Raw genomic sequence first — 57671 nt, forward strand, 5'->3', positions numbered from 1 at the left:
CTGAGCTGGAAGGCGTAACAACACCGCCGCTTGACTAATAATTGCTTTCTTCTTTTGGTCAAAAAAAGAATCTATATACATTTCAGGTAGCTAGTTTTTGCTTTTTGGCCCCAACAAGGAACTAAATGCATTTCATGTATCTAGTTTCTCCTTTTTTACCGAATAAACGGTTCTACATGTATTTCATGCATCTAGTTTCATTGAATTACCCGATATAGTGCGAAACGCGCCAAACTAGATGTAGTTTTTCCCCTTAGAATCGCAAAAAAGCCGAATTACTTAAATCTAAGTACATGAAATGCAGTTAGCTTTAGCGCGTGAGTACATGTTCAGTTCTACTACAAATAAAAATCGCCTCTCCGCCTGCCTATCAGGTCAAGAGAGGCGATCTTTTTATTTGCTGGCACATCATTAGTGCCCGTTCCACAAATCAGGATTTGCCAACACAAAGCATAGACAGCTGTTCAGCGTCTCCATTCCTCCGGCAATAGCTGCTGGTAGCTTGGAAGCAAATAGCGGTCATCTATTAATAAAAGCATGCCACGGTCAGTCTCAGAGCGGATCAATCTGCCTCCGGCCTGCTGCACCTTATTCATGCCGGGTATAACATAGGAATAGTCATAGCCGTTCTTTCCTTGCCTATTGAAATAATCACGCAATAAATTGCGTTCTGTACCTAACTGGGGCAGCCCTACTCCTATGACAGCTACACCGGATAGACGATCTCCGATTAAGTCAATGCCTTCGGAGAATATGCCTCCCATAACGGCAAAGCCAATTAGAGGGCGCGTATTGCCTGCTTGAAAGGAAGCAAGAAAATGCTCCCGCTCCTCCTCAGACATGCTTGCGGTTTGCAGCATTATGACTTCGTCACTATGCTCTGAATTTGTCAGTTCCATATATGCCTCATGGACAGCATTCATATAAGCATATGAAGGGAAAAAGGCAAGAAAGTTGCCCAGCCTCGCTGCCAGCGTTCGTTTAAGCAACCTAGCAATCGGCTCATAAGAAGCTTCCCTATCATGATAGCGCGTCGATAAAGGAACGATCTCTACCTCCAGCTGCTCTTTGGAGAAAGGCGACGGCAGCGACAACGTATAATCCTTCTCCTCAGCTCCGAGCATGTCCATGTAATAGGACAACGGCGAAAGCGTAGCAGAGAAATAGATATGGGAACGATAGCCTTTACCCATTTGGCGCAGCATTGCTGAAGGGTCCATGCAAAACAGCTTTAAGGTTACTTCATTTCTGCCTAGCTCTGAATAAGCCACATAACGCTCATCAAACAGCTTTGCCGTTCGGACAAACTGCTGCGCGGCAAAATATGCATCCAGCAGCTGACTGCCTCCCTGTTCTGCTTCATTTCTATTGGATCCAATCCCGCTGGACAGGGCTGCTTCCGCAGCATGCACGAAAGCCTCTGCCAGTTCCACCAGCTCACTCGGCAGCTGCGATGAAATCGTTATGGAATTCTCGCTTTCCTTGCGCAGCGCAATAAAAAACTGATTAACGGCTTTTGCAGCTGCATAGCCTTCCGCATGCACGCCCTTCAGTTCGCGCTGCAATGCCAGAAACGGCGCCTTCGTCAGCTCTGCAGAATACATTTCACGAGCACGGTCTACAAGATTATGCGCTTCGTCTATAAGCAGCGCTGTCTTTTTTTTCATTTCTGCATACTGCCGCTTTAATGAAATACGCGGGTCGAATATATAATTATAGTCGCAAATAACCGCATCCGCTGCATAAGCAATATCCAATGAATACTCAAAGGGGCACACCTGATGCTTATAAGCATACTGCTCAATAATAGGACGGGTCATAATCGTTTCATTCGTCAATATGTCAAGTACGGCTCCATTGATGCGATCGTAGTAGCCGTTCGCGAAAGGACAATGCTCCTTCTCACAGCGTACCTCGTCCTGGAAGCATATTTTTTCCTTGGCGGTTAAAGTAACCGCGTGCAAATAAAGACCTCCCGCTTTCAATTGCAATAGCGCAGACTCAGCTGCCACTCTCGTTGTAGTGCGTGCCGTCAAATAAAAAATACGCTCCAGCAGCCCGTTGCTGATCGCTTTTATCGCAGGGAACAAGGTTGAGATCGTCTTGCCTGTGCCAGTTGGCGCTCTTGCAAGCAAACGCACGCCTTCTTCGATCGTTCTATATACTGCACCCGCCAGCTTTCGCTGTCCTGCCCGGTAAGAATCAAACGGGAAAGTTAATGCTGCAGCACTTGAATTTCTTTTCTCATTATGTGATCGCTGCTGCTTGGCGAAGGGCATATAGCTTTGGATGAGATCCAGAAAAAATGCTTTCAGCTCTTCATATGACATTTCGCGTACAAATCTGCGCTCCAGCTTGCTTTCCTTCTGGACGTAGGTAAGCTGAACGAGCATAGAGGCCGCATCTTGCTCCTTGGCAAACATATAGGCATAGCAAATCGCTTGCGCCCAATGAACAGGATATGTATTTTCTTCAATAAGCTCCAAATTCCCATTTGTCGACTTAATCTCATCAATTGTAGCCGGTTCTGTAGCAAGCAAGCCGTCGCAGCGCCCATCGATAATAAACAACAGCTCATCTTCAATCTCCACAGTCGTCTTCAAATAGCGCTCTTTCTCATCCTGCGCCTTATAGGAGCCTTGGACACGCTGATGTGCGATTGTTCCCTCCTGCAGCGCATTCAGCGCATTAGAGCGGACATCGATACTGCCGCTGCGATAAACATGCTCCGCTAATTGTCTTACCGATAGTGAAATAGTATATAGTTCAGTCATAATAGCTCCTTATTATGATCTCACATGAATAGAACATTTGTTCTTCTAGTGTATCATAATCTAAAAGCTTATGCATATTTCTTAAGTGTTTTCTTTACTTGATTCTTTGCTGCGATCACTGCTGCTATCCTTGTTGAATTACAGCATCTTCGGCATCTTTGGCATCTTTGGCATCTTTGGCATCTATTGCATCTATTGCATCTATTGCATCTATTGCATTTCTATTATGTTTAGTTTCTCTGTCATCTTTAATTTCCTGGTTTTGCAGCAACAACGATTTATTGGGCAAATAGTGAATGGAGCGTATGAACCGAATCGTTCTAGTTTTCGCTCTCATCACAATAGAATGGGTCTCTGCCCGCTCGTCGGAAAAGTATTGGACTCCTCCCAAAAACTCACCTGGCGTAACTCCGGTCGCTGCAAAAATAACATCCTCCGTGCCGATCATATCATCCATAGTAAGCACACGGTAAGGCTCTTCAATCCCCATCTTCAAGCAGCGTTCATATTCCGACCCATCCGCAGGCATCAGTCTTGCTTGCAGCTCGCCCCCCAGACATTTGAGCGCAGCTGCTGCCAGCACGCCTTCCGGAGCGCCGCCGGAGCCAACATATAAATCAATGCCTGCTTCCGGAAATGCCGGAGCCATAGCACCCGCCACATCTCCATCCGTTAAAAACTTGATTCGCACGCCAATTTTACGCAGCTGCTTAATAAGAGTCTCGTGCCTTGGTCGATCCAAAATCATAACAGTTAAATCCGACACCTTTTTATGCAATGTCTCAGCAGCCTTTTGCAATGTTTTCTCAATAGGGTCTGCAATACTTAACTTGCCTACTAGGGCAGGACCGCAGGCCAGCTTCTCCATATACATATCAGGAGCATGCAGCAGCTGGCCTCTGCCGGCAACAGCAATAACCGACATTGCATTGTTGAGCCCCTTGGCCACAATCTCTGTCCCTTCCAAAGGATCGACAGCTACATCTACCTCCGGTCCTATCATATTGCCTACTTGCTCGCCAATATAAAGCATTGGCGCCTCATCCATTTCCCCTTCCCCAATCACTACAGTGCCCTGAATTGAGACAGAATCAAACATCGAACGCATAGCCGAGGTAGCTGCTCCATCCGCACTATTCTTATCGCCTCTTCCCATCCACGGCGCCGATGCTAGCGCAGCAAGCTCAGTAACCCTTACAATTTCCAATGCCAGCTCTCTCTCCATGACCAACACTCCTGTTCTTTTTGTCCACATATTTAAACAAAATTAAACAAAATGATAATTCGATACACTTTTTCTTTGATTAAATGCTATATATGAAGCAAACTTGTTATTTAATATGTAACATATATTTATATATGACGCAATATATATTTGTATATTTCTATTATTATGTGTAAAAATAGTGCATTCGCCTCTTCTGATAACAGATGCCAACAGTTTATCCCATCCTTCTGTCTCCCCGTGGACACTCGTTCCGTTAATCGTCCCGACTTTTTTGTCCTTTAACGGAACGTCTGTCACTTTGCTTCCTCAGAACAGCGATTATGGGGGTAATAACGGAACGTCCGACCAACTAGTGAGGCTGTCGGGAGCTAATGTTCATTACATTAAAAAAAGCCCGGTTATTTAGATTTAGCCGGGCTTACAAAGCACTTGCAGAGCACATTTTATTTGACAGATGTATAATAAATAATTTGCTCATCGCTTAGCTCGCTTACGATTTCCTTCCTGATCTCCAGGTAGACCAGGTGCGCGAGCGTTTCCGCCATGGCAAAACGCAAGTTATGAGCATTTTGCCGCAGATGGCTGCCAAAGGACAGCTCGCAGCACTCAAACGCAGTATAGCTGCCTGCCTGCAGCTGCTCAAGCATTTTATCCAATCTTCTGGCATGATGCTGCTGCAGTTGTTCAATGCGTTCAGCAAAGTTTACAATAGGATCTCTATGTCCGGGCAATGCCAGACGAACCTTATACTGCTTCAGCTGCTCGAGACTCGTTAAAAAGCAATGCAGAGGGTCCTGCTCCTCGCCTGGCACAATACTTATGTTGGGCGTGATCCGGTCCAACACTTGATCGCCGCAGAACATGATTTGCTCTTTCTCATTAAATAAGCACAATTGACCAAAAGCATGGCCGGGCGCATCAATCAGCAGCCACTGCCGATCTCCAAACGCAATGGTATCGCCAGCTTGAATATAAGTTACTTCCGGATGAGGAAGCACTCTCGAGCGGAACTCGCCAAGATTCTCGTCAATCGCCTGCAACAAATGCTGCGGCATGCCATGCTTGGCAAACAGCGCTAGCAGTGCGTCGTTATAATCGCTTTCCGCTTCAGTCCCCCATAGTCTGCGGGCATATTGATGCGCACGGCTGGACATAAATACGGGCGCTGCTGATCGTTCCTGCATAAATCCGGCTAAACCATAATGATCGGGATGCTGATGAGTAACGATAATCTTCTTTATTTCATGCCATTCTATGTTCAGATATTCAAGCACTTTCTCCCACAGTCCAATTGCTTCATCTGTCCGCAGACCGGGGTCTATGATCGTATAGCCGCTGCTGTCAGGAATGATATAACTGTTCACCCACTTCAAAGAAAACGGCAGCGGCACTTTAACAAGCTTCCAATTATGATGTAATTCCGTAACAGCGCTCAGCATGACTTGCCCACCATAATCATCCTTTTGGAGGAGCCCGCTTTGTAGGCCGAGCCGTCATAATCGCCGTACAGCTGTTCCAGTCTTAAATCCAAATGCTTGAACTGCTGCTCGAACCAGTCCAGCGAATAGAGTCGAACCCGCTCCAAATACTGACGCGCCTTATCGCGTTTGCCCGGCTCATAAACGGTTATTTCCTTTTGAACCCAGCCGTCTCGAATCGAACGGACTTCTTCTATATGTACCCCATGCTCCGGCTCAAATCGCTCCGAATAAGGAATCAAATGCTGTACAATATAATCAGGATTTAAAAAATCGATAAGAAAGAGACCGTTTGGCTTTAGTACACGGCGAATTTGCCGCATAACAGCAATATTATCACTTTCAGCTGAAAAATAACCGAAGGAAGTAAATAAGTTCAACGTCGCATCAAAGCTCCCATCCTCAAAAGGTAAGCTTCGCATATCGCCATTCATCCATTCGATTTCTTTCTCATCATCATTTTCTTTTGCTTCCGCCAATAAAATATCAGATAAATCTACTCCCGTTACTTGATAGCCGCAAGCCGCCAATGCTACTGCATGCCGGCCCATCCCGCAGCCAATATCAAGCACTTTGGCACGATTGGGAAGATCAAGCCAAGCAGCCATCTTGGCCACCTCGCGATCTGCTTGCTCCCAATCTCTATGCTTATATACAATCATATAATCTTTGCCAAAGCTTTGTTCATACCATGGTATCATTGCCTAAGCCCGCTCCTTGTCCTAAATCGTCCTTCATATCTTTCTATATATAATGTTGCAGCCTGCTCGTCTGCTGAAGCTCGACTATTGTCCCTGCTCCTATTCCAAACATCGCTGCATGCAGTTCAAATTCGATCCGCTCAAATTGCGCAATTAATTGCTGAACAGACCATTGCGAATCTCCCTGTGCAGCCTGCGGCAGAAGCGCTCTGCCAAAGCCGGCCAAATTAGCTCCCAGCGCAATCGCCTTGGCAGCGTCAACGCCTGTATGAAGCCCGCCGCTTGCTATAATTGTCGCCTCCGGCAATGCTTGCCTTACTTCAGCAATGCACGCTGTTGTTGGAATGCCCCAATCAGCGAAGGCTTCTGCTGCCAGCCTGCGCATCGGGTCGTTCGTGCGATATTTTTCTACCTGGCTCCAAGACGTCCCGCCTGCGCCGGCAACATCGATAAAGGAAACGCCAGCCTCATATAGTTTACTCGCAGCAGCTCCATCTATTCCCCAGCCTACTTCCTTTACCCCTACCGGAATGTCCAGCGCAGCGCAAAGCTTTTCAATTTTAACTAACAGGCTGCTAAAATCCGTATCGCCTTCCGGCTGAAAAACCTCCTGCATGCTGTTTAGATGCAGAACAAGCGCATCAGCTTGCGATATATCCACAGCTTTGCGGCATGTATCCGTCTGAAAACCGTAATTCAACTGAACGGCTCCGACATTGGCAATAATCGGTACGGAAGGCGCCTCCTTGCGAATATAGAACGATGCGGCCAGCGCTTCATCCTCCAGGGCAGCGCGCATCGAGCCCAGCCCGATTGCCCAGCCTCTCTCCTCGGCCGCAATGGCCAGCCTGCGATTAATGGCTCCTGCTTCATCCGTGCCGCCGGTCATGGAACTGACCAATAACGGCGCTTTTAATGGATAGCCCAGCCAGCTCGTTTCCAGCGATATTTGATCAAAGGCCAGCTCGGGCAATGCGTTGTGCTTAAATCTATATTGTTCAAAGCCTGTTAAAATCCCGTTGCTGTTAACCTGTTCCTGCAAGCAGATTCGAATATGCTCTGCTTTTCTTTTGGCTGTTATAGCCATCTGCTGCTCGCTCAAGCCGCATCCCTCCGATTCCAGCTGTCCAAATTATACATTTATATGCTCTCATAATTCTCATGATTTCTTATTTAAGCATAGCATATAATTCCCTTTCATGCTTGTTTCAAGCCCTATCATTAGTTTGTAGAAAGAAGTATTTTTAAAGTCTTTGATTTTTACATTCATCAAAATGATTATTTCAATCATTTTATTGTGCATTTTCTCTAATTGGATTAAACTATTCATAGAGGAAGAAAGAATTGTTCACCTTTAGGCAAAAAGCTTCTTCATTTCGAACTAACAACATTTCGCTGGAGGTATTACGACATGGAAATTAGAATTTTCGATTCACAGCTGCAGCTGGATGAATATGCAGCAAATATTTTTATACAATTGCTTGCTCGCAAAAAAGATGCTGTTCTAGGTCTCGCAACGGGATCAACCCCAATCGGACTTTATAATAATCTTGTTGAAAGCTATAAAGAAGGTAAAGTCAGCTTCAAAGATGCCTATACGTTTAATCTTGACGAATATGTTGGCGTTACTCCTGACAATGAGCAGAGCTACTCCTTTTTCATGCATAAGCACTTATTCTCCCATGTAGATTTGCAAGCTGAACATATTCATTTGCTAGATGGAATGGCTCCAAATGCCGAAGAAGAATGCGCAAGCTTTGAGAGAAAGCTTGATGAGAAGCCGCTTGATATTCAATTACTGGGACTTGGACATAATGGTCATATCGCCTTTAATGAGCCTGATACCTCTTTATCCAATAAAACGCATGTCGTTAAGCTTGATGACAAAACGCTGCAAGCCAATGCACGCTTCTTCAGTTCAATCGACGAGGTGCCGAAGCACGCAATGACAATGGGAATCGGTTCAATTATGAAAGCTAAGCAAATATTGCTTATCGTCAGAGGAGCAGACAAGGCTGCTATTGTAAAGGAAGCTCTTCAAGGCCCGATCACGACTCAGGTTCCTGCTTCATTGCTGCAATTGCATGCTAATGTTACTGTACTTTTGGATCGAGAAGCTGGAAGGATGTTGGTCTAATGACTACGAATACTACAAGCTGGATTATTAACAACGTACAAATCGTTCAAGAGGAAGCTGTTACGAAAGGCGCTGTCATAGTTGCCGACGGCAAAATTGAGCACATTTTGTCTGAATCGGAATATGCCTCCTTTGCAAATGAGAAGGACCTGCCTGTCCTTGATGGCAACGGCGGCTTGCTTATGCCTGGCTTTATCGACATTCACGTTCATGGCGGCAATGGCGGCGACTTTATGAATGCGAATCGCGAAAGCTTCGACGCTATTACATCCTTCCATGCAGCTCACGGAACAACGGCTATGCTTGCTACGACGATGACCGCTTCCAAGGAAGCGATTGAAGCTGTATTGTCTGCAGTAACTGAATATCGCAGTACAGAGATGCCTTATACGGAACTTATCGGCGTTCATTTGGAAGGGCCTTTTATTAGTGAAAAGTGGCCTGGCGCGCAAAATCCCAGCTTCATTCATCCCCCGTCCGTAGAATGGGTGAAGGAATGGAACAGCAACTGGCCTGATCAAATCAAACAGCTTACGATGGCGCCTGAAAAGCCAGGAGCAATTGAAACGATCAAATGGCTGAGCGAGCAAGGCATAATTGTTGCTTGCGGGCATACTGACGCTGTTTATGCCGAGCTGAAGGCTGCGGCTGATGCTGGTCTTGCTCACGCTGTTCATACGTACAACGCAATGCGTGGACTTCATCACCGTGAGCCGGGCACGCTAGGTGCAGTGCTGACTGATGATCGCATTTATTGTGAAATAATTGCGGACGGCGAGCATGTCCATCCTGCTGCTATCAATTTGATGCTGCGCGCAAAGCCGCTTGATAAAGTTATTATTATAACAGATGCTATTGAAGCAGCAGGTATGCCGGACGGCAATTACCAGCTTGGCGGCCTGGCAGTTACAGTCAGCAATGGCACTGCACGCTTGACGGAAGGCAATGCACTGGCTGGCAGCAGCCTGACTATGAATAGAGCTATTCGCTATTTGGCGAATAATACGAGCCTTCATTTGAATCAAATCAGCCGTATGGCAAGCGGAAATCCGGCGCGCGAGCTGCGCATATTTGATCAAACCGGGTCCATTGAAACGGGCAAACGAGCAGACTTGGTATGGCTGGACAATGAGTATAACGTACAGCAAACCTGGGTGCAGGGCCGCACGATTTTTACCAAGTAAAATTTCAAGGATAAACAAATGAATCAAGAAGGGGTGTCCCAAAAGCCTTAACCAGGCTTTCGGAACACCCCTTCTTTTAATCCGTAGTATAAATTCGCACCTTATTAGCGGTCAATGCCGCAGCAAGCTCACCCTTGACTGCTGTATCCGTTAAAACGGCATGCAGCTCAGACAAATGGGCAATCGTAAATAGAGACGTGCGGTCAATTTTCGTATGGTCGAACAAAGCAAAGGTTGCTTGTGAGCGTTTCATCAGAGCCTTGGCCGTATGAGCTTCCTGCTCAGAGTAGCTAGAAATGCCGCCCGTTGCAGAAATGCCGTCGACACCTATGAACATTTTGGCAATATGCAGCTGGGCAACCATTCCTTCTCCAAGAGGACCGCACAGCTCATAGCTGTTATGACGCATGATTCCGCCTGCCACAACGACTTGAATGCTGCTGCCTGCCAGCTCCATGGCAATGTTGACAGCATTGGTAACGACTGTGATTCCTTTGCGCTGCTTTAAAATTTTGGCCAGCAGAAAGTTGGTCGTTCCGCCAGATAAGCCGACTATGTCTCCTTCGTTGATCAGCAAAGAAGCCAGCTGTGCAACTCTTTCCTTCTCAAGAATAGACAGCCGCTCCTTCTCGGAGAAAGGAAGCTCTCTCAGCGTTCCAAGCCCTTCATGAAGCGCTCCGCCCATCGTTCTAATAATAGGCTGACTTTTGCCTAGCTGGTCCAAATCTCTGCGGGCAGTAGCTTCGGAGCATTGAAACAGTTCAACAATTTCTTGAATTGTAATTCGTCCATGCTGCCGCAGATGCTGCATAATTGCCTCGCGGCGCCGCTGCCCCTTTGAAGCGGAATGATCTGTCATCGTTAACGTTCCACCCAAGCTTTATCTAATAATAATTGCTCTACAACGGACCATTCCGGCAAAGCTTCCCAATCGCCGCGCATTTGAACGACTAAGGAGCCATTGATGCTTGCTAGTCTAACCGCTTCCACAGCAGACATGCCTTTGGAAATGCCTGCAAGGAAGCCTGCGCAAAATCCGTCACCTGCGCCTACAGTATCGATTACCTGATCAGCCTTATAAAATGGAACAGCCTGTTCGGAATGCTTGTCCAGCACGATTGTCGCGTCATCTTTGCCTTTAATAATAGAAACGGCCTTAAGCTTTCTAAGCTGCTCCTTGACGGCCTCGTAATCTTCCGTATTGTACAGCAGCTTCAGCTCATCCCAGCCCGGCAGGAAATAATCCGCCTCTGCAGCTAGCGGGAGCAATGCATCGCGTGCAGCTTCAATGGACCACAGCTTAAGGCGCAAATTAGGATCGAAGCTGATTTTGACGCCAGCTTCCTTCGCAATTTGTATCGCTCTTGTTACGGTTTGGCGGCAATTCTCGCTCAATGCTGCCGTGATGCCAGTAATGTGCAGCAGCTTCGCGCCTTTAATATAATCCTCATCCAAATCCTCTGGCTGCATACGGCTTGCAGCGGAATGCTTGCGGAAGTAATGAACCGCCATTCTGCCCGCAATATGCTCGCGGAACATCATGCCAGTTGAAGCTTCGCTGCTGCGGATTACGCGCGAGGTGTCAACCCCTTCGCCGCGCAAGGTTTTTACAATGATAGTACCGAATGGGTCGTTGCCGAGCGCTCCGAACCAGCCGACTGAAACGCCCAGTCTGGCAAGCCCGATAGCGACATTGCTCTCCGCTCCCCCGAAGCCTTGCTCTAGAGTAGTAGAGCGTTCAATGGCTTTGTGCGATTCAGGCATAAACAGCGCCATAGTTTCTCCAAATGTTACTATATCCGGTGATGATTGTTGCACGGTCTGATCCCCCTAATCCTCTGCTACGCCTTTGCTAAAGCTAGCTGATATCTTATCCAGCAGCTTCTCCCATAACTGCCTGGACTGGACTTTCTTAAGTCTTATCTATACATTGGATATTTCATAAATACTAGAATTAAAATAAATAAAACCCAAACGATATAGCTCATAGTACGAGCCTTGTTAATATTAGCTGTTGCGCTTTGGCCGCTCTCGATAGCAGCTTTAATGCCTTTAAGCGGTTTGGCCATAATTCCGCCAACTGCTGCAATGGCAAGGAACAATACAACAATCAGTACCATCCACAAAACAGAATACTCTGCCTTGGAAATCAAGTACCCGCCTGTAAGCAGTTGCAAAACAAGAAAATATTGAGCAAAACGGTTAGCTGTAATCATGCCGTCAGCAAGCCCGCCTTGTCCGCCGCCTGCAAGCTTGGTAGCTCTGCCGATCAAAAACGGCATAACTAAATAGAAGCCCATTCCTACTGCTCCTAAAACGTGTAAAAATAGCATTGCATTTCCCATTTTTATTCCTCCTATGTTCTAATCACATCTACTTGTAGTTTATCAGAATCATATTTTTTTTCAAATAAAGCGTTACAATAAGCTGTTGCCCTGCCATTATTGCTCTTCTCTTGCCTTTTGCAAGGCTGCCTTAATATGAAAATAGGTAATATCCTCTGGCAGATTTTCTTTCAGCTGTTTCAGCTTGTCTGTTTGCAGATCATGTACAGCCTTTATAATTAGAATCTCCTGTTCAGTTGTCAAAAGCCTGCCCCATTCGAGCTTGCAGCCTTCTTCTGAACAGCGCAGCAAATGATTTTCCACTGTGGCCAAAGACAAGCCTCTGGCTTCTGCAATTTGAGACAGTTCTGTTCCGTTATTAAACATTTGCAAAGATAATACATGACTTTGGCTAGTTGCATTGTCTGGGTCGCTCATACTTTCTTTTGCCGGTCCAGCCATAGCCGGAGTGACTCCGATTCGCTGAGCACCCGAAATAGGCAAAGACTGGGTTCTGCTGCCTTCTGCGGAGCCAAGCTGTGCTATTAGCGGCAGCAAGGAAGGACCATATTTAAACGCCTTTGCTTCTCCAATCCCTTTGATGCCGAGCAGATCTTCCAACGAACCGGGAAGCGCTGCGGCAATTTCCCTGAGCGTAGCATCTGAAAAAATAATAAACGGCGGAACCTGCTCCTCCGCAGCCCGTTCTTTACGCCAGCTTCTAAGCGCTTCAAACGCAGGCGTTGCTGCAGCCGTGCTGACAGCATGCTTTATAACTGCAGAGGTGCGCTGATGGACGGACTTTCGGCCCTCCAACACCGGCAACGCAGCGGCTGTAAGCGCTACGGTCGGATATTGCCCCTCGCTAAGGCGCAAATAGCCTTCTGCAATTAGCCAATAGATCCAATTTGTAATTTCCTTTTCGGATACATGCCGCATCAGCCCATAAGTGCTTAGCTCGTCCAGTCTTAGCTGCAGCAGCTTTTTATCGCGTGATCCTTTAAGAACTTTGGCTACCATCGTCACTCCGAAACGGCCGCGCATTCTGCCTACGCAGGAAAGAGCCATTCTGGCCTCCTCCGTCCGATTGGCAGATTCACTTTCGTCCAGGCAGTTGCTGCATTTGCCGCAAGGCTCAACCGCAGATTCACCGAAGTAATCAGCTATAAACTGCTGCAGGCATCTTTCTGTCCGGCAGTAATTAATCATTGTATTCAACTTCGCCTGCTGCATCGCCTTATGCTCAGTTTCTCCGGTGCCTTGCTCGATAAGGAAGCGCTGTATGCGAATATCAGAAGCGCTGAACAGCAGCACGCAATCACTTTCCTCTCCGTCACGCCCTGCCCGGCCTGCTTCCTGGTAATACGATTCCACATCGCCTGGCATTTGCCAGTGGATGACGTATCGCACATCAGGCTTGTCTATACCCATGCCAAAAGCATTTGTTGCAACCATTACAGCTACTTGGCCAAACCGAAATTGCTCCTGCGACGTCTCGCGGTCACGATCACTCATGCCGCCATGATATTTGCTGGCTTCAATCCCCCAACTGATCAGCCTATCATAAACAGCCTCGGTCTCTTTGCGGGTAGCCGTATAAATTATACCGCTGCTATTCTTTCGCTCCATCACAAAGCTGCGCAAATAGCGTTCCTTATCATCAGCATTTGCAATTGACAGGCTCAGGTTTGGACGAGCGAAGCCAGTAACATAAATTTTCGGCTCTGTCAGGCGAAGCATACTGCTTATATCCCGCGCTACCTCAGGAGTCGCCGTAGCTGTAAACGCCGCGATGCCTGGCCGCTGCTGCAATTGTCCTATGCGAGCAGCCAATTGGCGATAGCTTGGGCGAAAATCATGGCCCCACTGCGATACGCAATGGGCTTCGTCTATAGCAATAAGCGGTATATGCAATTGATCGAGCAGCTGTTGAAATAATGGGGCATCCAAACGCTCGGGTGCTATATAAAGCAGCTTGTATTCCCCGTGAATGGCATGTTCAATTACTGAACGATATTCCGCGGCTGTCAGAGAGCTGTTCAAATAAGCGCAGCTGACCCCTACTCGCCTTAGACTGTCTACCTGGTCCTTCATCAGCGATATTAGCGGCGAAATAACCAGCGTCGTTCCAGGCAGCAGCACCGAAGGTATTTGATAGCAAATAGACTTTCCTGCTCCGGTCGGCAGTATCGCAAGCACATCTTCATACTGCAAAACACTTTCAATAATTTGTTCTTGGCCCTTACGAAAAGAATCATAGCCATATATTTGTTTGAGCGCAGTTCTAGCCTGTTCAAGCATTAGACACCCTCCTTTGCATGAACTTCGGTCGGCTTCCAAAAAGAAAGGACCCTGTCTACTTACAGTCAGGGTCCTTAAGCCTTGTTAATTACAAAATTATTGGCCTGCTATAACAATATCGATAACATTGCGAACGGATTGAGCAGATTTATCTAATGCTGCCTTCTCCTCAGCAGTCAAATCAAGCTCCAATACTTTCTCAATACCGTCGCCGCCGATAATCGTCGGTACTCCCATGAACAAGTTGTCATAGCCATATTCGCCTTCAAGGTAAGCGATCACTGGAATAATGCGCTTCTTGTCTTTAAGAATAGCTTCTGTCATTTGAACGAGAGAAGCAGCCGGAGCATAATATGCGCTTCCGTTGCCAAGAAGATTTACGATTTCGCCTCCGCCTACACGAGCGCGCTGTACAATCGCTTCAATCCGGTCAGCTGGAATTAGCTTCTCGATTGGAATGCCCCCCGCATTGGAGTAACGAACAAGTGGCACCATATCGTCTCCATGGCCGCCAAGCACGAAGCCGCGCACATCTTCCACTGAAATATTCAGCTCTTGTGCTATGAAAGTACAATATCGAGCAGTATCAAGAACGCCTGATTGGCCGATTACGCGGTTTTTAGGAAAACCAAGCGCTTGGAACGCTACATAAGTCATGGCATCAACCGGATTGCTAAGAATGATTACATAAGCGTCGGCGCTTGTTGCCTTTACATTCTCACAAACAGATTTTACAATGCCTGCATTCGTATTCACAAGGTCGTCACGGCTCATGCCCGGCTTACGAGCGATACCAGCAGTAATGATAACGACGTCGGAATCCTTCGTATCCTCATAATTTGCTGTTCCCGTAATATTTGCGTCTACGCCTAAAACAGGAGTCGCTTCCAGCATATCCAGCGCTTTACCCTTTGTAGGATTTTCAAGCGGAGCGATATCTACAAGCACAACATCTCCAAGTTCCTTTTGCGCAAGCATAAGCGCTGTTGTAGCACCTGTAAAGCCTGCGCCGACTACTGTGATTTTTTTACGTTTAATTGCCATCAGTAAGTTCCTCCCGCAATAATGTTGCCTGTGCCATGTCCCGGTTCGCGGATGGTGGACAACGATGCATCAGAAGCTGCCTTTGCTCAAGCAGCTTCTGATGCGAAAGTTTCTATTGCCGCGAATCGATGCCAATCATCAGGCTTACCGGGCTTTTACTACATATTTTTGATGATTTCGTCAGCGAATGCGGAACACTTCACTTCTGTTGCGCCTTCCATCAAGCGAGCGAAGTCATAAGTTACAGTTTTGTTGTTGATCGATGTTTCCATACCTTTGTAGATAAGGTCAGCAGCTTCTTGCCAGCCAAGATGCTCAAGCATCATTACGCCGGACAAAATAACTGAACCTGGGTTAACTACGTCTTTGTCCGCATACTTCGGAGCTGTACCATGAGTCGCTTCAAAGATAGCATGTCCAGTCAAGTAGTTAATATTTGCTCCAGGAGCGATGCCGATACCGCCAACTTGTGCTGCAAGCGCATCGGATAGATAGTCGCCGTTCAGGTTCAATGTTGCAATAACATCGAAGTCCGTTGGACGTGTAAGTACTTGTTGAAGCGCAATGTCAGCAATCGCATCTTTAACGATGATTTTGCCTGCTGCTTCAGCTTCTGCCTGCGCCTTGTTAGCAGCGTCAACGCCTTCAGCTTCTTTAATGCGGTCGTATTGGCCCCATGTAAATGTTTTGTCAGCGAATTCTTGCTCTGCAACTTCATAGCCCCAGTTTTTGAACGCGCCTTCTGTAAATTTCATGATGTTGCCTTTGTGAACCAAAGTAACAGACTTGCGGCCATGCTTGATTGCATATTCAATCGCTGCACGTGCAAGACGTTTTGAACCTTCTGCAGATACTGGCTTAATGCCGATACCAGACGTTTCAGGGAAACGGATTTTGTTAACGCCCATTTCATTTTGCAAGAAAGCAATTACTTTTTTCACTTGCTCAGAGCCTTCTGCATACTCGATACCTGCATAAATATCTTCTGTATTTTCACGGAAAATAACCATGTCAACAAGCTCAGGACGTTTAACAGGTGAAGGTACACCGTCAAAATAACGTACTGGGCGAAGGCAAGTGTATAGGTCAAGCTCTTGACGAAGCGCAACGTTCAAAGAACGGATACCGCCGCCGATTGGCGTAGTAAGAGGACCTTTGATAGCTACGATATATTCACGAATTGCTGTAAGCGTATCTGCTGGCAGCCACTCGCCGAATTCATTGAATGCTTTCTCGCCTGCAAATACTTCGTACCAAGCGATCTTTTTGGAACCACTATAAGCTTTCTCTACAGCTGCATCCAACACACGCTTGGAAGCGCGCCAAATATCGCGGCCTGTTCCGTCGCCTTCGATAAAAGGAATGATAGGATTATTAGGTACTTGCAGTACACCGTTGTCAATAGAGATTTGCTCGCCTTCAGTCGGCAAAGCGTATTTCTCGAACTTAGCCATGAATAAATTCCTCCTAAACATTGTGGTAAAGCTAACATACTATACTAGTATAACATGTTTAACGTTATTGCAGTTAATACTGCTCAAGGATAAAAGCTTCGCCGCCCTTTGGGCAGACGCCGCTTAGCGATCCTCGATTGGAACATACTTCACATTCGAAGGTCCTACATAATCTGCGCGAGGACGAATCAATCGATTATCTTGATATTGCTCAAGAATATGTGCCGTCCAACCGGAAACGCGGCTAATTGCAAAAATTGGCGTAAACAAATCGCGCTGAATACCAAGATTTGTGTACACAGAAGCGGAGTAGAAATCTACGTTTGGCTTCAGTCCTTTTTGGCCTGTTACAAGCTCTTCGATTTTAACAGACATATTGAATAGGTCCATATTGCCCTTCAGCTTGCCAAGCTCCTTGGACATATGCTGCAAATGCTTTGCGCGCGGATCGCCGTTTTTGTAAACGCGATGACCAAAGCCCATAATTTTCACTTTATTAGCAAGGGCATTGTTGATGTAACTCTCAACGTTATCAAAAGAACCGATCTCTTCCAGCATAACCATAACCGCTTCATTCGCACCGCCGTGTAGAGGCCCTTTTAGCGCGCCAATAGCTGAAGTTACTCCTGAATAAATATCAGACAGCGTAGCTACCGTTACGCGAGCAGCAAAGGTGGATGCATTCAGCTCATGATCAGCATGAAGCACTAGCGCTTGATCCAATGCTTTAACCGCTACTTCCGCTGGTTCCTCGCCAGTCAGCATGTAAAGGAAATTATAAGCAATGGATACGCCTTTCTTCGGTGCAACCGGCTCTTTGCCTTCGCGGATACGAGCAAATGCTGCAACAACAGTTGGAAGCTTTGCTTGAAGCTTAATCGCTTTGCGCTGATTAGCCTCTGCAGACATATCGTTCGCTTCCTCATCATAAAGTGCCAGGCTGGAAACAGCTGAACGAAGAGCGGCCATAGAATTTGTTCCATTTGGATATAATTTAATTTGATCAATTACTTGTTGCGGGATTGCTGCATACTCATCCAACTGCTGCTGCAGCTGATTAAGCTCGGCACGATTCGGCAATTTGCCATACCAAAGCAAATACGCCACTTCTTCAAAGGAAGCGTTTTCTGCTAGATCATCGATATTGATTCCGCGATAGGTGAGCACTCCGTCTATAATAGAGCTGATGGATGATGCTGCCGCGACAATTCCTTCAAGACCTTTTGTTGCTGTCATCGTACTCTCTCCTTTATACTCATTGTAATTAATACATTATGGTGAATGTGCTTGTTCTCAACTCTTTAATAATAAATGATTTTGACAATGAAGTGAACAATATCACTATAAAAATGCTTTATCAGCATCATTACTTATTTGAATCGCTTTTGTCAGCTGCGCTCATTATCCCCAGGTTTGCTCTCATTATCCATTGAAAAACTGTCCAAGCACGTTCTTCCAATCCTTTTAACGTCTCATCATCATAAATTTGCCGCTGCGCATCCATTTCTCAATCCATACAAGCATGAAGCGTTTAAATATCGGACGTGTAATCGGCATAAGCAGCAATATTGCAATGATATCAGACACAAAGCCCGGAATAATCAGCAATACAGATCCAACTATTATGCATATGCTGTTCAGCATCGCATATCCCGGCGGACTCCCATTTGCAAACTGCTGCATCATGGCTTGCCATGATCTGGCGCCAAATACGCGAATGCTGTAAATGCCGATAACAGCTATCGCAAGCAGCAGCCAAAGTGTAAGCCATCCGCCTATCCAATTGCTCATTTGCGCAATACTCCATACTTCGGTAACTGGAAGTATAATGATGAGCAGCAACCACCATTTTTTCATAATGCCACCGCCTATCCTGTAATATCCTTCATTAATTGATAGAGCTCAGGCCAAGCCTTGCTCAGCCTTACTGGCTGAAAGCTGCTATTCACCCAAACGTGATTCGTACCGCCTTCGACCAGCAGCTCGCCCGGCAGCTGCTCCTTGCCGCTCAAACTCCACTGCTCATAATCAGATGCCTGCCCGATCCTTCTAATCTGCGATTCAAAATGAATGCGCAATGGGCTGCACTCCGTTACTCGAGTGCAAATAATAATTTGATCATCGTATTTAGCGGGCATAATAAATTTACAATGTAAATCTATAACCGGCAGCAGCAAGCCGCGCTGCTCAATCTCTTTATAGGAAAAACCATTGCTTCTAATCCATTCCGTTCGTCCAATTTCAAACCAGGTTACATAATTGCCATGGAAAACGACACTCATTTGATCCGTTTCCTGATAGCGCACCCGCAGCGGGTGCAGTTGCCAATTCGTTGCCATAGCCGGTTTGATGCCTCCTTCCGCCATCTTCTTCTATCATAATAAATTTGGCGGTGCTATTTCAAATTTATTAACTAAAATTATGTGTTGCCTTATCCCCGATATATCGGTTGTCTATCTAACTAACTGGTCAGTCGTTCTGTTATTACGCCCAAAATCGCAATTTAGAGGCAGCAAAGATTATCGGTTAATTGTAGATATGGCAACAAGCAATAAAAAGGGGTGCCACTGCGATCAAGATTGGGATTACGACCGCTGTTGTAGTCCAATTTTTCTTAATAAATAAAACCTGTTTAGGATAGAATTGGCCTACAAAGGCGGACGCTGACGCTTCTCCATTCCCATTCTTGCTCTCCGTTTCCCCTTTCTTATTGCTTTTTAATAGTTGCCCACAATTAAAGCAGGATTTCCACCTGCTAACCTTCACAACCTAGGCTTGGTCGCACCGAAAGTTGTGTTATAAATTCGTGCAATTTAAAAAAGCTCTCCCGCATCTTAGATGAACAGGAGAGCTTTGCAAATCCAATCACTTTCGATTGGGTATATGATTACATAACTTTTGATTGACCGGAGTAGATAAAGCCTGTTTCTCCGTAAATCGTTACTTCCATATTGTCTTTCAAAATTTCTATTGCATTATCAACGCCTAGAATTACCGGGATACCAAGGTTCAGTCCGCATACTGCAGCATGGCTTGTAATTCCGCCCTGCTCTGTAATAACTGCCCCAGCTTTCTCGAACGCCGGCATATAATCCTTATCCGTAGAAACCGCTACAAGAATGTCGCCCTTGGATAGTTTTTCGATGGCTTCCTGAGGGTTAGTAGCAACGACAATTTTGCCTGTTGCAGATTGGCTGCCGATACCTTGACCTTTTGCAAGCAATTCGCCAATGTGGTGAATTTTGATCAGATTAGTAGTGCCAGCGCGTCCAACCGGAACACCAGCTGTAATCACTACTGTATCGCCAAGGCTCAATAGGCCTGTTGCAAGCGTGTTTTTAACTGCAATTTCGAACATTTCATCCGTCGTATCCGCATCTGTACCTTTAAGCGGCATTACACCCCATGAAAGCGCCAAATGACGCATAACTTTTTCATCAGTAGTTACAGCGATGATTGGAGCTTTTGGACGGTATTTGGAAACCATGCGAGCAGTAAATCCGCTTTGAGTAGAGGTAATAATTGCCTTAGCATCTAGCTCAAGCGCAGAATTCGCTACAGATTGGCTGATTGATTCTGTTACAGACATTTGCTGCGCGCTAGCTTGCTTCAAGAAAATTTCCTGATACTCAAGAGCTGTTTCTGCGCGCTCCGCAATGCGAGCCATCATTTGTACGGACTCGACCGGATATTTGCCGGCAGCTGTTTCACCGGATAGCATAATCGCATCTGTACCGTCAAAGATCGCATTGGCAACGTCACTAGCCTCTGCACGTGTCGGGCGCGGATTGCGCTGCATGGAATCAAGCATTTGCGTAGCTGTAATAACCGGCTTGCCTGCGCGGTTACATTTTTTAATCATATTTTTTTGAACTAGAGGAACCTCTTCTGGCGGGATTTCTACACCAAGGTCGCCGCGGGCTACCATAAGTCCGTCAGAAACCTCGATGATTTCATCCAGATTGTCTACGCCCTCTTGGTTCTCGATTTTAGAAATAATTTGGATATGCTTTGCGTTATGACGCTCCAGCAATTCTCGAATTTCAAGAACATCGCTTGCTTTGCGGACAAAGGATGCCGCAATAAAATCGATGCCTTGCTCGATGCCGAAAATTATATCGTTCGCGTCTTTTTCAGTAATGCCTGGCAATGAAATTTTCACGCCTGGAACGTTTACGCCTTTTTTACTTTTTACAGGACCGCTGTTAATGACGCGGCAATAAATTTCCGTACCTTCTATGCGCTCAACCGAAAGACCAATCAAGCCATCGTCAATGAGAACTGTAGCGCCGACTGTCAAATCATTTGGCAGGTTGCTATAAGTTACAGGCATACGCTTGTTATCGCCGACAATTTCTTCTGTTGTAAGCGTAACTTCTTCGCCCTGAATTAACTCATACTCTTCTTTCAAAGAACCTAGACGAATTTCTGGGCCTTTTGTATCAAGCAATATAGCTACAGAAGTTCCCATTTCCTCGTTAGCAAATTTAATGTTTTTAATTCTGTTGCCGTGCTCTTCGAAATCTCCATGCGAAAAGTTCAATCTCGCTACGTTCATTCCTGCTTGAATTAGCTTTTTCGTATTTTCCAACGACTCGCTGGAAGGTCCAATTGTACAAACAATCTTCGTTTTGCGCATTTGTTATTTCCTCCGTTGCATACCTTTAGATTCATTTTCAATTCTATCATTACACGATTCATAAAGCTTGTACAGTGATAAGTACAAAGATTCGAAGACTCGACATATTTAGATTATGTTAAGGTCGTGTGCACGGTCTCCGTACCTGTGTCATTCGACTGTTCGGCTTCATCCTCGTGGCTGATCGCTTCTTCATGCTGCTGCGGGATCGGCTCAGAAGTTACAACCTGATAATAGCCAATCTTGCGGAATTTTTCATAACGGTCTTCAATAAGCTGGGCCTTGTCCATTGCAAGCAGCTCCTGAAGATGCTCCCATACCGCAGTTTTCACCTGTTCCGCCTGGAAAGCTAAATCGCGATGCGCTCCGCCTTCAGGCTCGTCAATAATTTGCTCGATAATGCCAAACTCGAGCAAGTCCTTCGCTGTAATTTTCATAGCCTCCGCCGCTTGATCCGCTTTCGAGGCATCCTTCCACAGAATGGAAGCAGCTCCATTTGGAGATATTACAGAATAAATCGCATTTTCAAGCATCAGTACACGATTGCCCACGCCGAGCGCGAGTGCGCCGCCGCTGCCGCCTTCGCCGATAACGACACAAATGATAGGCACGCCAAAGCCTGCCATCTCACGTAAATTATAAGCAATAGCACCTGACTGTCCCCGCTCTTCAGCAGTATTGCCAGGATATGCGCCTTTAGTATCAATGAATGTAATAATTGGGCGATTAAATTTGTTAGCCTGCTCCATTAGTCGCAATGCTTTGCGGAATCCTTCCGGATGGGGACTGCCAAAAAATCTGGCAATATTGTCGCGTGTATCTTTACCTCTTTGATGCCCGATAACGGTAACAGGCACCCCATTAAGCTTAGCTAGTCCGCCTACAATGGCTAGATCGTCCGCAAACAAACGGTCGCCATGCAGCTCGATAAAATCTTCGAAAATACTATGAATAAAATCAAGCGAGGTAGGGCGCTGATGATGACGAGCCATATGCATTTTTTGTGCAGCGGTCAATTCGCTATACAACTCGTGCTCCAGCTGCTTACAGCGTTCCTCCAGCCGTAAAATCTCTTCTGTGAAGTCGATCCCTTTGTCTTCGCTTAAGCTTTTCAGCTCAACAATTTTTTGACGCAGATCGTTAATTGGCTTCTCAAATGGCAGCTCATTAGCCATGAGTCGCTCCCTCCCTTACACAGTGCATATCAAGCAGCTTCGTTAGCATCTGTTTCATATCCTTGCGGTGAACGACCTTGTCGATCTGCCCATGCTGTAAATTAAATTCCGCCGTCTGAAAGTTGTCAGGAAGCTTCTGGCGAATCGTTTGCTCGATCACGATACGGCCCGCAAATCCGATCAAAGCGCCAGGCTCAGCAAGTATATAATCACCTACGCTCGCAAAGCTTGCAGACACTCCGCCCATCGTCGGGTCGGTAAAGACTGAAATAAAGAGACCGCCGTCGCTTTGGAATTTGGATAATGCTGCGCTCGTCTTTGCCATCTGCATCAAGCTCAAAATACTTTCCTGCATGCGCGCGCCGCCCGAGGTTGAGAAAATAATAAGCGGCAGACGCTTCTCATGAGCAGCTTCTATCGCTCTAGTAATTTTCTCGCCTACAACTGAACCCATACTTCCACTGAAGAAGTCAAAGCTCATGACAGCTACAACGACAGAAAAGCCTCCGATTGCGCCTTCTCCCGTAACAACCCCGTCTCGCAAGCCCGATTTGCTCTTCTGCTGCTCAAGCTTGCTGACATAGCCCGGAAATTCAAGCGGATCCAAAGACTCCATGTCTGGATCGTACTCTACAAAATGTCCATCGTCCATTATCATAGCGATGCGCTCGAAAGCGCTCAAACGAAAATGATGCCCGCAGGAGGAGCATACCTTAAGATTTTTTTCCAGTTCCTTGCTGTACTGAATGGTGCCGCATTTGGCGCACTTATTCATTAATCCTTCAGGTATGTCTCGCTTGGATCTTCCCGATGGAATTGTTGCATATTTTTTCTTCGAAAATAAGTCCTTAATTTGCACTTTGACACCTCTCAAGGAGCAATAGTTATGTTCTTTTACGGCCGCATAATTGCATTAAAAACTTCTTGAACTTCTTCAAGTTCACCTGACGGCACAAGAATCTCATATTGCTGTTTAGACAGATTGACGGGGCGGATTTTCACTAAAAAACCTTCCTCCGTAAGCCTCTTATTGATATTCTCTGCCATTTTAGCCGTCGGCGCGATGTAAATTACTGTCCACATCTTAGTACCCCCTGAAACTTTGCTAAAGCAAAGCGTACCATTCAAACTTACCCATTCCCGTCAATGGTCATATATTACACAATGATAACATAGTCATAGCGAATCGGGCAAATGATATAACTGCGCTTTTGGGTCCTTATGTGCAATTCTAGCTGAAGCTGCCGCTGCGATTCCTGCGACGAGATCATCCAAAAACACATGAATATGGCTGCCTTTATTATTCAGCTTTTGAATAATTCCTGGCTTGACCTTGTCCAAATAACCAAAGCTCGTCAGCCCAATCATGCCATAAACATTCGTAATTCCCATCGCGAGCGTTTCGTCTACGCCATAAAGCGATTCATCGCGCTCCATAATCGATTGCAACGGCTCAGGCAGCAGCTTTTTCTCCGCCAGCTCATCCAGTGCTATGCCCGTATATAATACATACTGCACCTCACGCTTGGCAATGACAGAATGTATGCTGTTCAAGCACTCTTCCTTAGTCAAATTCGCATTATAAGGATGCTGCAACGAAAACACGATATCAACCATATCCTGCAAAGCAACGCCGCGTTTTTCCAATAGCTTCTCTATTTCTTTCATCCAATCATCCCTCTTTCGCTGCTTGTATCTCTATGCTTATGCTAGGAGATGTTGGATTGTGCATGAAGAAGCTTTATTTTTCACTTTATAACTGCAGTGCCTTGTCCGAGCAAGTGCTCGATGGCTGCTATTAAATTTTGGGACGGACTGACGCGGTATTGTTCATTAAGGGCGATCATTTGCTGCTTATGCTCATAAAACAATATCGTATCCAGCTCGCCGCCATAGCTCGTAAGCAGTTGCTTGAGACGCTGCATTTGTTCCGGATAATCATGTTCTGCTGTAATTTTTATAAATAACTTTCTTGCATCTTTGCGCGTTTTGGCCTGCTCTTGCGTGCGGTCTGGCTCCCTGCTTCTTTCTTGCAGCTTCCCCGCCTGCAAATCCTGCTGTGGTGACTGACGCAACTGGCTGCTTGCGCTTTCCTTCATCGGAGCTTTTCCAGCAGCATCCTGGCTTGAGCGCTCGCGTGCACCGCGCGCGTCCGCTTGCCGTTTCAGTTGGCGTACCTTCTGGTCAAGCGCCGGATCATGAGGGCTTATCGGAAGCACTTGCTCAATAAGCAGCTTGTAATCCTCTTCTTCATGCTGCACCGTCGCTTGAACAATGACGATTTCGCCTTTCGCCAGCTTGTCGGCGGTTCTTTTCCATACTGCTGGAAAAACAACGCCCTCCACGCGCATGACGCGATCCTCCAGGCTGAGAAAAGCCATCGCGTTGCCTTTCTTATTCGTAAATGGCTTGAGATCCGCCACCATAGCGCCAATAACAGCAATTGATCCGTCCGCCGCATCGCTCAAATCGATGAGTCTGTCAAGCTCCAGCGGGTCAAGAAGAGCCGCTGCGTCGTCAAGCGGATGACCGGATAAATACATGCCCAGCAGCTCGCGCTCCAGTTCCAGCTTTTGGCTTAGAGAAAACGGCCTTACGTCGGGCAGCTCGACATCCCAGTTCTGCACTTCCTCCAGGCCAAACAATTCAATTTGCAGCTCCTCGCTTTCCTTGCGCCATTTCTGAGCTGCTTCTATCGTCTCCTCCAGCCCGCCAAGCAGCTGCGAGCGATGACCGGGCAGGCTGTCGCATGCGCCTGCCTGAATTAGCGACTCAAGCACCCGCTTATTCACAACGCGCAGGTCAACCCGCTTGCACAAATCGAGCAAATTGTCGAAAGCTCTTTCGCTTCTGGCCTGCAGCAGCGCTTCGATTGCCTGCTTACCAACGTTTTTCACGGCAGCCAGTCCAAAGCGTATCCCCTCTTCAGCAGGTGTAAACGTAACAAAGCTTGTATTAATATCAGGCGGCAATACAGCAAAGCCCATCCGCCGGCATTCATCGGCGTATTCAGCTATTTTTCTGAAATTGCCCGTTACAGACGTCAGCATCGCGGCCATAAACGCTATAGGGTAATGCGCCTTCAGCCAGGCTGTCTGAAAGGCAAGCACGCCATATGCCGCGGCATGCGCGCGCGGAAAGCCATAATCAGCAAACCGTACAATCATATCGTACACTAGATTAGCATCAGACTCTGAATAGCCGGTTTCCAAGCTTCCGCTTACGAAATGGCCGCGCTGCTCATCCAAAATTTCACGATTTTTTTTGGATACCGCTCTGCGCAGCAGGTCCGCCTCTCCAAGCGAAAAGCCAGCCATCGTCGAAGCAATCTGCATAATCTGCTCTTGATAGACGATAATGCCATACGTGTCCTGTAATATCGGCTCAAGCGTCGGATGCGGATAAACGATCTGCTCCTTGCCGTGCTTGGCCGCAATATATTTCGGTATAAACTCCATCGGGCCAGGCCGGTACAAGGCAAGCACCGAAATAATGTCCTCGAATTGAGTAGGCTTAAGCTCGCGCAGCACCCTTCGCATGCCGGCGGACTCCATTTGAAAGATGCCTGTTGTTTCGCCTTTGCCAATCATGGCATACGTAAGCGGATCGGCATCGTCGATTTGGCGAAAGTCGATTTCTTGCTCGTAAAGCTCATGAATCCAATTGATGGTCCGCTCCACAATCGATAAGGTGCGAAGACCTAAAAAGTCCATTTTCAAAAGTCCGATTGCTTCCAGATGCTCCATGGAATACTGCGTTAACGGGCTATGCTCGCCGCCAGACTGCAAAGGAACATAGTGGGTAAGCGGCTCTCGCGAAATAACGACGCCGGCGGCGTGGGTAGATGCATGGCGCGGCATGCCTTCGACCTTCATCGCCATCTGCAGCATCGCCTGGCTTCTAGGCTGCCGCTCATATACCTCCTTAAGCTCAGAGCTGGCGCGCAGCGCCTCCGGCAGCGTAATGCCAAGCTGGTTGGGTATCAGCTTGGCCGTCCGGTCCACTTCCTGAAACGGAACATTCATCGCCCGTCCCACGTCTCTGACTGCTGCTTTCGCGGCCATAGTACCAAATGTAATGATTTGCGCCACATGCTCTTCGCCGTACTTGGCTGCGACATAAGCAATCACTTCATCTCTGCGCTCATCGTTGAAATCAATATCGATATCCGGCATCGTAATCCGAGCAGGATTAAGGAAGCGTTCAAATAGCAATTTATATTTCAGCGGATCTACATCTGTAATATTGAGCACGTAAGCTACGATGCTGCCGGCCGATGATCCGCGGCCCGGACCGGTTCGAATGCCTTTCTCGTGTGCAAATCTAACAAAATCCCATACGATTAAAAAATAATCGCTAAACCCCATCGTCTCAATAACAGACAGCTCATAAGCAAGCCTTTCCCTCGCCGTCCGAACAAAAGCTTCATCCGCTTGCCATTGCGGCAGGGTGGCATAGCGCTGATGCAGCCCATCCTCGCACAGCTTGGCCAAATATTGCGCAGAGCTGCTGCCTTCCGGCACAGGTTCAAATACAGGCAGTAACGCTTGACCAAATTCCAGCACCAGACAGCATTTGTCGGCAATTTCGACCGTATTGGAAATCGCCTGCGGGACATGCTGGAACAAAGCGGCCATTTCGCTCTTGCTGCGCAAATAAAGCTCATTAGTCGTCATGCGCATTCTTTCCTCATCCTGCACTGTTTTTCCAGTTCCAATGCAAATAAGCACATCCTGTACCGCAGCGTCCTCCTTGCGCAAATAATGGACGTCATTCGTTGCTGCCAGCTTAATATCAAGCTGCTCAGACAATTGGATCAGATGCTGGGCTATCCGCTTCTGCTCCAGTATTCCATGATCCTGCAGCTCCAAGTAAAAGTCATCGCCGAAAATTTGCTTATATCTTGCTGCGGCGGCAGCCGCCTCCTCCAGTTTATCCTGCAGCACCAGTTGAGACAGCTCGCCCCCCATGCAGCCGCTTAAACAGATTAAACCTTCTGAATAAGCCGCTAGACTTTCCAGATCTACACGCGGTCTATAATGAAAGCCTTCCAGATGGCCAATAGATGAAAGCTTCATCAAATTTTGATAGCCGATCTTGTTTTTGGCCAGCACAGTAAGATGGTAAATCGGATTTTCCTTGCGGCTGCCTTTCTCAAAGCGCGATGCGGTAGTCAAGTATAGCTCGCAGCCGATAATCGGCTTTATCCCCTTCTCGCGGCACTTTCGGTAAAAAGGTATTGCGCCGTACAGTACGCCATGATCAGTAAGCGCAAGCGCCTCCATTTGCAGCTCAGCGGCACGATCAACCAGATCACGAATTCTTGCAGCGCCATCGAGCAAGCTGTACTCGCTGTGAACGTGCAAATGCACGAAGGATTGAGCGTCTATGACATCTTCAACGTTCATGCCTTTCATCTCATTCAATCCTTTCCGCTAAAATCACGAATATTGTTATTCTCAGTTTATCATATTCAGGGTGGACACGCCCATACAATGGTAGTGTAGGGATTATAGTGAGGTGATCGCGGTGAGCTATTTTTTAACTAAAGCCGGACTCGATTTTTTTATAGCGTTTGGAATCGTGCTTGGAGGCTCCTTGCTTGCAAGCATTGGCGCTGCATTTATGTTTATGCCGCCTGCAGCCGTTATGCTCGACACTGCCACGAGACTGAAAATATGGGCTATCGTAGCTGCGATAGGCGGCTCAGTAGACCCTATCCGGGTTATTGAAAGCAATATTACAGGCGGCCATCTTTCCCCGGCTGCTCAGCAGGTTTGCTTTATAATATTTGCTTTTCTAGGTGCGCATTTGGCAACAGAATTAATAAAGCTGGTATGCAAAGGAGCTGCATAATCGTGCGTGTACCTCCTTTCGAGAAGTTCACACGAGCCATGCAGCTCATAGGCGTGCTGCTGATCGGATTTATTATCGGCGCGCTTATCTATCATTCACTCTATGTCGTGCAGATGGATAATCTGGTTAATAATCGGATCGAGCTGCTCGCTAAAATAAGGCAGTACGAGGATGATATAAAGCAATTGAATCAATATAAAAATCAGCATACTGTTATTAAAAGCATTACTCCCCGCATTGAAAACGAGGCAGGCTCGCAATCACAGCGCCCGCATCTCGACAAAGTGACCGAAGCAGAAATCATTAAACGATTAAGAGAAGATTTGTCCAGCTTCCTCGGACAGAGCATTTACGAGATAGACTCCAACGCTCAATTCGCCCGAAAATTACTGGAACGAAAAGTATATAACGATGTGTATGAGAAGGATTATGTGGTAGAAATCAAAACGGTTCTGGTTGTAGACAATGTACTGCATGTGTGGATAACTGTTCGTACATATATAAAGCCGCCGTCTTCATGAGACTTGCGGCCTTTTTTATGTTACAATGCTTATCAGTTTTAGATGATTTCCCACTACAAAGGAGTGCACTGCTAGATGGATCAATTATTGCAATGGTTTTTTGCGCCTGGAATTATGATTACACTCGTGCTGTCCGTCGTATTCAGCTTTAAAGGACGCCGGGAACAAGCACATAACATAAGAGGTCTGCATACTGCCCGCATGAATATAAGCATGGGAATTATGCTTATTTTTATCGCAGGCGTACAGCTGCTGCTATCTGCTGAGTCAACAATGCGCATCGTAATAGGCGCCTTGTTCCTTGTGCTTGGTATATTCAATCTGTTCGCAGGGCTGCGCAACCATTCCATCTTTCGCAAACGGATCGAGCAAGAAAAAATGTAGCAGATTCATGCTGCCAACCGCTGTCGATTCATTGTGACAATGAATCGACAACTTTTCTCTAAAGGTAAAAATCAGCTTACAAAACAGACGCTGACGCTTCTCCAGTCCCAATCTTGTTCTCGGTCCTCTTAGTAAGGATCAATAATTTGGGCTGTCATCATCGCTTTGGCCGCCAGCCCCTGCTTGTCCTGTACTTCAATTTCCAGCTTCGTATATTTACGGCTCATCTCCAGCAAGGAAGGCTTAATCATAATCTCGCTGTCAATTTGAATAGGCCTTACATAGTAGGTTGTCATGCTCTCCATAAGAAAATCCCGCTTACTCGTTTCTTTAATCATTCTTCTGGCTGCTTGCGCCATAAGGGTGGAAAGCAACCCCTCCGACACCATGCCCAGCGTTCCTGACATTTGGGGCGACATTCTGCCGGAATAGGCAATTCCCGCTTCATCTTCTTTGTTCGTGGCCTCTAGTAAAAATCCGTTCCACATTAAATCCTCAAACGTTTCGCCCGACTGCGGCTCCTTGCCGGCAAAACGCATTGCATCGAGCACTTCCTGTCTCGTCACGACACCAAGCAGCTTGCGATGCCTGTCCACAATCGGCAGCATATCAATTCCTTCAGCAGCCATAGTATGAGCTGCCGAGGCAAGTGTAATATTAGGCGCTGCTGTTATTGGATGACGCGTCATGATGCGGTCGATGCCGCTCTCAGGTGAAGCGCCGACTGCATCCTTAGCGGTCATCATGCCGACAACTTTTCCCCGGTCGTCCAGCACAGGAAATCTGGTGCTGCCGGTTTCCAAGGAAAGCTCATGGTAACGGGCAACTGAATGGCTAGTATGCAAAACATCAGCAGGCCTGCTAAAGGTTACAATATCTTCAATCAAAATAATTTTGCGCTTAATAAGCCGGTCATACATCGCTCTGTTGATCATTGAAGCGACTGTAAATGTATCATGTCTGGTGGACAGCAGCGGTAAGCTGCGTTCTTCTGCCAAGGCGATTACCTCGCTGCTTGGCTCAAAGCCTCCTGTAATTAATACACCGGCGCCCTGCTCCAACGCGCAGCGATGCACGTTCACTCGGTTACCTACGATCAAGAGGCTTCCTTCATCGATATATCGAAGCATTGCATCAAGCTCCATCGCTCCGATAACAAATTTATGAAGCGTCTTATCCAGTCCAAGCCCGCCGCCAAACAATCGTCCCTCCACAATGTCTGCAACCTCGCCAAATGTCAGCTGTTCTACAGCATCACGGCGCTTGCGGTCGATTCGGACAGTGCCGATCCGCTCTCGCGTGCTAACCAGACCGATAGCCTCTGCTTCCTTGAATGCCTTATATACGGTTCCTTCGCTAATTTCCAGCAGCTTTGCAGTCGGTCTTACGGATATCCGCTCCCCAACCTGCAAGCCTTGTATATATTGAAGCACTTGCTCGTGCTTGCTCCCAGCCTCGGCGCTATGCTGTAATGTCATCGTTAAAATACCTCCCAACCTGCTCTTATTGCTTATTATAGGAGATTCAGATGCAATAGGAAACTTCGCGCGGCTACTTCCATTCCACATATAGGCTGTTCACCTTAATTGAAATATCCATGGGAACTTTATTCTCATCATAAATTAGCTGCTTGCGCAGCAGCTGCTGCATCATAGGCAGGCTAACGGCATGATCAGCCCCCTCCTGTATAAATTGCTTCCAGTCATATGTAATCGGCACCTTATAGTTCATTTTGTAAATCACATAATCTTTAATTACTACCCGCTGCGGAGGAATTGCTTTGTATTCGTTCATGAATAGAAATGTATTATGCTCGCTATAAGGCCTGATGATCAAGTCAGTCTCCAAATCTACTTGATACTCTACTACTTGCATGGGGGCATTCACATTGCAATTCAAAAAACCGTATGCGGAAGCCTTTTTCATAAAGCGGTGAGAAAATTCGTAAGAAAATTCCATTTGAAAAGCAGCATTAAAATAATATGCTCGCACTTTACGATGAAGATTAGATTCATCTGTCATTGTCTCATATCTCCTTTTCAAGCTTCGGGAATTTCATTTAATTTCAAAAGAAAGAAAATATTATCATATTTGAAATATTTGTAATTATTATAATAAAATTCACACTTTCGGTCAATGACTATAGTCACTAAAAAATATACATCCTATATAACGTTGTTGCCGTCAATACAAAGCTCTATCGTTAGGCTGAGGTGACTTTATGAGCAATATTGTAAGGCAAATTGGCGATAATATTCGAAATATCCGCAAATCTAAAGGGCTTAGCCAGGAACAGCTTGCGTTAAGGGCTGAGATTAACGCTTCTTATATGGGACAAGTAGAGCGTGGCGAAAAAAATCCGACGATCGACGTATTGGGTAAAATCGCCATTGCCCTTAATACCCCGCTGGAGAAAATCGTATCGTTGCAAACCTCCTCACCTAAAGAAGAGCATGACTCAGATTACGCCGAAAAAATTTCTCACCAATTAAACGGGCTAAGCTTAAAGGAACAAGAGGTCATTTATAAGTTGGTTAAACAAATGGTTCAATTCAAAGACCTGTAAAAGATCGAGCTCGGGCAGCGCAAGCCCTTGTGCTCGATCTTTTATTTTTAAGGATAAACGGTTCCGACGTCCTCTCAACATTCAAAAAATGAGCTTGACCCTCTCCCAAATCCCCTGCATTTATCCTATTCCATGCATTCACCAAGAGATTTATGTCCTCATATGATAGGGTATTACGATTCAGTCGCAATTCGTTTAGGCAGCAGCCAGGTTTCCTGACTGGAAGGAGTTTTATCATGTCCAAAACAAAAGTTGCCGTCGGGATAGCCCCTTCCAACCTGCTTCAGAATGACGTAATGACATTAGGCGAAGCATTGGTTAAGCAATGGAAAATCCCTTCGGCACAGCCGATCAATTTAAAGTTTGGTTCCTACAGGAAGCAAATGCGCATTATTCCTGCTGAAAAACAAAACGGCATTAAATTAAATCCATTCGTAGGCGAAATATTAGGCTTTAGCCCGAAAACAAAACATTATATGCACTTAAAATATACAGCACATAATACGACGCTAGAACTTGGCCCGTTAATCGGCATCCTTGTGAGCAGAGAATACCCGGATACGCCTGATAATCCCTTCGGAGCTATCACACAGTTTTGCATGGAAGCTGCTGAAGCATGCCGCCTGCAAGGCGGGCAGGTTTTCTTCTTCACCCCGAATCAATTAAATCATGAAGTCTCCTACGTACAAGGCTGGACGTATAACGGCGGCAGTTGGAGAAAGCACCCCATGCCGCTGCCTCACGTCATATACAATCGCTTAACGACTAGAAAATTAGAAAATTTGCCCAGTGTGCAGCAATTTCTGCAAAATGCCGTGCAGCATCACAATACGGCTGTTTTTAATGAAAAATTTTTGAATAAGACTGAAGTTTTCAGTGCCCTGAGCTCCAATCGCAGCGTTAATCGCTACTTGCCGGAATCAAAGCCCCTTAAAAGCCTCGCCACCTTAAAAAATATGAGTTCCAAATATAACACGCTGTTTATTAAGCCGGTTACAGGCAGCATGGGCAGAGGCATCATACGCATTTCACATGATCAGCAAACAAGCTATCATGCCCAGCATGCAACGAGTAGCGGCAGCCGCAAGCAGCAGTTCAACAGCCTGCAAAAGCTGTATGCCAATTTATTCAGTAAAAAAAGAAGCAGATATCAAGTGCAGCAAGGCCTGCAGCTGATAGAAATTCAAAAAAGGCCGGTTGATTTCAGGGCATTAGTGCAAAAAAACAAGTTGGGCGAATGGTCTGTTACTTCGGTAGTAGCCAGAATTGCCGGCAATCAGCATTTTGTATCCAACTTAGCGCGCGGCGGAACGTTATGCAAGGTGGAGGAAGCGATTAGCCGATCCAATATGCTGGGCCGCTCAAGCGGGTACGAAATCGCCAGCCGTCTTAGACAGGCCGCACTATTAATTGCGCAGGGAATAGAAGATGGCATTGAGGGGCATTTCGGAGAGCTCGGAATTGATTTTGCCCTTGACCGCTCTGGGCGAATATGGCTTCTGGAAGTCAATTCAAAACCGTCTAAAAACGACAACACTCCCTGGCAGGAAGGCAAGATTCGCCCCTCTGTCAAGAAGCTGCTGGCCTATTCCAAATATTTATCCAAATTTTAGGAAGGGGCAAAGCAGCATGGCTGAGCGATCAACCTTAAAACTTGGCGTAATGGTTTCCTCTCTGGCATATGATCACGGGACTGAAGAGCTGACGATTGGCGAACCGCAATTGTGCAAGGCGCTTGCCCTTGCCGCCAAAACATTAGCCATTGATCTTTATTTGTTTCAGCCTGCCGATTATAACCAGCGTGGCCTATTGACTGGTTACCGGTATTTGGAGACGGGGTGGCGGAAACAGCAGGTTCCGCTTCCAGACTTGATCTATGACCGCAGCTTTGCCTCCAGCCCAGCTGCAGCACTAAGCAACCGGATGCTTCTGCATGCTATGCACTGCAAGAAACCGTTCAAGCGGCTCAATGCATTTCTGCCGTCAAAATGGAAGGTCTACCGCATACTCAAGCAAAACGATGCGCTTCTGCCCTATTTGCCCGAGACAATGCTGCTCACTTCGCATTTGCAAATGATAGAGCAGCTAAATAAAAAACCTGGCGGCCTTATTATTAAGCCTATTTCCGGCATGCAGGGCAGAGGCATTATCAGCATACAAAAACAAGCAGCGTCCGAGCGCATTCATATTAGAGGCCGCACGAGGAGCAATCGCCCTTTTATGCAAAATATTGAAAATACAGCAGCACTATTCCAAAAGCTCCATACAATAATTAAAAGCAGACGCTATATTATGCAGCCTTTATTATCATTAACCGATCATATGAGCCGCCCCTTCGATATCCGAATTCTAATGCAGAAGGACCATAAAGGAATTTGGCTGTTGACAGGAGCAGCAATACGCTGCGGCTCATCAGGCGGAGTTACTTCGAATCTGCATGGAGGCGGCACCGCCTACCCGATTGACCAATTCCTTGCTTCCCGGTACAGCAAAGAAGAGCTTGAGCTGCTGCGCAACACTTTAACAGCCATTTGTGTGCAGGCAGCTCATACTCTAGAGCGGCGGCTTGGCAAATTTGCCGAGCTGGCCTTTGACTTTGGCTTGGATCAGCAGCAGGCGCTCTGGCTCCTCGAAGTAAACTCCAAGCCGGGCAGAAGCAGCTTTAAAGCGACCGGAGATATTGCCGCTCAATCGCTATCCATCCTGCAGCCCTTGCACTACGCCAAATATTTGTATGGCATTTCCAAACCCAATCATGTTTTTCGTGTCGCAAATCAAGGCCGCCAACAGCTCATAGCTAACAATAGCAGGCTGCGGCCTCTCAACGTTCAGGAGGTTCATCGATGAGTTTGACAACTTGTAACATACGCTTCTCTTCTCAATACGACAATGTTATTTATTTGTCCAATCCGTTGCTCAAACAGCTCGAGCTTGAAGGAAAAAGAGCGGTTCATATTGTAATGGGAAATGCAACCGTCAAAGCTGCGATTAGAAAGCTGAATCGATCCAGCAAAGTTATCTATATTTCCTCAGGAGTCCGGCAAGCTCTTCGCGTTCCAAAGATAGGACAAATATCTATTCAAACGGTTGGTCCAGACGAGATTAGAATTGGCCCGCTTGTCGGTATTTTAACTGATACTTTGCGGCCAGGAGAGAGTTATCCATTCGGCCTTCGGGCAAGTTTAGTAAAGCAAATCATTCGCGTTGGAGAAAAAAGAGCCTTTATATTCGGCTTCACCCCCAATGATATTAACTGGCGGCAGCAAACCGTCAATGGCTTTTTCTTAAATCCACAAGGCGGCTGGACTCGCAAAGTCGTTCCTTTGCCTGATGTTGTTTACAACCGCCTGCCTAATCGCAGAGCTGAGGCCTCCACCTCCCTGCGCGCTTTTCGGGAAAGATTTGTCAATCATTCTATCCCGTTCTTTAACTGGAGCTTCTTGAATAAATCGGATGTATATCGATTGCTGGACAATGATCCGGAGGCTCTGGTGCATTTGCCGGAGTCTATAAACAATCCGACACCGGCAACGATTAAAGAAATGCTGGAAAAGCATCAATTTATTTATTACAAACCAACAGGCGGCAGTCTTGGTATCGGCATTTACAGACTTACCTACCAGCCTGGACGCGGCTATTTTGCCAGATTCAGACGCAATAATCAAAATGTCCTGATGCGTTTTAAAAACTTTGGCAGTTTAATGCGCATGCTGCAGGCCAGACATGGCAGCAAGCTTGAAAACTATGTCGTTCAGCAAGGCATTCGGCTTATAGAAATGGATAAATGCCCGATCGACTTCCGTTTTCATATGCATAAAAACGGGCGAAACGAATGGGTTCCTGCAGGAATAGGAGCAAAAAAAGCGGGACGCGGCAGTGTCACCACCCATGTAAAGAGCGGCGGGTCCTTGCTGACGCCTATGCACGCGCTGCATCGAACATTTGGCGACAAGGCTGACGAAGTATTGGAACGCGCCAAGCAGGTTTCCATCAAGCTGTCTGAGGCGATTGAACGCAATTATCCGCACCGCCTTGGCGAGCTGGGGCTTGATATCGGCATCGACAATACCGGTGAAATTTGGATGTTCGAAGCCAATGCCAAGCCAGGAAGATCCATTTTCAAGCACCCTGCGCTGAAAGCCGAAGGTCGTGATTCCTTATCTTATATATTTGATCACTGCTTATATTTAAGCCGTTTTAATGGAGGGAGCAGCTAATGGCTACAGTTAGAGCTTTCAGAAATAAAGAGCCCAATGTGAATCCCCCGGTACTTGCTATTCTAACTGTCGATAATAACAAACGTTCATTTTTAGGCAACCGAGCAAATTTCATCGATATTATTAATAAAGGCCGCAGCATGGGCTTTATTGTATATGTACTGACTGTAAAAAATCTGATTTTAGGACGCAGCCATCTCAAAGGATTTATTTTTGACGAAGAGAATAACAAATGGCAGCGGGAAAACCTGCCTTTTCCTAATGTCATTTATAATCGGATTCCGCAGCGGGAGCATGAAAAAGAGCCTGCAGTCAGAGCTAAGCTCAAGGCTTGCCGCGATTATCCTAATCTCTTTTTATTCAATCCGTACTACTTCAACAAATGGCGCCTTTATAAATGGCTGAATAAATCAGAAAAAACGATGTCGCTAGTTCCTAATACCCGCCGGCTCATATCTATCGAAGTGCTGGATCGGATGCTGCAGAAGCATGCCAATCTATATTTGAAGCCAGTAAGCGGCAAGGCAGGCAACGGCATTATGACCGTCGCTTATCGGACCGAAAAAACGCTGCCCTACAGGCTGAAAATTCAACTAAATAAAAAAAGCTCCACCTACTACTGCTCCACGATGAGAAAGCTATGGCTAAAAATACAAAATCAGCGAAACAGGGAAGCATATATTGTACAGCAAGCCATTAAACTCGCATCATACCAGGACCGCAGCTATGATCTGCGCGCCTTGGTTCAAAAAAACAAATACGGCAAATGGGAACTGTCCGGGCTCGGAGCCAGGCTTGCAGGAGCACGCAGCATTACGACTCATGTGCCGCGCGGCGGTCAAATTGAGGAGCCGGAGAAGCTGCTCCGTTATTCCTTTGATGATGAACATTCCGTCAACATATTGGCCGATGTAAAATCTACTGCTTTGCGGGTAGCTCGTCAAATCGAAAGAGGCTCCGGACGGAAGCTTGGAGAAATGTCTATGGATTTGGGTGTAGATATAGAAGGGAATATATGGATATTTGAGGCCAATGCTAAACCTATGAAATTCGATGAGCCGCAAATTCGCCAAAAATCATTAGAAAGAATTTTTCAATACAGCCACTATTTAATGAACAAGAAATCAAAGGAAGTAGCTGAGGCGAGTGTTTCTCGCAACAAAACTTACTAATGAGCAATGGATGCTGGAAAAAGGCATGTGGCTGGCCTTTATCGTACGTCATGGCAGAAAAAAAATTACGAAAAGCGCTTTTCGAGCGCTGCAACAGCTCGACCCCAATAAACTAGTGACAAATAGTGACGGCAGAAGCCCAGCTGTCATTGCCGCAGTAAGACATCAAGGTAAGCCAATTGCATTAGGCTTTGCAGATAATTACGGAATGGACGGCTGCTTTATTGTCGCCCATTCCGAGGCCGGCGGCCGCGGGGCAGGCAGCGCAATTATGAATGCCCTGCTGCAGTCGCAAGGCAAACTGACCTGCAATGTTGCGGCAGATAATATTGCAAGCATGGCGCTTTGCTTTAAATTTGGCTTCAAGGCTGTTCAGCTTCACAAGGGACCAACAGGGAAATCGACGCTGCGTTTCGAAAGGGGTTTTCAAGATGGCTCCGCCAGTACTTGGCATTCTAACGCTTTATCTTAATGAAGGTAGAGCTCTTGAGGAAAGACCCATTTATGAAAAAATGACAATAGCTGGACAGCAGCTTGGTCTTCAAGTTTTTGTCTTTACCCCTCAAGATGTAAATTATTCAAAAAATCGTATTCATGCCCTTTTTTTTAATCCAAAAAATAAAACCTGGAAAAGAAAATGGACCTCCCTTCCACATGCAATATACGATCGCTGCCGCCTGCAAAAATCACATCGATTCCAGCAGCTCCTAAAATTCCGTTCCCATTATCGTCACTTGAAATTTTTAAATAAGCCGCTGCGCAACAAATGGACGGTTCATACAACATTAAACAAGGATGAACAGTTCAAGCCTTATTTGCCGGTGACCAAATATGTATCCAGCACTTCCGATGTGACGAATATGCTGCGCAAATTTTCGATCGTATACATGAAGCCGATAAGCGGTACTGGCGGAAGAGGCATATTGCGCATAGAAAGATTGAAAAGCGGCTTATATTATGTGCAGGGCCGGGATCAGCAACGCAAAATCATTCGTCCAAGACGCGTTACCCTTGCTGCGCTCATCACCTTCATATCTTCTTGGAATTTAAAAAGCACGCGCTACATTGCGCAACAGGGCATTCAGCTGAAGCTTGATAACGGCCGCGTCCATGATTATCGAATGCTCGTACAGAAAAACGACGAAGGAAAATGGCAAATAACCGGTTGTGCAGGACGTGTAGGCGCTCAAGGCAGCATTACATCAAATTTGCACGGCGGCGGAAAAGCAGTGCCTATGGAAAAACTGCTGCGCGAGTGGATTAATGACGAATCCTCCATTTCCTCCATTAAGGAGGAAGCTGAACGCTTCGGGGTAGATGCAGCGCAATTTCTGGAAAAATCTTACGGCAGCTTATGCGAGCTTGCTTTCGATATTGCGATTGACCGCAACGGTCATATATGGATGATTGAAGTAAATCCTAAGCCTGCAAGAGAGGTTTTTATTCAAGCTGGGGAAACCGAGGTTTACCAGAAAGCGATCACCAATCCGCTTAAGTACGCATTATGGTGCATAAAAAAATAATAAAAGTCCAATCCAGGCTGGCAAGATCAGCAGCGGATTGGACTTTTTTTAATATACTAAGCAATGATGGCTTCTAATGAACTTCTAAGGGTTGCCACAATCGCTATTCGTGCAAAAATGATGGTTTAAATTTTCTAACGGTTGCTATTGCACTTAATTTACCAAAAAGCACTGATTTTGCTCGAGAAAGGGTACAATAGCGCTCATGACAACCATTACATTTTCAAATGAGCTAAAATAATCGAAATAGCCTGTCTGGCAACCGTTAGGCAATTAAGGCAGTTGATTATAGGGTGATTTTTTTATCCTTGATTAAACTGCGGCTTTGGCTTGATCAAGCATGTCCGCCAGCTCCTCAAAGCGAGCAATAACAGCGTCTGCTTTGGCTAGCTCGTCCGGCTTGCCGTAGCCTGCATAAACACAGCCGATGCCGGCAATGCCGTTGCCATGCGCAGCCTCTATGTCGGAGGAGCGGTCCCCTACCATCCATGCTGAAGTTAGCCCATGCTTTTTCATCAGCATAGCGACCAAATCCACCTTGGACGAAGTGTTATACTCCCCTGCGCTGTACAAGTCTGTAAACAGATGGCCAAGGCCTTTGTGCTCGACAATTTTGCGTACATACTGCTCCAGCCCGTTGCTGGCAACAAACAGCTTAACTCCCTTTTCCTTAAGCGCGGCAAGCGTTGCTGCGACGCCCGGATAAAGCTCGCCTTCCCCTGCAGCCAATCCTTCAATCTCATATTGCAGCAGCAGCTCATCGGCACGCTCGCGAGCTTCCTCGGAGCTGCCGGGCATAATCGTTTTCCAAATATCTTCGAGCAGCATGCCGAGGCAGCTGAGCAGCGCCGAAACAGGCGGCGCTTCCTCCATATAAAGCCCTTCTTCGCGCAAAGTATCGAACAATCTTTGATTGACACCGGTCAGCAAGGTTTCCGTTTCCAGCAGTGTTCCGTCCATATCAAATATTAATGCCTCTGGCAGCTTGAGCGTCGTTCCAGTTGTCATAATGATCTCCCTCACAAATCTTTTCCTAAATCATACTCGATGCTCTTTGAGCTAGCAACCATTTCAATTTGAACAATATGTTAATTAGTATTGATAAAACAAAATGCATATGTCACACTATGACCAGTATGCATAATTATTCCTATTGTTAGAAAGGCTGTGACCTCTTTTTCTATGTCAAAATTATTGCTTCGATCTATGACTGAGCTCAGCTCACGCAAATGGATTTCCAAGCTAACCGGAGCATTTTCCAAATCAGCTGCCAGCCGTCTTTTTATTGCACGATTTGCGAAAATGTACAATATAAAAATCGAAGAGGCTGAAAAGCCAATTGATCAATATCGTACCTTAAACGCTTTCTTTTCCAGGCGCCTAAAGCCGGGAGCCAGATCTATCGATCCTGCGCCTGACAGCTGCGTTAGCCCGGTCGATGCGCTTATAACTGGCATTGGTTCGATTGAAGACGGGCTTATGCTGAGTGTAAAAGGCCAAAATTACAGCGTCAGTGAGCTGCTTAACAGCAGTGAGGATGCAAGGCTATACCATAACGGCTTTTATTTCGTGCTTTATTTGAGCCCTACCGACTATCACCGTATCCACTCTCCTGTCGATGGCTTAATCGAGCGGCGCAAGCATCTTGCCGGCAAAGTTTACCCGGTCAACGACTTTGGACTTACCCACATGAAACGAGTGCTGAGCCGCAACGAAAGGCTTATTACTTATATGAAGCATGACACCGGCGAAATCGCAGTGGTAAAGGTGGGGGCGATGAATGTAAGCAGCATTCAATATGCACTTCCGCTCTCAGATCAAGCTCAAAAAGGCAGCGAGCTCGCATACTTTGAATTCGGCTCCACAGTCGTGCTGCTGCTTGAAAACAATACCTTTGAACCGAGAGCCGACCTCAGCCTTGGCAGCAAAGTAAAAATGGGCGAGCGATTAGGGACATTTGTTGCTCCAAAATAAGCTAAACCATAGTTTGCCGCCTATAAAAGTGCTATAATATTCTGTATGCTAATGATTGATTTCTAAAAGGATGGAATGATGTTCATGAATTCACTTGCAAAGCAATTAAATGACACGCTTAATAAGGAAAACCCGCATATTGGCGAGATGCTCTCTTCGCTCGGAAAAGCTATCTACTTCCCAAAAGTAGGCATCCTTAGCCAATCTGCTGAAGCCAAGACCAAAGCATCCAAATTCAATGCCACAATTGGAATCGCAACTGAAGGCGGCAAGCCTATGCACCTTGAAGTGATTCAGGAAACTTTAAGCGCTTATGAGCCAAAGGATATTTATGAATATGCTCCGCCAGCTGGAAAGCCTGAGCTGCGGTCCGCATGGAAAGCCAAAATGATCAAGGACAATCCATCGCTTGCAACGAAGAGCTTCGGCAATCCAATTGTTACTAACGCACTTACACATGGCCTTAGCATCGTAGCTGATTTATTCGCAGATGCTGATGACGCTGTTATTATACCGAATAAAAATTGGGAAAATTACGAGCTGACTTTTGGCGTTCGCCGCGGCGCTGTAATTGTTGAATACCCGCTTTACAATGATGCTATGAAATTCAACAGCACAGGCCTACGCGAAGCGCTCTTTGCTCAGAAGGATAAAGGAAAAGCAATCGTTATTTTGAATTTCCCTAACAACCCGACTGGCTATACGCCTGGTCCGCAGGAGGGTCAGGAAATCGTAGCTGTACTGAAGGAAGCAGCTGAGGCCGGCATTAATGTCGTGGCCGTTACAGACGATGCTTACTTCGGCCTTTTCTTCGAGGATTCCTTGCAGGAATCGCTGTTCTCGCAGCTAGCCGATCTGCATCCGCGCATTCTACCGGTTAAAATAGACGGCGCAACCAAAGAGGAATATGTATGGGGCTTCCGTGTCGGTTTTATTACGTACGCTTCCTCCTCTGCCGATATTTTATCTGCTTTGGAGCAAAAAACGCTCGGTATTATCCGCTCCACGATTTCCAGCGGCCCGCATCCTTCTCAAACCTTTGTGCTGCGCGCTCTGCAATCGCCGCTATTTGAAGAACAGAAGCAGCAAAAATTCGACATTATGAAAGGCAGAGCAAACCGCGTTAAGCAATTGCTTGATAGCGGACGTTATAGCGACACGCTTCAATATTATCCGTTTAACTCCGGCTATTTCATGTGCTTGAAGCTGGTTAATATTTCAGCAGAGACGGTTCGTCTCCACTTGCTAAATGAATACGGCATCGGTACCATTGCGCTTGGCGAAACCGATCTGCGCGTAGCCTTCTCCTGTATAGAAGAGGAGTATTTGGAAGAATTGTTCGATACTATTTACAAAGCGGTAAGCGAACTGTCGGCAAAATAATAAAAAACGCGAGCTTCGAGGCTGGATCAGCCCGAAGCTCGCGTTTTTTATTACCTGTTCCCTATTTCATCGGTTATTTCCAAAGGTCGGTGAATCCATTTATCCTTGGTATAATCAATAATCTTGAAGCAGCTTGGTCAGCTTCTTCTCGATACGCTTAGGTCGCCATGCCATATACAGAACGGAGAACACTGCGCTTACAATTACAGGCGTATAAAGTCCCTGCAGCATAAGCGGAACGGCCTGCACCACACATAACCAAACCGCGCTGATCAATAATACAAATCGGTCAACTGTAATAAACTGCTTCACCCTGTCCTTCTCGGATAGCGGGTATACATGCTTCCAGACAGATTCTTTATGAAGCTGCATAAGGCTGCCCAACTGCAAGCCGATAAGCAGCAAGCAAAATATACTTATTAGGCTCGCTGCATAGCCTGACCAGGCTGCCGCGCTGGCTGCCCAATACAGTACAAAGCTGCCGAGGGCGATCAAACGCATAATGATGCCGCTAAGCTCTAGCCTAATAATAGCGGCTGCGTACAAATAAATATAGGCGTGCTGTGGGCCGTATTTAATTTTGCTTAGCAGCCACGCCAGATAGCTGCGGCGATGAGGGCGGGTCATAAGCGCCGGAATGTCTGTAAACATGCCGAATAACAAATAATATCTTTTGCGCGTCGCTGCTTCTTCACGAATCAATCTTTCCCAAGCGAAGCTGTAGCGGACTGGCAGCCTGTGCAGCGCTGCCAGCAGACCAGCTAGCAGCAGGCTGAATAGCAGCGCCTGCCACCAGGCTGCAATCAGCCATGCTGCGACAGCGGCTGCAGTAAGCAGCCAGCGCAGGCAGCGCAGCAAGATGCGGGCACCGTCGTAAACGACGCGGCGCTCGCGCCAGCCAAAGTAGCTGTTTCCCGCTTTCACAGCAGCTGCAGCAACAGCGATAAGCCATAATGAATTAGGCTCAGCAGCTTGCCTGTAAACGGGCAAATAAAACAATAAAATGACAGCGAGCAGAAGCATTCCTTGCACGAGTGAGCGGCGGTATGAACGCTCCATATAGAGCTTCATCTGATGCTCCTTAGGCATCAAAAATACAATATCGGCTTGTACAAGCCAGGTGCGCAGCGGGCTCCAGCAAAGTGCAAGCGTCAGTAACGCTATACCCAGTGCTTCAATTGGGAAGCCTGCGGGTATATTGTGAATAAAAGAAAAATAACTAATTAGGAAATATATAATAAACAGTGAACAAACGGCAGGCAGACCGCTCATGCTCATAATTCTGATGTAAGGGAATATCTCCTTCAGGAAGGCTCTCGATCTGCTAGTCCAAATCTTAGTTAATGATGCGCTTTGAACGGACACTAGCTCGCCCCTTCCTTTACAAAATAATAAAACAGCTCCTCTAATGAAGCTTCCTTAAAGTCAGCCCCCGCTGCACGCCGTATATCCGAGAGCGTGCCCTGTGCAGCCAGCCGCCCATTATGCATAATAAGCAGCCTGTCGCAATACGCCTCTACCGTTGATAAAATATGGGAGCTCATCAATATAGCCGCGCCCTGCCGCTTCACTTCAACCAATTGATCAAGCAAGGAACGAATGCCGAGCGGATCCAGCCCTAGAAACGGCTCATCAATAATATAAAGCTGCGGAGCTGCCAGCAGCGCGTTCATAATCATTACCTTTTGCTTCATCCCTTTGGAGAGATGGGCAGCGAATGCCTTGCGTTTCGGCTGCATTTGAAACTGGTCGAGCAATCCCTCTGACCGGCTTTCTGCCTGATTCTGCACATCGTAAGCCATCCCCGTAAGACGCAAATGCTCCTCGACAGTAAGCTCGTCAAACAAAACCGGAGATTCCGGCACATAAGCAAACGAGCTTCTATATTGTTGCGCATCCTCGTTTAATGTAACGCCATTTACCTTCACTTCGCCCTTATGTGGCTCCATAAGCCCGAGAATATGCTTGATGGTCGTGCTTTTGCCAGCGCCATTGAGTCCGATCAAACCGATCATCTCTCCCGGCTTTACGTAAAAATCGATATCATGCAGTACAGGCCTGCGCGGGCTGTAGCCGCCGGTAAGATGACTGACCTCTAAAATATTTTCCATCTCTTCACCCCAATGAACATGAATACAATTCCAGTCTTGCACAATACTTTTCTTATTTAAGCATACCTAAATATGGATCGGATTTCAAAATAAGTCTTTCAAGCCGTCTATACTTGATACAATTTTCGATAAACGGACGGAGAAAGCCCCTTTCTGCTGCGAAACACGCGGCTCAAATAAAACCCGTTCTCATAACCGCATTGCTGGGCTATCCGGTCCAACGTAAGCGTCGTTTCTTCAAGCAGACTGCAGGCCCGGTCCATTCGCAGCCCGGTTACATAATCAGACGGCGTCATATGAAAGCTTCTTTTATATTTCCGCGTAAGCTGAACAGCACTAATGCCTAGCAAATCAGAAAGCTTGCTGATAGAAAGCGGTTCAAAGGCGTGCGCCAGCAGCCATTGTTGGGCATATTGCATCTGATCGTCCGCTTCCTCTTCTCTATTCCTATCTGCTTTACCGCTTTCCTGACCATATAACCACCAGATATCCTCCAGCAAATGCCGGATGCGATTGCCGCTTTGCTCCTGTCCGGCCGTCAAGTTAAGGCTGCGTATATACCGATAGGTGGACGCGAGTCTTTCTGTATCTATGAATGTAATTTTACCAGTCATCTGCTCCGCTTGCTCTTTAGTCGGCTCCACATCCCATGTAAATTGCACAAAATGAAAAGTTAGCGGCTCTACTGTTTTGCGATGAAATACTAGCCCGGGCGGGCATACGACGATATCGCCAAAGAAAGCTTCTCCTCTATGCGCACCGATTTCAAACTGAAATACACCCTCTTCAACGGCAAACATTGTCCAATTATTATATCTATCCTGATCCAACAAAAACTGCTGTTTTTGATGCCAATAGACGTAAGCTTTCGGAAGTAACGACCAGTTGTTCCGCATCTGCCCCTCCAAAATGATTGAAAGTGAAATAAAGTATATGCTTAATGATAATTGAATGTATGTTAAATAACAATGTTATAAATTAATATTTGAAATGATAGATATGTTTTAACTAAAGGAGTGAAGCACGGTGAGAGAGGAAATCGTAAAAACAGATATTACAGTTATCGGCGGCGGGCTTGCAGGCGTCAGCGCTGCGATAGCTGCAGCACGGCTTGGCAAGAGCGTAGCGCTTATCAATAACCGGCCTGTGCTTGGCGGAAATTCCAGCAGTGAGGTTCGTGTATGGGTATGCGGAGCAACGGGCCATGGCGTTCACCGCTATGCACGTGAAACAGGCATTATGGGTGAATTATTTGTAGAGAATCAATTCCGCAATATGGACGGCAATCCTTATTATTGGGATATGGTCGTTTATGAAACTGTTCTGGCAGAGCCTCTTATCCAGCTGTTTCTCAATACGGACGTTCATGAGGTTGATGCAAGCGGAGATGAGTCAGACCGTACAATCCATTCCGTTACCGGCTGGATGATGGGATCAGAAAGACGAATCCGCTATGAGAGCGAAGTGTTTATTGACTGTACAGGTGATGGATTGGTTGGGTTTTTGGCTGGCGCCAAGCACCGGATTGGGCGCGAGGCCAAGGAAGAATATAACGAAGAATGGGCACCGCTGGTCGCCGACGATATTACGCTTGGCAGCACACTGCTTTTTTACACAAAGGATGCCGGTCATCCCGTAAAATATGTGGCGCCCAGCTTTGCCAAGGACATTACGAAGACGACCATACCTGAACGCCGGGTTATTCGCAGCGGCGACAATGGCTGTGCATACTGGTGGATCGAATGGGGCGGCGAGCATGACACCGTCCATGATAACGAAAAAATCCGCGATGAGCTTTGGTCTGTCATATACGGCATTTGGGATTATATTAAAAACTCAGGAAAATTTGATGCGGACAATATGACGCTGGAATGGGTCGGCTCCATACCTGGCAAGCGTGAGTACCGCCGTTTTGTAGGCGAATATGTGCTAAATCAGAACGACGTGCTTGCGCAGCTGCCATTCAAGGATAATGTCGCTTTCGGCGGCTGGTCGATCGATTTGCATCCGCCGCAAGGCATGTATGCGACGGAATCGGGCTCCAAGCATCTGCACACGGATGGCATTTATTCGATACCGTTTCGTTCTCTCTACTCGATCAATGTGAAAAACATGCTAATGGCCGGCCGCAATATAAGCGCTACGCATGTTGCCTTCGGTTCCACGCGCGTTATGGCAACCTGCGCATTGTTGGGCGAGGCTGCTGGAACAGGCGCTGCTTTATGCGCTGATAAAGCTGTAACGCCTAGCGAGCTTTATCATCATCATTTGCAGGAATTGCAGCAAACGCTGCTTCGCCAGGATGCATCTGTTATCGGATTATCTAACAAAGACGAAAAAGACTTGGCTTTATCAGCAAACGTAAATGCATCAAGCACATTATCGCAGCTCGCAGTCCAGCGAAGTGACGAAACAGTTGCACTGTCCAGCGACATCGGATTGACAGTTCCGGCAGATCCAGAAATTAACGGGCTAGAGCTTCTTGTTGATGCCAGCAAAGATACAACATTAACCGTAGAGCTATGGGATACAGGCCGCGCCGAAAACTACGTGCCAAACGTTTTGCAGACATCGGCCTCTGTCAGCATATCAAGCGGCAGCAAGCAATGGGTTAAGCTTGATTTACAGTGGAAGCCGGCATTTGCGCAAAACGCTTTTATTATTATTAAAGCCAATGATGCGCTGGAGCTTCACTTCTCCGGAAGCACCCGAACAGGCGCCCTTGCCTATTTGAAGGGCACGAAGCCTGCCGTAGACAAGCAGCTGGAGGACCGCTCACATGATCAGCCGGCTGTATTATGGGGAACCCGCCCTTTCGAGCGCAAAATACCTTGCTTCCGCCTTGCTGCTACTGCTGCTTTTGCACCTGAAAAAGCGATCGATGGCTTTGTCCGGCCTTACGGCGGACCGCATTTGTGGAGCTCGGCGCCTATGAAGGACGGTCAAGAGGAATGGCTTGAGCTGAACTGGGCTAAACCTGTTCAAATAAGCACGCTTCATTTGACGTTTAATGATGATGTCAACGAAGACCTGATTAACCTGCATCATCATAAAACACCTTTCGAGGTTATTCCAAACCTTGTAAAGGATTATCGTATCGAGGCTTTTGCAGCGGGCGAATGGCAAGTGGTGGGCGAATTTAAAAACAATCATAAACGTAAGCATATTCATGCGCTGGAAGCGGCGATTACAACTGAACGCATTAGAATTACAGTAACTGCAACGAACGGAGAGCCTTGTGCTGAAATCATCGAGGTGCGGGCATACGCTTAAAACTTTCAGGTTAGTTGAATTTCGTTTCAAAGTGATCAGGAAACAGGGACTGAGCTGTAACGGTCACAAATGACCGTTACAGCCGAAAAAGCAGCGTTCTTGGCAACTAAGAGACATAAATGTCCGTAATACGGCTATTAGAGGGATACTATTACTGAAAACCTGCCCTAATGGCCAAAATTGTCCGTTAGAAAATAGAATTACGCGTTAGTGATTGCTAAGGGACATTTGTGACCGCTAGAAAGTGACGATGCCCCGGTCTTAGAACAAATATATAACAGAATTGATCAGTAATTGGTGCTAAGTATAAAGGTTGCTCTGAACGATTCATCAAAGGCTGTCGATTCATTGTGGCTCAGTAAGCAATAAAAAAGGGGATCGGAGAGCAAGATTGGGAATGGAGAAGCGGCAGCGTCCGCCTTTGTAGGCCAATTTTATCCTTTACAGGGTTGATTTGTTCAAAAAAATTGGACTACAACAGCGGTCGGAATCCCAAACTTGATCGCAGTAACTTCCCTTTCTATTGCTTGTTACCCCTATTCACAATGAATCGACACGCCCTGCGTTAAGAGCAGCCTTTCATTAAAAAGCGTTCTATTTCGCAAAGCGAAGCGTTTTAATCTCAAACGGACGAAATGCAAGCTGGACCTGCTGCTCGCTGCTTTCTGCCTCATGTACATACTCTTCGATCAGATTAACCAAACAGGCTTTGCTGAAAGAAAAATCAGTATTTACAACACATCCTCCGCCCGTTCCTTCTGCTTCATACATCCGGACGATTAGGTCGCCACTGCGATCTTCCGCCAGCTTAATCGTTTCAATTATAATATGACCAGCCGATAACTTGAACAAAGAGCGGATCCCGCCATCGCCTTGCATCGCAAAGGCAGGATGATTGAGCTCATAGCCCGCACGGATAACCCCGCTATCAGCAAACGATCCAGACCAGCCCATCATAACGTAGGTAAACTGGTGAAGCCCAATGTCCGCATGCATATCAGGAGCTAACGCAGCTTTTAATAAAGTTAGATTGATGCTGTTGCGGGTTACATTTACCCCATATTTGCAATCATTTAACAGCGCCGCCCCGCGGTTTGGTTCCGCCAAAGCTGTCCACTTATGCTGACTTACTTCAAATTGATCCTCATCGTGCTGCCTTGAGCGATGCGTAGGCCGCTTTATATGCCCAAATTGAATTTCATGCATAGCTTCGCTGCTGTGCACATCGACCGGGAAGCATACTTTCAGCAGCTTATGCTTCTCCTGCCAATCGATCTCCGTTTGAAACTCCAGGCTATTGCAGCCGCGTCTCAATACAACCAGCTGAGTCATAGACGATTGGTTCAGCTTCCGTCTGATTCTAAGTGCTGCAAACAAAGGTCCCGCAGCAACCGCTGTTATGACTGCTGTTTCCGGAAGCTCAACCGGCTGCTGCTCATACATCGATTCAATTTCCCAAGCATCGCAAATGGTCGGGACATCTTTAAACATACGGAAAGCATTGCATCTATCCGCAGCCATATTATGTCCTGTAGCTTTTTCTATAAAGCTAGTAATTTCCCCAAACTCGTTAAATGTTACTGCAATGCATTCATTTTCAAGCTTTCTATGCTCGGCTGAGGCAATTAAGCTGTACTGTGAAGCATTTTCACCTTTGTATGAAATGCCAGCTTCAGCAGCAGCGTCCAGCGTAATCCAGCCGGCAGCCGGTAAATCCACCTCAGTATATTTAGCGCCGTCCAGCTCCTGAATCTGGCAGCGAGGCAGTGAAACGATATCCGAAGGCAGCTCTATCAAAGCTTTTCTCTCCCATGACAAGCTGTTGAATACGGTCAGCTTGTCAGGCGAAGGCTTGATCCAATCATTAATAGCTGCCTCTTTAATTTGCTGCGCAACCTGCTCCTGCTTCCGGTAGCTTTCATCTGCCTCTATTGCTACTTGCTTAATACAGGAGCCTGGCAGTATATCATGAAACTGATTCAGCAGTACTTCCTTCCACACCTGCTCAAGCTGCTCCTGCGGATACGCATACCCCTCGGCCCAGCTAGCCCAGGCGCTCCAAAACTCAGCTTCCCGCAATGCCGCCTCGCTGCGTCGATTGCCCTTTTTCAGTTTGGCTTGCGATGTTAATGTGCCTCGATGAGCCTTTAAATAGAGCTCGCCCGCATACACGGCCTCCGGTAATTGCTGTACTTGCAACTGCTCAAAAAATTGCACTGGATGGCTCATTTGCATTCGTGGCGCCCCTTCCAAATCTTTCAATCTGGAGAAAAACTCTAAATGATCGCGCGTTGGCCCGCCTCCGCCGTCACCATGGCCAAATGGATAAATAAGAGAGTCCAGTACATCGTGCTGCGATGTTCTTTCCTTCCAGGCCGTCATTACCGCTTCCGGTCCAACTGGAGCAGAATAATTCAAATGCTGGGTTGCGAGTACTTCAGTCCCGTCAATCCCCCTCCATCTAAACGTGTGATAAGGAAATCGCTCTCCCCTTACAAAGTTGGATATAAGCTTGGAGGTAGAAAAGTAGGACACACCGCAGCCGCGCATTATTTGCGGCAAGGAGCCGCTAAAGCCAAAAACATCGGGAAGCCAAAGGAGCTCGCTCTTTATGCCAAATTCCTCTTTAAAAAAGGCTAAGCCGTACATAAATTGCCGTATCAGACTTTCACCGCCGGGCAGATTCGTATCAGACTCTACCCACATAGCTCCCTCCGGCATAATCTGCCCCTTGCTTACTTTGTCTGCAAGGCGCTCGTACATTTGCGGATAGTCGCGCTTGGCTATCGTATACAAATAAGGCTGGCTTAAAATAAACCGATAATCAGGATATTCATCCATTAAAGCCATTTGGGTCGAGAAGGTGCGGGCTGTTTTTCTTCTAGCCTCCGCCAGCGGCCACTGATAGCAAATATCCAAATGGGAATGACCGAAGGCATACATCATAGGCGCTGTCGAGCCATTGCGGCACGCAAGAAGCGGCTGAAGTCGCTCTCTAGCCTGGTGAATCGTTTCAAGCAGCTGTGCAAAAGGCAGCTCAAAGTCAACCAATAGCGTAAAATCCTTCAAGCCTCGATCAATTTGCTGGGCACGCAAGGAAGATGGCTCCAATTGCTCCCGCAGCTGATACAGCGTCTCTACATCCAGCCACAGCTGATAAACCTCCTCATGCCATATGCCAAAAGTGCTGCTTCCTACTTTCACCTGGGCGCTCGGCGGCTCGGGTATCGTCAATCTGCCCAGAGGAGTCGGCCCTGCATGCGCAACCCGAATGCCGTGACCGGAATAGCATTCAATAAGCAGATCATACTTTTTACCGCAGCTTCCGCTGCGGTCCAAAGTAATGCGATTCAGATGCGCAGGATTAATCTTTTGCCAATCCTCAAATCTTCTGACACAGCCTGCCGGCTGTTTATTTATAAATACCGCACTCTCGCCGCCAGGCTCCAAATGAACGGCAATTCTTTGTCCTTCCGCTTCTTCGGGCAGTTCAATAGAGCCCCGGAACCAGCCATACTCCCATTTTGCTCCCCAGCTTGTTCCTTCAGGATATGGCTTAAACGACCGCTGCTCAGCCTCTTGAGCCGACAGCCGCTCAAACGTCGTGAAGCCTTCCAGATCGATATGCCCTAAAACGGAGTAATAATGGCGTGTCAGCTCTTCCTTCCACATTTCCACCCGATTGCGCCATTCCAATGGTAATGTCATCTTTTGCTCACCTCTGCTGCCTCCATTGCGCCTTTTATCAAGAAAAAAAGAGCGGCCCCTCCTTTATCGCTTACACATATTTCATTAAGATAATGATGGCCTGCTTCTGTCCAACAGCCGATTCCAACAAGCGAATAGTCATGCGAAGCGACCCAAGCTCCTTTTGCTATCGTAATCGGGCTATCTGCTTTTTGTTCCAGCAAAAAAGAAGGCGTGCTCCAGGCCCGCTCACTGACATGAATAAGCGAGCCAACCCCGCAATGGGCTTGCTCTTTTATTTGCACGATCAGTTCCTCCAAAGCAGATATAAATCCGATTTCCTTTCCGTTTTCTATATTGTCAGAGCAGGCAGCGATAGCAATATTCAGCTCGCCTTCCCAATAGGATGGGCTCAGCCGAATCTCGTAACGGTTATTAGCTGCATTTATCGTAAGCTCTTCCGCACTTTCTAGCCGTTCTTGCTCCAGACAGGTTAATGTCCACAACGTTGCAACAGAGCTGAGATCAAGCTGCTTCTCGTTCAGCAGCCCTCGCAGCAATATAGCTTGCTCCGTACAGTCAACGATCGATTTGCAAGCAATGAACTGGAAGCCCTCGCGGCTAGCGAACACTACTCCTTCTATTTCCCCCGCCTCATCATCGCCCCGTATAATTTCCATAGGAATAACTTCAAACAATACATCTACGCCATAGGATTGCACGAATACATCTGCAAGCAGCTGAGCAAAGACCGGTTCGATCCGTTCATCCTTTATCGCATCATAAGCCTTTAGCAGCTCGATCCATTCCTTAACGATCGGATAACGTGCAGCTAATTGTACTGCGGCATGCAGCGGCAAACGTGACAGTCCGAATTCGTGCATCAATGAGGTGCTGTCAGCAAGTATAATGACTTTTCGACCTTGCGCTGCAAGCGCACAAGCGTGCAATACAGCTGCCGTCCCGCCTCCGGCGATTGCAGCGTCATACTGTTTGTTAAACATCCGCTTGGCCTCCTTCCCAGGCTTCCTCAGACGCCAATAAATGTTCTATCTTTTTCAGAGATGCCTGTGCTGCCTGTCTAATAATTTCATTGCTGTCCTGCAAAAAAGGCTCGCAATATTGTACAGCGCTCGAGTCTCGGCATTTCGCAGCAATAAGACCCGTCCATAGCGCCACCAGCCACTTCGTATGAAGAACCGCATTAGACTCCGGCGGGGTATAATAGCTGCCCGCTTCAGGGCTAGCCGCCCAGCGCTTTAAACGTTCCATCAGCAAAGCCTGCTGGCTTGTCTCGAGCAGCGTGCAGGTATGATACAAATATTGCAGCATGCAGCTGCTAATGCCCGCGTTATGGTTTTCCTCCAAGGCAGCTATCGCATGCTCTGCCCCTTCGCTGCTATTTAAAAAACGGAGGAGTACAATTGCAGCTACCCAGCGCGGAAGCGAACGCGGATGTTCCCTGCTGCTATTATCCTTCGCCTGCAGCACCTCCAGCAGCACCGGAATTGCCTCTTCCGAGCCCAGCAAAGCCAAGCCAAATGCAGCTATTCGGCGGCGGGCATACTGTTCCGATATTTCTAGCACAAGTGAAAGGGGCTTAATAGCTGACTCGCCTATCGTCCAAAGCCACCAAACCGCTGCCCCCTCTTCTTCTGATCCTAAATATTCGCAAAGCTGCTCGGCTAACTGCTGCTTCTGCCCTTCATTTAATCCTGTTACATAATCATAGGTCAAAGGCATCGCTGCAAGAGAGCCGCTTTGGAAAAGCAAATTTGTCGTCTGCGATCTCATTATATCCGTTTCATTCAGCACACCAAGCTCAACCAGTCGCTTTTGCAGCTGCTTGACAGATAGCTGCCTTGGCTTAATAAACTGCTGCGCGCTCATTGCAGCTGCAACTCCTGCCGCTTCGCCGATTTTCTGAATATCACGCTGCATGCGTACCGCCATCGATACATCCCGGTCGACGGATAAAGCACGGCTTGCCACAAGCAAGCCTTCAATGCCGCGCGGAAGCAGGGAGCGGTAAGGGACGTCACACCAATAGCCGCTTTTCTTGAACATATCCAATACGATCAGCCACATTTGCGCAAAATCAGATTCATTGCCAAGATCCCTCGCATGCGTATCATAATGAGAATAAGAACGTGCAATCACATCATCAAAATGGCGATCGTGCAAAAAATCGCTTATGTTCATTTGATAATCGCCAACGATATGGCGCCCTTCCCTTACACCTAATTTAGGAGCAATCGAAGCGAGATGTCTGCCGGCCCCATTCCCTTTTGTCAAATAATGCAGCAGCCGTTCCCGTCCCTCCCTGTAAGCACGGCTTACGTCCTGAACACTGATCGACTGCACCCAGCCGGCATCAAAATTGCGGAGGCTAATTTGCAGCTCGCCTGTTTTCTCATTTGCATCCATAATACGAGGGGTTAGTGAATAGCTATGCGTCACCCCATCCCATTCCCTGCCTGTCGTATAAGCAGCGCCGGCAGCGGCACATACATCGCCTTCCGATGTGCAATCGACAATAACCTTGGCATAAATGTGTACCCGTCCGTTAGGTCCGGCAGCTGCAATGCCGATCACTTTATTTCCTTCCATCAGCACCTCGCAGCAAATATGGCCAAGCAGTACTTGAACGCCGCACTCTTGCAGCAATTGGCTGTATACGGACCGCTTAGCTTCAGGATGCGAAAGTGAATCTCTGCCGCCTATCACCCGCTGACGCGCCATCACTCGTTTATCTACTTCATTTTGCAGCCCGCCGCGCGAACCGAAGTGATAGCCGCTTACATTTGAGCGGGTTGCAACTCCACCGACGGCATCATCCATATCTACCATACATACAGACACACCTTCTCGGGCTGCCGCTATCGCAGCATTGCAGCCGGAGGTACCGCCGCCTGCCACCAGCACATCTATTACAATGCTTGTTGCATTCATCACCTTTTCACCCCTGTCTATAATCAAGCCCATTCTTCCTGAGGGCATTCCACCGAGCTTTTTAAGGTCCAATTAACATACAGGGAGAACGCCATTCGGCTGTTCTCCCTTTTTCCTTTATTGATTTAATTAGAACCTTCCATTTGCGAAATGTATGCATTCATTTCGTATACGTATTGCTCACCGCCATTTTTATACCAGCCCTCTAGCAGCTCATCGAACTTAGATACCGGTTCTTCGCCCATAATGATTTTCATAGTCGTTTGCTGCCATACTTTCGTATAATCCATATAACGCGGCTGCTTCGCCGCTTCAGGAACAAAAGCATTATCCTTGGCCGGTACAACCGTTTCAATCGATTTTTCCAACCATGGCACAATTTTGTCAAGCTGATCCTTCGGCGTGCCTACAGACAAGAAGAAGCTTATATCATTGGCACGGCGCATGGACGAACGGCGGAAGTGAGCTGGCGGGGCAGGCTCATCCATTTTAACCTTCGCGCCATCCTTCAACTGGTAATCAATGCCTTCATAGCCATCGGACGTCTTCTCCCACATTTCGTCGGATATCCAGGAGTTTAGGAAGTCTACAATTTTTTGAGGATTTTTTGCGTTCGACGTAATCGCCCAGAATCCCCAAAGACCCGTTGAAGCAGCCTCCAAAGAACCGCCCTCGACTACTCCCTGCTCATTTTTAACGAACAAATAAACAAGATCCGCATCCGGCACATTTTTTCTAAGATCATTTACAATACCTCCGTAGTGGCCAGAAAAGCCAGGGAATACGCCAGTCAAGCCTCTAACGAAGCGTTCACGCTGTTTCGTAGTGTCATTAGTGGCAGAATCCGGATCAAAATAGCCCTTTGTATACATTTTCGCTGTAAATTCAAGCGCTTTTTTGTAGCTATCGCTGTTTGTGTCATACATTGGATTCATATATTTACCGTCTTCTGTCTTTTGCCAGCCTGTTAATCCGAAGGCTCCTGGCGCGATTACATTCAGCACTTTATTGTTGTCATAAGCGCCGCCATAGCCGTAAGTATCTTTCTTATTATTTTTATCCGGGTCGTTAATAGTAAATTTCTCAAGAATTTCCTCAAACTGCTCTAATGTAATTTCAAAATTTTCAGGGATGTCAAACTGGATGCTTTCCAGCCAATCTTTGCGGACAAAATACCCGTCGTTACGTACAACTGATGTACGGGGTATACCGTAAATTTTGTCATCTTGATTAATGCGAAGCTGATCCCATGAAGCCTGGTACGTATATTCCTGCAAATGTTTTGCGCTTGCAATATATTCATTCACAGGAATAATAATGCCGTCCTTAACCGCATTTTGGAAGCCTTGATCGGCGGTATCATTAAACATGACGACATCCGGATACTGGCCTGAAGTAAGCATAAGCTGCAGCCGCTCCGCATAGCCTGTCGCAGGCGGCACTTCAAACTCAAGCTTAATATTATTCATTGCTTCAATCTCGGCAATAAACTTTTTATCGCTTTCTGTTTGTTCTGGTGTGCTATAGTTAGCCATTACTTTAATCGTTACTGGCTCTTCGGGCTTGTTATCGGTCGGCGCAGCCGCAGTTGGCGCAGCTCCATTCCCCGGCGATGCTGACGGAGTGGCCGATCCGCTCCCGCAAGCAGTCGCCGTCAGCATTGCTGCTATAATGGCAATTAGACTAAAAGAACGCTTCCATTTAGAAAATGCTTTCATATTCATTAACCCTCCTGTATGTTTTGGCGCTTGCCCATAAAGTGCAAACAGCTTTTTATCCTTTTACTGAGCCTAGCATTATGCCCTTAACGAAGTACTTTTGCAAAAATGGATAGACGAGTAAAATGGGTACCATAACTAGCATCAGCGTCGCATATTTAATCGTCTCGCTCGTCATCAGCTCGCCTTGCTCTGCTGAATTTGCATTTTGGGCCATCGCGCTGGCGCCTTCTATTACTTCTCGCAAATAAAGCATGAGAGGCCAATTCTCGCTGCTGCGAATGTAGATAATCGCATTAAAAAAATTGTTCCAATAGGCAACAGCTGCAAACAAGCATAATGTTGCAATAATCGGCTTCGACAAAGGCACAACGATGCGGAACAAAATGTATGGGTCCGATGCGCCGTCGATTTTGGCTGCTTCCTCTATTTCTTCCGGCAAGGATTCAAAAAAGTTTTTCATCAGTATTAAATTAAATCCGCTAACCAGTGCCGGCAAGACGAGCGCTGCCAGTGAGTCAATCAGCCCTAACGAGCGCATAAGGTAGTAATTCGGAATAAGGCCTCCGTTAAACAGCATCGTAAAAACAATGAGCACCATCAGTGTGCTTCGGCCGCGCAGCACCTTCTTCGACAAGGAGTAAGCTGTCAATATATAAATCAATATGCCAATTGCGACACCGCTTACGGTTACAATGATCGTGTTCGCATAACTGCGCCAAAGCATGCCATGCTCAATAATTTGCTTATATGCGGATAAGGTAAATTCTTTGGGCCATATCATAACCGGATTATTGACATACGCATTATACGAGCTTAACGACACCGAGGCTACATTAAGAAACGGATAAATCATAATCATACAAATGAGCACAAGAAGCGTATAATTCAGAGCATCAAAGAAGCTTATTTTTGAACGGGTCATATGCACTCCCCTACCACAGTTGATTTCCAAAAAACTTTGCAACCCGATTGGCTGCCAGCACCATGACTAATCCTACCGCCGCCTTAAACAATCCAACTGCAGCCGCGAAGGACATCCGTCCATCCAGCAAGCCGATTCGATAGGTATAAGTTTCAAATACATCCGCGACGTCATAGGTTGACGGATTATACAATAAAAATACTTGTTCAAATCCGTTATCCAGTACATGGCCCAGCTGCAGTACAAGCAGCACCGTAATTGTCGTAGCGATCCCCGGCAAAGTAATATAGCGCATTTGTTGAATACGTGATGCGCCATCGAGCTTGGCTGATTCATATAATGCTGGACTGATGCTTGTCATGGCTGCCAGGTATATGATCGTGCCCCAGCCGGCCCCCTTCCAAACCTCTGCTGAAACGAGTATCGTTCTAAAGTATTCTGCCTTTAAAAGAAACGAAACCGGTTCATAGCCAAGCCACTGTATGACATAATTGACCGGGCCTGTAGAAGGCGATAAAAAATTAATAATCATGCCAGAAAGCACTACCCACGAAATGAAATGCGGCAAATACAGCACAGTTTGACTAATTCGTTTGAAAACCATATTGCGTACCTCATTTAACATAAGGGCTAGCAGTATTGGCGCTGGAAAACCAAATACAATATGGTAAAAGCTTAAAATTAAAGAGTTGCGCAATACTTTGTAAAAATCAGCTGATTGGAATAAATATTGAAAGTTATCGAAGCCAATCCAGCTGCTGCCCCATATCCCCCGAACTAGGCTGAAGTCTTTAAAGGCAATGAGCACGCCAAACATCGGAATATATTTGAAAATCAATAAATATAAACAGCCAGGAATTAAAAAGATATAAAGCCACTTATATTTTATTAGATGCTTGCCCAAAGTCATTTCTCTTTTCAGCTTTAATGGCTTGGGCGCTATAATTACCTCTTCACGAAGCATATCGCT

48 protein-coding genes (1 of these 48 cut by a window edge) are annotated in these 57671 nt (G+C 46.7%); 16 read left to right on the forward strand and 32 right to left on the reverse strand.

Going from position 1 to position 57671, the window contains the following annotated elements; all coding sequences use genetic code 11:
* Window positions 1–38, forward strand: partial view of a phosphatidylglycerophosphatase A family protein gene (locus V1L65_RS00510; RefSeq protein ID WP_331697082.1) — the end only. It extends 502 nt beyond the left edge of the window; 38 of the gene's 540 nt are visible here — the last part of the coding sequence; the start codon falls outside the window, past its left edge; its stop codon occupies window positions 36–38.
* A 426-nt stretch (window positions 39–464) separates the two neighbouring features.
* On the opposite strand, the gene V1L65_RS00515 is transcribed toward V1L65_RS00510, so the two are convergent.
* From V1L65_RS00515 to fni, 5 genes are all read right to left on the reverse strand, one after another.
* A complete protein-coding gene (locus V1L65_RS00515; protein ID WP_331697083.1) occupies window positions 465–2774 on the reverse strand; it encodes an ATP-dependent DNA helicase in 2310 nt (769 codons plus the stop codon).
* 124 nt (window positions 2775–2898) lie between these two features.
* Window positions 2899–3999, reverse strand: a complete 1101-nt coding sequence (gene glpX / locus V1L65_RS00520; RefSeq protein WP_331697084.1) for a class II fructose-bisphosphatase — start codon at window positions 3997–3999, stop codon at window positions 2899–2901.
* Window positions 4000–4445: 446 nt separating this feature from the next.
* Window positions 4446–5441: an MBL fold metallo-hydrolase gene (locus V1L65_RS00525; RefSeq protein ID WP_331697085.1), complete on the reverse strand. Its 996-nt coding sequence runs from the start codon at window positions 5439–5441 to the stop codon at window positions 4446–4448.
* Window positions 5435–6181: a class I SAM-dependent methyltransferase gene (locus V1L65_RS00530; protein WP_331697086.1), complete on the reverse strand. Its 747-nt coding sequence runs from the start codon at window positions 6179–6181 to the stop codon at window positions 5435–5437. The genes V1L65_RS00525 and V1L65_RS00530 overlap by 7 nt, the downstream gene beginning before the upstream one ends.
* A 43-nt stretch (window positions 6182–6224) precedes the next feature.
* Window positions 6225–7268, reverse strand: a complete 1044-nt coding sequence (gene fni / locus V1L65_RS00535) for a type 2 isopentenyl-diphosphate Delta-isomerase (RefSeq protein WP_331697327.1) — start codon at window positions 7266–7268, stop codon at window positions 6225–6227.
* A 324-nt stretch (window positions 7269–7592) separates the two neighbouring features.
* Here fni and nagB point away from each other — a divergent pair, with 324 nt between their 5' ends.
* Together nagB and nagA are read left to right on the forward strand one after the other, a co-directional pair.
* Complete coding sequence (gene nagB / locus V1L65_RS00540; RefSeq protein WP_331697087.1) at window positions 7593–8318, forward strand: glucosamine-6-phosphate deaminase; 726 nt, start codon at window positions 7593–7595, stop codon at window positions 8316–8318.
* Window positions 8318–9502 (forward strand): N-acetylglucosamine-6-phosphate deacetylase, encoded by a 1185-nt coding sequence (gene nagA, locus V1L65_RS00545; protein ID WP_331697088.1) that lies wholly within the window; start codon window positions 8318–8320, stop codon window positions 9500–9502. Before nagB ends, nagA begins: the two co-directional genes overlap by 1 nt.
* 76 nt (window positions 9503–9578) lie before the next feature.
* On the opposite strand, the gene V1L65_RS00550 is transcribed toward nagA, so the two are convergent.
* The 15 genes from V1L65_RS00550 to V1L65_RS00620 form a co-directional block, all read right to left on the reverse strand.
* Window positions 9579–10379 (reverse strand): DeoR/GlpR family DNA-binding transcription regulator, encoded by an 801-nt coding sequence (locus V1L65_RS00550; RefSeq protein WP_331697089.1) that lies wholly within the window; start codon window positions 10377–10379, stop codon window positions 9579–9581.
* Entirely contained in the window at window positions 10364–11320 is a 957-nt protein-coding gene (locus tag V1L65_RS00555; RefSeq protein ID WP_331697090.1) for a sugar kinase, read from the reverse strand. Before V1L65_RS00555 ends, V1L65_RS00550 begins: the two co-directional genes overlap by 16 nt.
* Before the next feature lie 101 nt (window positions 11321–11421).
* On the reverse strand, window positions 11422–11847 hold the full coding sequence (locus V1L65_RS00560; RefSeq protein WP_331697091.1) for a hypothetical protein: 426 nt from the start codon (window positions 11845–11847) through the stop codon (window positions 11422–11424).
* 96 nt (window positions 11848–11943) lie between these two features.
* The gene (gene recQ, locus V1L65_RS00565) at window positions 11944–14127 is read right to left on the reverse strand and encodes a DNA helicase RecQ (protein ID WP_331697092.1); all 2184 of its coding nucleotides are present in this window, start codon (window positions 14125–14127) and stop codon (window positions 11944–11946) included.
* A gap of 96 nt (window positions 14128–14223) precedes the next feature.
* Window positions 14224–15171: a malate dehydrogenase gene (gene mdh / locus V1L65_RS00570; protein ID WP_331697093.1), complete on the reverse strand. Its 948-nt coding sequence runs from the start codon at window positions 15169–15171 to the stop codon at window positions 14224–14226.
* A gap of 158 nt (window positions 15172–15329) precedes the next feature.
* Window positions 15330–16625 (reverse strand): NADP-dependent isocitrate dehydrogenase, encoded by a 1296-nt coding sequence (icd, locus tag V1L65_RS00575; protein ID WP_331697094.1) that lies wholly within the window; start codon window positions 16623–16625, stop codon window positions 15330–15332.
* A gap of 123 nt (window positions 16626–16748) precedes the next feature.
* Window positions 16749–17861 carry a citrate synthase gene (gene citZ / locus V1L65_RS00580; RefSeq protein ID WP_331697095.1) on the reverse strand — a complete coding sequence of 371 codons (1113 nt, stop codon included), beginning with the start codon at window positions 17859–17861 and terminating at the stop codon, window positions 16749–16751.
* 228 nt (window positions 17862–18089) lie between these two features.
* Complete coding sequence (locus V1L65_RS00585) at window positions 18090–18482, reverse strand: FxsA family protein (RefSeq protein ID WP_331697096.1); 393 nt, start codon at window positions 18480–18482, stop codon at window positions 18090–18092.
* Window positions 18483–18493: 11 nt separating this feature from the next.
* Window positions 18494–18964 (reverse strand): acyl-CoA thioesterase, encoded by a 471-nt coding sequence (locus V1L65_RS00590; protein WP_331697097.1) that lies wholly within the window; start codon window positions 18962–18964, stop codon window positions 18494–18496.
* A gap of 548 nt (window positions 18965–19512) precedes the next feature.
* Complete coding sequence (gene pyk, locus V1L65_RS00595) at window positions 19513–21264, reverse strand: pyruvate kinase (RefSeq protein WP_331697098.1); 1752 nt, start codon at window positions 21262–21264, stop codon at window positions 19513–19515.
* Window positions 21265–21377: 113 nt separating this feature from the next.
* Window positions 21378–22439 (reverse strand): acetyl-CoA carboxylase carboxyltransferase subunit alpha, encoded by a 1062-nt coding sequence (locus V1L65_RS00600; protein WP_331697099.1) that lies wholly within the window; start codon window positions 22437–22439, stop codon window positions 21378–21380.
* A complete protein-coding gene (gene accD, locus V1L65_RS00605) occupies window positions 22432–23298 on the reverse strand; it encodes an acetyl-CoA carboxylase, carboxyltransferase subunit beta (protein WP_331697100.1) in 867 nt (288 codons plus the stop codon). Before accD ends, V1L65_RS00600 begins: the two co-directional genes overlap by 8 nt.
* 35 nt (window positions 23299–23333) lie before the next feature.
* Window positions 23334–23522, reverse strand: coding sequence for a glutamate decarboxylase (locus tag V1L65_RS00610; RefSeq protein ID WP_331697101.1), 189 nt, complete (start codon window positions 23520–23522; stop codon window positions 23334–23336).
* A gap of 93 nt (window positions 23523–23615) precedes the next feature.
* Window positions 23616–24107: a phosphatidylglycerophosphatase A family protein gene (locus V1L65_RS00615; protein WP_331697102.1), complete on the reverse strand. Its 492-nt coding sequence runs from the start codon at window positions 24105–24107 to the stop codon at window positions 23616–23618.
* A gap of 80 nt (window positions 24108–24187) precedes the next feature.
* Complete coding sequence (locus V1L65_RS00620) at window positions 24188–27856, reverse strand: DNA polymerase III subunit alpha (RefSeq protein WP_331697103.1); 3669 nt, start codon at window positions 27854–27856, stop codon at window positions 24188–24190.
* Between the two features lie 112 nt (window positions 27857–27968).
* On the opposite strand from V1L65_RS00620, the gene V1L65_RS00625 reads away from it, so the two are divergent.
* The 3 genes from V1L65_RS00625 (at window position 27969) to V1L65_RS00635 (ending at window position 29200) form a co-directional block, all read left to right on the forward strand.
* On the forward strand, window positions 27969–28295 hold the full coding sequence (locus V1L65_RS00625; RefSeq protein ID WP_331697104.1) for a YtrH family sporulation protein: 327 nt from the start codon (window positions 27969–27971) through the stop codon (window positions 28293–28295).
* 2 nt (window positions 28296–28297) lie between these two features.
* A complete protein-coding gene (locus V1L65_RS00630) occupies window positions 28298–28816 on the forward strand; it encodes a hypothetical protein (protein ID WP_331697105.1) in 519 nt (172 codons plus the stop codon).
* 75 nt (window positions 28817–28891) lie between these two features.
* Window positions 28892–29200, forward strand: a complete 309-nt coding sequence (locus V1L65_RS00635; protein WP_331697106.1) for a YtpI family protein — start codon at window positions 28892–28894, stop codon at window positions 29198–29200.
* A 128-nt stretch (window positions 29201–29328) separates the two neighbouring features.
* Here V1L65_RS00635 and V1L65_RS00640 read toward each other — a convergent pair whose 3' ends face one another.
* Together V1L65_RS00640 and V1L65_RS00645 are read right to left on the reverse strand one after the other, a co-directional pair.
* Window positions 29329–30678: a DRTGG domain-containing protein gene (locus V1L65_RS00640; RefSeq protein WP_331697107.1), complete on the reverse strand. Its 1350-nt coding sequence runs from the start codon at window positions 30676–30678 to the stop codon at window positions 29329–29331.
* A 73-nt stretch (window positions 30679–30751) separates the two neighbouring features.
* Complete coding sequence (locus tag V1L65_RS00645) at window positions 30752–31222, reverse strand: hypothetical protein (RefSeq protein ID WP_331697108.1); 471 nt, start codon at window positions 31220–31222, stop codon at window positions 30752–30754.
* A gap of 199 nt (window positions 31223–31421) precedes the next feature.
* On the opposite strand from V1L65_RS00645, the gene V1L65_RS00650 reads away from it, so the two are divergent.
* The 7 genes from V1L65_RS00650 (at window position 31422) to V1L65_RS00680 (ending at window position 38678) form a co-directional block, all read left to right on the forward strand.
* Window positions 31422–31766: a helix-turn-helix domain-containing protein gene (locus tag V1L65_RS00650; protein ID WP_331697109.1), complete on the forward strand. Its 345-nt coding sequence runs from the start codon at window positions 31422–31424 to the stop codon at window positions 31764–31766.
* A 236-nt stretch (window positions 31767–32002) separates the two neighbouring features.
* Window positions 32003–33379, forward strand: coding sequence for a YheC/YheD family endospore coat-associated protein (locus V1L65_RS00655; RefSeq protein ID WP_331697110.1), 1377 nt, complete (start codon window positions 32003–32005; stop codon window positions 33377–33379).
* A 16-nt stretch (window positions 33380–33395) separates the two neighbouring features.
* Window positions 33396–34613, forward strand: a complete 1218-nt coding sequence (locus tag V1L65_RS00660) for a YheC/YheD family endospore coat-associated protein (protein ID WP_331697111.1) — start codon at window positions 33396–33398, stop codon at window positions 34611–34613.
* Window positions 34610–35983: a YheC/YheD family endospore coat-associated protein gene (locus tag V1L65_RS00665; RefSeq protein ID WP_331697112.1), complete on the forward strand. Its 1374-nt coding sequence runs from the start codon at window positions 34610–34612 to the stop codon at window positions 35981–35983. Before V1L65_RS00660 ends, V1L65_RS00665 begins: the two co-directional genes overlap by 4 nt.
* The gene (locus V1L65_RS00670; protein ID WP_331697113.1) at window positions 35983–37155 is read left to right on the forward strand and encodes a YheC/YheD family endospore coat-associated protein; all 1173 of its coding nucleotides are present in this window, start codon (window positions 35983–35985) and stop codon (window positions 37153–37155) included. Before V1L65_RS00665 ends, V1L65_RS00670 begins: the two co-directional genes overlap by 1 nt.
* Window positions 37130–37627, forward strand: coding sequence for a GNAT family N-acetyltransferase (locus V1L65_RS00675; RefSeq protein ID WP_331697114.1), 498 nt, complete (start codon window positions 37130–37132; stop codon window positions 37625–37627). Before V1L65_RS00670 ends, V1L65_RS00675 begins: the two co-directional genes overlap by 26 nt.
* Window positions 37587–38678 carry a YheC/YheD family endospore coat-associated protein gene (locus tag V1L65_RS00680; RefSeq protein ID WP_331697115.1) on the forward strand — a complete coding sequence of 364 codons (1092 nt, stop codon included), beginning with the start codon at window positions 37587–37589 and terminating at the stop codon, window positions 38676–38678. Before V1L65_RS00675 ends, V1L65_RS00680 begins: the two co-directional genes overlap by 41 nt.
* Before the next feature lie 312 nt (window positions 38679–38990).
* Here the strand turns inward: V1L65_RS00680 and V1L65_RS00685 are convergent, their stop codons facing one another.
* Window positions 38991–39686 (reverse strand): HAD family hydrolase, encoded by a 696-nt coding sequence (locus V1L65_RS00685; protein ID WP_331697116.1) that lies wholly within the window; start codon window positions 39684–39686, stop codon window positions 38991–38993.
* A gap of 174 nt (window positions 39687–39860) precedes the next feature.
* Here V1L65_RS00685 and asd point away from each other — a divergent pair, with 174 nt between their 5' ends.
* Both asd and V1L65_RS00695 read left to right on the forward strand, forming a co-directional pair.
* Window positions 39861–40652, forward strand: a complete 792-nt coding sequence (gene asd / locus V1L65_RS00690) for an archaetidylserine decarboxylase (RefSeq protein WP_331697117.1) — start codon at window positions 39861–39863, stop codon at window positions 40650–40652.
* A gap of 84 nt (window positions 40653–40736) precedes the next feature.
* Window positions 40737–42035: an aminotransferase class I/II-fold pyridoxal phosphate-dependent enzyme gene (locus V1L65_RS00695; protein ID WP_331697118.1), complete on the forward strand. Its 1299-nt coding sequence runs from the start codon at window positions 40737–40739 to the stop codon at window positions 42033–42035.
* Window positions 42036–42149: 114 nt separating this feature from the next.
* On the opposite strand, the gene V1L65_RS00700 is transcribed toward V1L65_RS00695, so the two are convergent.
* The 3 genes from V1L65_RS00700 to V1L65_RS00710 form a co-directional block, all read right to left on the reverse strand.
* Window positions 42150–43400, reverse strand: coding sequence for an ABC transporter permease (locus tag V1L65_RS00700; RefSeq protein ID WP_331697119.1), 1251 nt, complete (start codon window positions 43398–43400; stop codon window positions 42150–42152).
* Window positions 43400–44146, reverse strand: coding sequence for an ABC transporter ATP-binding protein (locus V1L65_RS00705; protein ID WP_331697120.1), 747 nt, complete (start codon window positions 44144–44146; stop codon window positions 43400–43402). Before V1L65_RS00705 ends, V1L65_RS00700 begins: the two co-directional genes overlap by 1 nt.
* Before the next feature lie 107 nt (window positions 44147–44253).
* Complete coding sequence (locus V1L65_RS00710; RefSeq protein WP_331697121.1) at window positions 44254–45042, reverse strand: AraC family transcriptional regulator; 789 nt, start codon at window positions 45040–45042, stop codon at window positions 44254–44256.
* A 130-nt stretch (window positions 45043–45172) separates the two neighbouring features.
* Between V1L65_RS00710 and V1L65_RS00715 the strand changes: the two genes are divergently transcribed.
* Window positions 45173–47419 (forward strand): FAD-dependent oxidoreductase, encoded by a 2247-nt coding sequence (locus tag V1L65_RS00715; protein ID WP_331697122.1) that lies wholly within the window; start codon window positions 45173–45175, stop codon window positions 47417–47419.
* Window positions 47420–48013: 594 nt separating this feature from the next.
* Here the strand turns inward: V1L65_RS00715 and V1L65_RS00720 are convergent.
* The 6 genes from V1L65_RS00720 to V1L65_RS00745 all read right to left on the reverse strand — a co-directional run bounded on the left by V1L65_RS00720 (window position 48014) and on the right by V1L65_RS00745 (window position 57665).
* Window positions 48014–51127, reverse strand: coding sequence for an alpha-mannosidase (locus V1L65_RS00720; RefSeq protein WP_331697123.1), 3114 nt, complete (start codon window positions 51125–51127; stop codon window positions 48014–48016).
* Window positions 51124–52110 carry an FAD-dependent oxidoreductase gene (locus V1L65_RS00725; protein WP_331697124.1) on the reverse strand — a complete coding sequence of 329 codons (987 nt, stop codon included), beginning with the start codon at window positions 52108–52110 and terminating at the stop codon, window positions 51124–51126. Before V1L65_RS00725 ends, V1L65_RS00720 begins: the two co-directional genes overlap by 4 nt.
* On the reverse strand, window positions 52103–54058 hold the full coding sequence (locus tag V1L65_RS00730; RefSeq protein WP_331697126.1) for an FAD-dependent oxidoreductase: 1956 nt from the start codon (window positions 54056–54058) through the stop codon (window positions 52103–52105). Before V1L65_RS00730 ends, V1L65_RS00725 begins: the two co-directional genes overlap by 8 nt.
* Before the next feature lie 125 nt (window positions 54059–54183).
* Entirely contained in the window at window positions 54184–55776 is a 1593-nt protein-coding gene (locus V1L65_RS00735; protein ID WP_331697127.1) for an extracellular solute-binding protein, read from the reverse strand.
* 55 nt (window positions 55777–55831) lie between these two features.
* Complete coding sequence (locus tag V1L65_RS00740; protein WP_331697128.1) at window positions 55832–56701, reverse strand: carbohydrate ABC transporter permease; 870 nt, start codon at window positions 56699–56701, stop codon at window positions 55832–55834.
* Between the two features lie 10 nt (window positions 56702–56711).
* Complete coding sequence (locus tag V1L65_RS00745) at window positions 56712–57665, reverse strand: ABC transporter permease (protein ID WP_331697129.1); 954 nt, start codon at window positions 57663–57665, stop codon at window positions 56712–56714.
* Window positions 57666–57671: the final 6 nt, after the last annotated feature.

Source organism: Paenibacillus sp. IITD108, assembly GCF_036541265.1.
GTDB lineage: Bacteria > Bacillota > Bacilli > Paenibacillales > Paenibacillaceae > Pristimantibacillus.

What these genes read in the sequence shown, in the direction of transcription:
- V1L65_RS00730 (WP_331697126.1), bottom strand. Translation starts at nt 54,058, where the DNA reads ATGAATGCAACAAGCATTGTAATAGATGTGCTGGTGGCAGGCGGCGGT.
- V1L65_RS00670 (WP_331697113.1), top strand. Translation starts at nt 35,983, where the DNA reads ATGGCTACAGTTAGAGCTTTCAGAAATAAAGAGCCCAATGTGAATCCC.
- V1L65_RS00530 (WP_331697086.1), bottom strand. Translation starts at nt 6,181, where the DNA reads ATGATACCATGGTATGAACAAAGCTTTGGCAAAGATTATATGATTGTA.
- V1L65_RS00645 (WP_331697108.1), bottom strand. Translation starts at nt 31,222, where the DNA reads ATGACAGATGAATCTAATCTTCATCGTAAAGTGCGAGCATATTATTTT.
- V1L65_RS00515 (WP_331697083.1), bottom strand. Translation starts at nt 2,774, where the DNA reads ATGACTGAACTATATACTATTTCACTATCGGTAAGACAATTAGCGGAG.
- V1L65_RS00735 (WP_331697127.1), bottom strand. Translation starts at nt 55,776, where the DNA reads ATGAAAGCATTTTCTAAATGGAAGCGTTCTTTTAGTCTAATTGCCATT.
- pyk (WP_331697098.1), bottom strand. Translation starts at nt 21,264, where the DNA reads ATGCGCAAAACGAAGATTGTTTGTACAATTGGACCTTCCAGCGAGTCG.
- glpX (WP_331697084.1), bottom strand. Translation starts at nt 3,999, where the DNA reads ATGGAGAGAGAGCTGGCATTGGAAATTGTAAGGGTTACTGAGCTTGCT.
- V1L65_RS00640 (WP_331697107.1), bottom strand. Translation starts at nt 30,678, where the DNA reads ATGACATTACAGCATAGCGCCGAGGCTGGGAGCAAGCACGAGCAAGTG.
- V1L65_RS00710 (WP_331697121.1), bottom strand. Translation starts at nt 45,042, where the DNA reads ATGCGGAACAACTGGTCGTTACTTCCGAAAGCTTACGTCTATTGGCAT.
- nagB (WP_331697087.1), top strand. Translation starts at nt 7,593, where the DNA reads ATGGAAATTAGAATTTTCGATTCACAGCTGCAGCTGGATGAATATGCA.
- V1L65_RS00680 (WP_331697115.1), top strand. Translation starts at nt 37,587, where the DNA reads ATGGCTCCGCCAGTACTTGGCATTCTAACGCTTTATCTTAATGAAGGT.
- nagA (WP_331697088.1), top strand. Translation starts at nt 8,318, where the DNA reads ATGACTACGAATACTACAAGCTGGATTATTAACAACGTACAAATCGTT.
- V1L65_RS00560 (WP_331697091.1), bottom strand. Translation starts at nt 11,847, where the DNA reads ATGGGAAATGCAATGCTATTTTTACACGTTTTAGGAGCAGTAGGAATG.
- V1L65_RS00620 (WP_331697103.1), bottom strand. Translation starts at nt 27,856, where the DNA reads ATGAAAGGCATGAACGTTGAAGATGTCATAGACGCTCAATCCTTCGTG.
- V1L65_RS00695 (WP_331697118.1), top strand. Translation starts at nt 40,737, where the DNA reads ATGAATTCACTTGCAAAGCAATTAAATGACACGCTTAATAAGGAAAAC.
- V1L65_RS00720 (WP_331697123.1), bottom strand. Translation starts at nt 51,127, where the DNA reads ATGACATTACCATTGGAATGGCGCAATCGGGTGGAAATGTGGAAGGAA.
- V1L65_RS00725 (WP_331697124.1), bottom strand. Translation starts at nt 52,110, where the DNA reads ATGTTTAACAAACAGTATGACGCTGCAATCGCCGGAGGCGGGACGGCA.
- V1L65_RS00705 (WP_331697120.1), bottom strand. Translation starts at nt 44,146, where the DNA reads ATGGAAAATATTTTAGAGGTCAGTCATCTTACCGGCGGCTACAGCCCG.
- asd (WP_331697117.1), top strand. Translation starts at nt 39,861, where the DNA reads ATGTCAAAATTATTGCTTCGATCTATGACTGAGCTCAGCTCACGCAAA.
- V1L65_RS00610 (WP_331697101.1), bottom strand. Translation starts at nt 23,522, where the DNA reads ATGTGGACAGTAATTTACATCGCGCCGACGGCTAAAATGGCAGAGAAT.
- fni (WP_331697327.1), bottom strand. Translation starts at nt 7,268, where the DNA reads ATGGCTATAACAGCCAAAAGAAAAGCAGAGCATATTCGAATCTGCTTG.
- V1L65_RS00740 (WP_331697128.1), bottom strand. Translation starts at nt 56,701, where the DNA reads ATGACCCGTTCAAAAATAAGCTTCTTTGATGCTCTGAATTATACGCTT.
- mdh (WP_331697093.1), bottom strand. Translation starts at nt 15,171, where the DNA reads ATGGCAATTAAACGTAAAAAAATCACAGTAGTCGGCGCAGGCTTTACA.
- citZ (WP_331697095.1), bottom strand. Translation starts at nt 17,861, where the DNA reads ATGACAGCAACAAAAGGTCTTGAAGGAATTGTCGCGGCAGCATCATCC.
- V1L65_RS00585 (WP_331697096.1), bottom strand. Translation starts at nt 18,482, where the DNA reads ATGAAAAAATGGTGGTTGCTGCTCATCATTATACTTCCAGTTACCGAA.
- V1L65_RS00660 (WP_331697111.1), top strand. Translation starts at nt 33,396, where the DNA reads ATGGCTGAGCGATCAACCTTAAAACTTGGCGTAATGGTTTCCTCTCTG.
- V1L65_RS00590 (WP_331697097.1), bottom strand. Translation starts at nt 18,964, where the DNA reads ATGGCAACGAATTGGCAACTGCACCCGCTGCGGGTGCGCTATCAGGAA.
- V1L65_RS00685 (WP_331697116.1), bottom strand. Translation starts at nt 39,686, where the DNA reads ATGACAACTGGAACGACGCTCAAGCTGCCAGAGGCATTAATATTTGAT.
- V1L65_RS00525 (WP_331697085.1), bottom strand. Translation starts at nt 5,441, where the DNA reads ATGCTGAGCGCTGTTACGGAATTACATCATAATTGGAAGCTTGTTAAA.
- V1L65_RS00615 (WP_331697102.1), bottom strand. Translation starts at nt 24,107, where the DNA reads ATGAAAGAAATAGAGAAGCTATTGGAAAAACGCGGCGTTGCTTTGCAG.
- V1L65_RS00655 (WP_331697110.1), top strand. Translation starts at nt 32,003, where the DNA reads ATGTCCAAAACAAAAGTTGCCGTCGGGATAGCCCCTTCCAACCTGCTT.
- V1L65_RS00635 (WP_331697106.1), top strand. Translation starts at nt 28,892, where the DNA reads ATGGATCAATTATTGCAATGGTTTTTTGCGCCTGGAATTATGATTACA.
- V1L65_RS00665 (WP_331697112.1), top strand. Translation starts at nt 34,610, where the DNA reads ATGAGTTTGACAACTTGTAACATACGCTTCTCTTCTCAATACGACAAT.
- V1L65_RS00600 (WP_331697099.1), bottom strand. Translation starts at nt 22,439, where the DNA reads ATGGCTAATGAGCTGCCATTTGAGAAGCCAATTAACGATCTGCGTCAA.
- icd (WP_331697094.1), bottom strand. Translation starts at nt 16,625, where the DNA reads ATGGCTAAGTTCGAGAAATACGCTTTGCCGACTGAAGGCGAGCAAATC.
- V1L65_RS00650 (WP_331697109.1), top strand. Translation starts at nt 31,422, where the DNA reads ATGAGCAATATTGTAAGGCAAATTGGCGATAATATTCGAAATATCCGC.
- V1L65_RS00745 (WP_331697129.1), bottom strand. Translation starts at nt 57,665, where the DNA reads ATGCTTCGTGAAGAGGTAATTATAGCGCCCAAGCCATTAAAGCTGAAA.
- recQ (WP_331697092.1), bottom strand. Translation starts at nt 14,127, where the DNA reads ATGCTTGAACAGGCTAGAACTGCGCTCAAACAAATATATGGCTATGAT.